A 57,260-nucleotide genomic window follows, 5' to 3' on the forward strand; every position below is an offset into this window, starting at 1 on the left:
GACGGACGACACCGACCCGGCTGCAGACGTATTGGCGCGATTGGACTCGTATGCACGTTCCTTGGTGGGCGAGTCGAACGGCGAGCGTGTGCTGACGCTACCTTCGGGTGCGCGCGAGGTGTGGTCGTGGGTCGCACATTTCGACCACCTGGAGTGGGCGTCGCTCGATCATGCTCGAAATGCGGATCTTCGTGTCGCGGTGGGGGCCAGCGGTTACGGAATGGAGGGATTTGCACGCAGCCATCGCGAGGCGCTCGCCGCGCAGCGCGTCGCAGTCCGGTCGACGGGTTCTTCGCCCGTCACCGTCTACGAGGACGTTCAGGTTCCTTGTCTGCTTACCGAAGATCTGGGCGAACTGCGTGCGTTGGTGGCTCGGGAACTGAAAGGTCTGGCAGGCACGGACAGTGTCACGACGCGTATCCGTGACACCGTCCGGGTCTATTACGAGAACAATTGCACTGCAGCGGCTACGGCCGCGGCGCTCGGCCTGCACAAGAACACTGTGCGGTATCGACTCGATCAGGCCGAAAAGCTACTAGGTCGCAGCGTGGACGATCGGCGCCTGCCGACGGAGTTGGCTCTCATCGCTCTGGAGAGCTACGGGGTCAGCGTCTTGCCCGCCGGGTGATTCGCTACTGCATGTCGTCGAGGCCGGGGAGCGAGTAGCCGGAGTTGTCATCCCAATCGGCAGGGGTGTCGTCGAGTGAAACGTCCCAGTCTGCGTCCGGGACTGCTCTGCGAAGCTCGGTCAGAGCGTTGAACCAGTAGACGAGCGAAGGAATTACCTCGGTCGGATCGCTCGAGATCTTGGTCGAACCGTTGAGCAGAGTGTTGGGGATATCCGACGGGTAGAGGTCCAGGACCTCGTAGTCGAACGGAAATTCGTCGTTGTGGACGGCGATGAGTCGGTCGACTTCGGCCTTCTCGTCGTCGGTCAGCGGTGTAGTGCGGACGGCGGAGTAGTACAACGACGTGCTCATGCTTGCCAGGCTAGAACAAGATGCCTTCCAACGGCGGTTTCGGACGCAACACCCTCAGATTGCATGGTATCGGCAACTTCAGGTCTAAAAGTCGTCGATATTTCGACAGGGATGGATAGAAGTCGGCAAGGAACACTGGAGAAGACGGCGAGACGGCCGTCCGAACCCAGTGAAGGAGCTCCCCGTGACCGCAGTCATCAGTGCCATTCGGGTAGGTGGTCAGCGATGAACGTTCCCATGTGGGCGTGGGCCGCGTTCGCCGCAGTCATCGTCGTCATGTTGCTCATCGACCTGCTCGCCCACCGCGGCGCGCACGTCATCGGCTTCAAGGAAGCGGCCTGGTGGAGTGCACTCTGGGTCGGTTTGTCTCTCGTGTTCGCGGTGGTTGTCACCCTGACCTTGGGGGTGAACTCGGGCGTCGAATTCACCACGGCCTGGCTGTTGGAGAAGAGCCTCTCCGTCGACAACCTCTTTGTGTTCGCCCTGATCTTCGGTTACTTCAAGGTGCCCCGTGAGTACCAGCACCGTGTGCTGTTCTTCGGTGTCATCGGCGCGCTGATCTTCCGCGGTATTTTCCTCGCCGCCGGCGTTGCCGTGGTCAGCAAGTTCACGGCCGTGCTGTTCGTCTTCGCCGCCATCCTGCTCTACAGCGCGTACAAGCTGCTCAAGGACGACGACGAGAGCTTCGATCCGGGAACCTCGCTGGCAGTTCGCCTGTTGCGTAAGATCATGCCGGTCCGTGAGGAATACGCCGGAACCAAGTTCTTCGTCAAGGAAGCCGGAAAGCGCGTCGCAACACCGCTGTTCGCCGTCGTCGTCGCCATCGAAGCCGCCGACCTCGTGTTCGCAGTCGACAGCGTCCCGGCAGTGCTGGCAGTGAGTGACGATCCGTTCATCGTGTACTCCAGCAACGCCTTCGCGATCTTGGGTCTGCGTGCCCTGTACTTCCTGCTCTCGGGTCTGCTCGAGAAGTTCCACTACCTGTCCAAGGGTCTGTCGATCATCCTCGCCTTCATCGGCGTGAAGCTGATCATGCAGGCCAGTCACAAGGTGATCAGCACGTCGATCCCCGAGATTCCCTCACTGGTCAGCCTCGCGGTGATCATCGTGGTGTTGGCAGGCTCGATCATCCTGAGCCTCAAGAAACCGCTACCGGAAGCGCCTGACGCCGAGGAGGTTGCGCCCGGTGACACTCCGGTCGAGCTCGGGAAGGCAGGCAGTGAAGCCGAGACAGAGGCTTCGGGCATCGAGCTCGCGGCCGGCGGGCGCGACGACGATGACGACAAGGTGGATGCTCGCAGTAGGAGCTGACATCTGATCAGCAGAATCGAATCGAAAAGGGAGATCACACAACGCGGTGTGGTCTCCCTTCTCGTATCTCACGACTCTCGTACGAAACAGACCACTGATCGGGAAGGCTTGTTCTCACTCGGCCGCGGGCGATCTACTTTGGCGAATGCCCGACGTCCGAGATCAGGAGTACCCATGACAATTCACGCGGAAGTCGCCGCGATGCTGGCCACGCTCAACGCCGCATTCCCGGACGTCACCAGCTTCGAGCCGTCGGAGTTACGGGCTCTGCTTCGGAATCGACGAGCCCCGCTGGAGCGGTTTCCCGATATGCGGTCGGTCGAAGATCTCGCAATCGACGGCCCCGGGGGAGATCTGTCGATCCGCGTCTACCGCCCGCACACTTCGTCCGACGCCATTCCGCTGGTCGTCTTCGCTCACGGCGGAGGCTTCGTGTTCTGCGACCTGGACAGCCATGATGAATTCTGCCGGTCCATGGCGGAAGGTGTCGGCGCCGTTGTGGTCTCCGTCGATTATCGTCTGGCCCCTGAACATCCCGCCCCGGCAGCACACGACGACGTCTATGCAGCAGTGGAGTGGGCAGCGAAGCACGCGGCAGAGTACGGCGCTGACCCGAGCAGGATCGTGCTTGCCGGTGACAGCGCGGGTGGCAATCTTGCTGCGACAGTCGCCATTGCCGCCCGCGATCGTGGAGGTCCGGAGGTTGCGGCGCAAGTTCTCATCTATCCCGTGATCGACGACGATTTCGACACCGAGTCCTACCGTCTCTACGGCACCGACCACTACAACACGACCACGGCCATGAAGTGGTACTGGGACCAATATGCGCCCGAACGCCGAGATGACGTGCGAGTGATACCTACTCGGGCAGAGTCGTTCGCCGATCTTCCAGCGGCCGTCATCGTGACAGCTGAGCTGGATCCGCCGTGCGCGGCCGGCGACGAGTACGCGAAACTACTTGCCTCGGCCGGCGTCCCGGTGCAGCATCATCGCTTCGACGGGTTATTTCACGGGTTCCTCACTATTCCGTCGTTGTCGCTCACGGAACCGGCACGACAGAAGGTTTGGGCGATGATTCGCGAGGCGTCAGCCGTCACTCGATAGGAGTTCTTCGCTCAATTCGCCGAAGGTATGACAGATTCTGTCCCGAACAATGACTTCGGTGCATTCGGGGTCGAACCATCGATCAACGACGCCCCAATGGATCGGATGGTCGAGGTATTGGGTCTGCAGTGACACGAGATCGGTGAACTCCTGCTCCCACACATGGGTCCACGGTGCTTCGTCACATGCCGGTGGTGCGCCGGTCGCCGCGCTCACTCGACTGAGCCGCCAGGCAGCGATCGAGGAGATATGCCCGGGCATCTTCAGCAAGTCGCTTTCGAAGCGTTCGATTGCGTCCTCGGGGGTATGGGGTGCAACGCGAATCAGCAGCGCTCGGTACACCCCGTTCGGGCCGGTGGCGCGCGAGCGCCCCTCGGTTCCGGAAGCGTACTCGGCGCCGTGAAAGTGCTCGACGGCGTCGTGGTGAAGTCCGGCGTCAACGGCACCGCGAGCGGCCTGCCACGACGCTTCGTCCTCGAACTGAAGATGCATGATCAGATCTCCGCCGTTGATGACGCCGGGCAGTGTGGCGGTGACGAGATGGCGAACTGATCCAGACGATTCTGCCACTGCTGCAATGGTGTTCATCGCTTCGACCCAGCTGGCCGAGTCCGCGGTGTCGGCTGCAAAAACCACCCTTGTGACGTTATACATCGGCCAGTCCCTCGATGTCGTCGGCAGCGGCAGCCATGGTGCGGCTTCGTTCGGCAATGAGCGGAGCCGTTGCGTCCCACCATTGCCGGAGAGTGGCGTCACCGCGGCTCGAACGAGTCATCTCCCACCAACCGGCGGTCCCCTCGACGGTCCACGTGATCGTGACGATGTTGGACTCGTCCTCGGCCCACAGCGGCGGACTGACAAGTATGTTGTCGAGAGTCAGGTTGCGGTGACTGGCATTCGGCAGGTAGCCGGCGCGAAATTCGTCGACGAATTTCTGCCCACATCCGGGATTCGTGACTATCCGGTCGATCACGTAGAGCGTCTCACCTGGCATCTGCGCAGGCTACGGTGCGCTTAACCCCCTGCGGTACTTCCGATCTCACGCAGCGGGAGGTTACTCCGTGGAGGCTGGGGAACGCGCCGGGCGCAGACCCAGCCACCCGACCACACCGACGAGGGCGAAGGCCACGGCGGCGGTCACGAACGTGACGGTGAAGGCGGATTCGCTGGGCAGAGCGGCTACGCCCTCGGGCAGGTTCGCGATGGTCATCGAGGCGAGAATCGTGGTTACCACTGCACTGCCCATGGCGCTGCCGGTGGAACGGGAGATCGAGTTGATGCCGTTGGCTATTCCACTCTGGCGATGCGGAACACTCGACATGATGATCGCGGGCAAAGCCGCGTAACCCAGGCTGACGGCGGTGCCGATCACGATGCCGGCACCGATGACCGATGCGGTGTGCGTGTGGTCGTATGCGAGCCAGGCGAACGGCACCGCACCACAGATGGCGGTGAGTCCCAGGACGAAGCGTGGCCCACGCACTCTGATGAGCCGCCCACCGATCGGTGCTGCGATCAGCGAGGCAATCGCACCCGGCAGCAGGAATTCCACCGACGCACGCAGAATGCTGGCGTCGAATCCGTATCCCGTGAGGGCGTGGGGAAGTTGCACGAGATAGGAGATGCCCAGGAAGTTGGCGAACATTCCGAAGCCCAGCATGACCCCCGCCAGGTTCGCCATCATCACGGGCCGGTGGACGAACATCCGCATGTCGACCAATGGTTCGTCGACGATCTTCTCGATCCAGACCCAGACTGCGAACATCACGATCGAGCCCAGGAAAACACCGATGGTCAAGGGCGAGATCCAACCCCATTGGTGGCCTTGCGAAATCGACAACAGGAGCAGAAGGAGTGCAGCGCCCAGGCTCAGCGCACCGATGACGTCGACGCGTCCACCGCTCTTGTGCTTGGTTGCCGGAACCAGCGTGATGACGGCGACGAGAGCAAGCAACGCGAACCCGGTGGCCATCCAGAAGGCGTTGCGGTAGTCGGCATCCGGGGCAGATGTGAGAAGTCCGGTGGCCACGAGGGCGAGTCCACTGCCGAATGCAAGAGTTCCGCTGACCAATGCCATCGCGCCGGGGAGCTTGTGCGGGCGAACCTCTTCGCGCAGAACCGAAAGAGCCAGCGGGAAGATGGCGGTGGCAGTTCCCTGGAGGACGCGTCCGAGAATGAGAAGTGGCAGATTGTGTGCCAGCGCGGCGACGATCGAACCGATGACCATCACGATCAGAACGCCGACCAGCGTGCGCTTCTTCCCGTGCTGGTCGCCGTAGCGGCCCAACAGGGGAGTGAAAACGGCGGCCGAGAGCAACGTCGCCGTCGTCACCCAACTGATGCCGGCCGCGGATGCGCCCAGATCGGACTGAATGCGTCCCAAAATCGGAACGGGCAGCGTCTGCATCATCGAGACGATCATCGCGGCCAGGCTGAGGGCCCCGATGATGACGGCCTCGCGGCGCGGTGATGTTACGACGGATACATCCGGGGTGTCGTGGACCGTTGGCTGCGCAGCGCTGTCGGTCGTCACTGAATTCGTCAAGTGGGTCCTTCTCGGGAATTACAAGAGAAAATGCTTAATGTGGCGAAGTAATTTTCTCTGGATGTTAAGTCCGCGAGATCGATCCCGTCAATGCTGGTCAGTGAGCCACCGGGACACGCCTGGTATTTGTCGGACCAGCTCGGTGTTTGTCGAACTAGAAGGGGTAGACCGGGAGCGTGCTCTGGGCCGTCACCCACTGCGTTTCGGTGAAGGCGTCGAGGTTTGCGCCGATACCGCCGACGCGGCCGCCGTTACCCGAAGATGCCATGCCGCCGAACGGGATGACGGCTTCGTCGCCGACCGTCTGATCGTTGATGTGTACGAGGCCGGTGGGGATCTGTTGAGCGAGTTCGAGTCCGCGCATGGCGTCGGAGGTCAGAATGCCCAGCGACAATCCGTATTCGGAATCGTTGGCTATGGCGACGGCTTGTTCGACGGTGGCAAAGGAGGTCACCGGTGCGACCGGCCCGAAGACCTCGTCGGCGAAGGCCGGGGCGGTCAGTGGGGTGTCGGCCAGCACGGTGGGCCGGGAGAAGAGATCCTCGTAGGTGCCACCGGCAGCCAGTTTTGCTCCGGCCGCGATGCTTCCGGTGACCAGGGAGTGGATGTGGTCGCGTTGTTTGGCGTCGATGATGGGGCCGAGTGCGACCTGACCGGTGAACGGGTCGCCTACCGGAAGCTTGTCGGCGCGTTCGGCAAGGAGTGCGGTGTAGTCGGCAGCGATACTTTCGTGGACCAGTTGACGACCAGTGGTCATGCAGATCTGCCCCTGGTGCATGAACGAGCCGAAAGCGCCGACAGATGCTGCCTTTTCGAGGTCGACGTCGTCCATGACGATCAGTGCATTGTTGCCGCCGAGTTCGAGATGCGCTCGTTTGAGGTGGCGACCTGCCAGTTCGCCGACAGCCCGTCCGGCGCGGGTCGACCCGGTGAATGCGATGACGCGAACGCTCGGATGAACCACGATTGCCTCACCGGCGTCAGCGCTGCCCGGCAGCATGCTGAACACTCCGGCGGGCAAGCCGGCCTCTTCGAAGATGCGAGCGAGAACCACACCGCCACAGATCGCCGTGCGCGGGTCAGGCTTGAGGATCACCGAATTACCCAGTGCCAGTGCGGGAGCGACTGCACGGATCGACAGGATGATCGGAAAGTTGAAAGGTGCGATGACGCCGACGGTTCCGACGGGTACGCGACGAGAGAAGCTCAGTCGAGGTTGCTCCGAGCGCAGCACTTCACCTACGGGGTGCGCGGCCAAGGCTGCGGCGTTGTAGCACTCCTCGGCAGCGGTATGGGTTTCCAGTCCGGCCTTGGCCGGGATGCTGCCGGCCTCCCGGATCACCCATTCGCCGATTTCGTCGGCGTACTGCTCGAACAATTGACCGGCGCGGCGCAGAACAGCGGCGCGTTCGGTGTATGGCCTTGCTGCCCAATCCTTCTGAGCTGCAGTAGCTTTTGTTGCAGCGGCTGCCACGTCGTCGGGTGTTGCCATGCCCACCGTCGTCAACTGCTTGCCAGTGGCCGGTTCCACGACAATGCGATCTTCGGCGTTTCCGCGGACCCATTCACCGTCGAAGATCTTCGATTCCCACACAGGTTCGCTCAACAAGCTCGACATGGCCGCTCCTCGAGAAAGGGATGCGACTGCGCGCCGCATCACATGGTTACCCACCACGTTGCTCTGTGAGGAGGTCGATCGCCATCGCACTTTCATTCAGTGAAAGACGGGTTCATTGCGTTCTTGAGTGCTTGGATCAGATCGGCGAACTCGGTGGAGAAGGTGATGCCGCTACGGGTCACCCCGGACACCGGAATTCGCAAGCGGCCGTGCGATTCTCGCATGAAGCTGATTCCAGCACGTGGAGATTCGCCTGCGGTGATCGAATACAGCAGCGTCCAGGCGCGAGGGTTGGTGATCACGTCCAGCGTGGCGGTGTGATCGCTCGGAATTGCGGGGCCCAGTTGTACGCGTCGATCTATTTCGCGAAACGCGTCCTCGACCACCTTGTGAATGAGCACCTGGCTTTGGCGTGGCGGCAAGAGCAGGGGATATGCGGCCAGATCGTTGAGGTCGACGCTTTGCTGACCGGCCAGGGGGTGCCGGCTCGACATGACGACCAAGAGGTCCTCGACGCCGAGGTCCAGGGGCTCGAGCCCGGGGCGGTCGACGCCGCCTCGAATCAGTGCGATGTCCGCATCGCCGGAGGCCACGGCGTCCATGCGGTGGGCGAAACTCTTGATGACGAACTCGACGTCCAGATCGGGGTGAAGTTCGCGCACGTGTGCGATGGCGTCCAGCGTCTGAGCGGCAAAGCTCATGTTTCCGGTGATCCGGATCCGGGCTCGCGGGTCGCGTGCGACGGAGTACGCCATCGTTTCGAGGCTGAGGACTTGCTGCGCGATGGGCACCAGCCGCGATCCTGCCGGGGCCAGCCGAACAGCTCGGGTCGAGCGTTCGAAGAGCGTCGCGCCCAGTTCCTTCTCCAGTCGCGCGACCTGATGGCTGATCGCCGACTGCGAGATGAAGCAGCGCTCGGCAGCTCGACTGAAGCTCAGTTCCTCGCTCACGACGAGGAAGTACTTGAGTTGGCGGAAGTCCATGAGGACAGCTTACTTATGAGCAATCGAGATAACAGTCTTGCGAATACTCCAGCTAGCTGGACCGGACCCATGATCAGTCCATACCGTAATAGTCATACTTTCAATTTGGTTGAGGAGATTTCTTGTGGATAGAACAGCTGCGGGTCGCGCAGACATCGACGCGACTGGACACGAGCAGACTCAGGTAGTGATCGTCGGTTCGGGATTCGGAGCCCTCGCCGCGGCCAAGACCCTCGCGAAGTCCAAGACGCCGTTCGTCCTCATCTCCGCCACCACCGAGCACCTCTTCCAGCCGCTGCTCTACCAGGTGGCAACGGGTGTTCTGTCGGCCGGCGAGGTTGCTCCGCCCATCCGCACGATCCTGCAGAAGTACCCCAACGCCGACGTGCGCCTCGGCCGCGTCGTCGAGGTCAACGCCGAAGAGAACACGGTCGTCTACGAAGCCTCGGGCACCCGCCATACGCTCGGATACCGCTCGCTCATCGCAGCCACCGGTGCCACGCAGGCGTACTTCGGTCATGACGAGTTCGAGAAGGTCACCTACAAGCTCAAGACCGTCGAGGACGCCGAGGTACTGCGCAAGCAGATCCTGCGCTGCTTCGAAGAAGCTCACACCACCAATGACGCGCTGGTTCGCCGCAACCTGCTCAGCTTCGTTGTCGTGGGTGCAGGCGCGACCGGAGTCGAGCTCGCCGGACAGATCAAGGAACTGGCGCGTCGCTACTTTGCGAAGGCCATCAACAACATCAGTGCTGACGAGGTCACGGTCACCATGGTCGAAGGCGCTGGTGTTGCGCTTCCGGCCTTCGGCGGCAAGCTCAGTGAGTACACGCAGACCTCGCTCGAGAAGTCGGGTGTCGAGGTAGTCCTCAACACCATGGTCACCGCCATCGACGAGCACGGTGTCACCGTCTCTTCGGCAAAGACCAAGGAAGAGAAGCGCATCGACGCCGAGACCGTCATCTGGTCGGCCGGTGTACGCGCCAACGACTTCGCCGCGGTGCTCGGAGAGGCAACCGGTTGTGAGAGTGACCGCGCAGGTCGTTTGCTCATCAATCCTGACTTGACCGTCGGCGGATTTGCCAACGTCTTTGCCATCGGCGACATGACTTCGCTGAACGGTTTGCCGGGTCAGTCGCCCGTTGCAATGCAGGGTGGCCGTCACGCCGCGAAGACTGTGAACGGAAAGGTCAAGGCCGGAACGCCTTTCAAGTACTTCGACAAGGGCAGCATGTCGATCATCAGCCGATTCAGCGCTGTGTGTCGCGTCCGCAAGGTCGAGTTCAAGGGCACGATCGCCTGGTTCATGTGGTTGGCCGTGCACGTGATGTACCTGGTGGGCTTCCGCAACCGGTATGTCGCTGTGATGTCGTGGTTCGGATCGTTCATCGGTCACCGTCGTCCGCACTTCCATTACGCGCAGGAGCCGATGAAGATCGAGGCCGTGCCGCCGGTGACCGAACGCGAACCGGAATTGGCGCACTCCGCGTAGCTCTGCACCGCTCGAACACGTTTCGCCTGATGTCAGTCACACGGCTTTGTAAGTCACACGGCTTTGTGAGTCACACTGTGTGAATGGCATCAGGCGACCGTTCGTTGATCGGCCGGGCATTTATCGTGCTCGGTGCTTTCGATGCGACGTCTCCTCGGTTGACTCAATCGGAGATCAGTCGCCGCACCGATCTACCTCTGCCCACCGTCCATCGACTGTGTGGGCAGCTGGTGGCTGCCGGCGCCCTCGAGCGTCGGAGCGACGGTAAATACCAGGTCGGAGTCCGGTTGTGGGAGATCGGCGCTCTTGCTCCCGGCGCTCACGGCCTACGGCAGGTGGCGTTGCCGTTCCTCGAAGACCTGTACGAGGTCACCCGAGAGAACGTGCAGTTGGTTGTCCGTGAGGGCACCGAGGCTCTGTACCTCGAGCGTTTGTCCTCGCGTAGCGCTGTCACCGTGATCGGTCGCGCCGGCGGTAGGTTGCCGTTGCACGCGTCCAGCGGTGGATTGATTCTCCTGGCGCACGGCGGAACCGAGCTTCTCGACGACGTCCTGCGAGCCGGCCTCGAGGCGTTCACACCCAAAACCATTACCTCCGAGCGGATCTTGAGAGCAACTCTGGATGAGATCAGACGTACCGGATTCGTGGTGTGTCGTGAGTATCTGAACGTCGGAACCCTTGCCGTCGCCGCTCCGGTCCGCGAAGCCGGCGGCAATGTTGTCGCAGCGGTGTCGACAGTTGTTCCGGTGGAGCAGGATCCGGCTCCTTTACTACCGGTCTTGGCCGCGGCCGCCCGCGGAATATCACGCGGGCTTGGTGGCGGCGGGCTTCGATAGCTCATTTTCGGTCTTTCACTGAGTGAAATTACAGCTGTTCAGGGGAGCGGTCGTGGTTGAGGGTGGTCTCAATCGCCACTCATCTCAGGAGTTCTCTCTATGTCTTCGTTGCGCACCCAGGTCGGAATCGTTGGTGGTGGCCCCGCCGGGTTGATGCTCTCGCATTTGTTGCATCTGAAGGGAATCGATTCGATCGTCCTGGAATGCCGCACTCGTGAAGAGGTGGAAGGCACCATTCGTGCGGGTGTGCTCGAACAGAACACCGTTGATCTCATGGTCGAGACCGGACTCGGTGACCGACTGAAGCGAGAAGGTCTCGAACATCACGGAATCGAGTTGCGATTCGGTGGGCGAGGGCACCGCATCGCATTCGACGAACTGACCGACGGGCGCGCAGTCACGGTGTACCCGCAGCACGAGGTGCTCAAGGACCTGATTGCGCGACGCCTCGCCGACGGCGGGGACATTCGATTCGGAGTGACCGACGCGCGAGTGCACGATCACGAATCAGGTCGCCCGAGTATTACTTTCGTCGACTCGGACGGAAGCGACCAGAAGCTCGAGTGCGTCCTGGTGGCCGGTTGCGACGGGTCACGCACCGAAACGCGAAAGCTGATTCCCGAACCGGCGGTCCGCACGGATCATTTCCGGCAGTATCCCTTCGCGTGGTTCGGCATCCTGGCCGAGGCGCCGCCGTCATCGGAAGAATTGATCTACGCCAACCATGAGCGTGGGTTTGCGCTGATCAGCACACGGACGCCCGAGGTGCAGCGTCATTATCTTCAGGTCGATCCGGACGACTCCGTGGACAACTGGTCCGACGATCGAATCTGGGACGAGCTGCACATGCGGGTTGACGGTGAGGGTGCAGAGATCAAGGACGGCAAGATCTTTCAGAAGTCGATCCTTCAGTTCCGCAGTTTCGTGTGTGAGCCGATGCAGCACGGCAACCTGTTTCTTGCCGGGGACGCGGCGCACACTGTGCCGCCGACCGGCGCGAAGGGAATGAATCTCGCGATCGCGGACGTCTACGCCTTGGCAAAGGCAATGGACAGTTTCTTCACCTCGTCCGACCGAAAGATGTTGGACGGGTACACCGAAACGGTGCTGCCGCGTGTGTGGCGGACGCAGCACTTTTCGTGGTGGATGTCATCGATGCTTCATCGCTTGCCAGACGACAGCGGTTTCGGCCATCGTCGTCAGTTGGCTGAGTTGGACATGGTCACGCGCTCGGTGGCCGGACGAACGTTGATCGCCGAGAACTACGTCGGAACGCCCTTGACCTAGAGGGCTGTTCGCAGGTTGAACATTGTGCGGTCAGGGGAGTGGGGTGCCTTGATGGTGTACCAATTGCCATCCGCTCGGTGTTCGACGCCACAAGGATGTGCGCCGCGCGTGACGCATCCCACGAACTGAATCCCACTGCGTGAGCACGTATCCGTCGTCGATGATTCGACCGGTCATATTGTGAACTTCGATGGCGTCGCCGTCGATGGGTTCGTTCCGCAGCGAATCAACTGTCGACGGGAGGTCCCAGACGCTACCCGACGCGCCTATCTCGATGAAGTCTTCGGCAAGCAAGGCGAGCACACGTGCGCTGTTGCGCCTGCATTCGATGCTTTGCAATTCCCGCTCCAGGGCGAGGACTTCCCCGACGTCGGTTCGTGGGGCATAGATGCTCCTCTGCGTACACATTACGGCGGGCACGGTGTTGATCATGATCATCCCAGAGGTGGGTGCCGCGCTTCCAGCATCCGTTCTCGGAGACTGTCGTAGATGGGAGCCGCCCCGGCCAAGGTAGCGACGAATACCGCTGCGGCCGTGGCCGCGAGCATCGGGACCAGCGTCGACGTCACCGCTGTCATTTCGACCACGATCACGATGCCAGTGAACGGTGCGCGTACTACGGCACCGAAAAACGCAGCCATGCCTACGGTGGCCATGGTGATCGTGAGTTCGGCGCCTACTCCTGGCACGAAGCTGGATAGTCCGGTGAAGATCGACCCCCAGAGTGCGCCGAGTGCGAGTAGGGGCGCAAAAAGTCCGCCGGGAGTGCCGGCGGCGTACGACAGCGGGCCCGTGAAGAACCGAACCACCAAGTAAAGCAGCAGAATCGGCAGAACGAAGGTCCTGCCACCGACGACCATCTGTGCAAGAACGTCACCGCCCCCACTTGCCAGTGGGTCGAGGAAGAGCGTCAGGCCGATGACGGCGCCGATCGTTGCGCCGATGACTGTCGGTGGGATCCTGTCGAGTCGCGCAACGATGTCGAGTAGTCCCAGAATCAAGCGGTTGTACGCGATACCCAGTAGCCCCGTGAGGATTCCGAAGACGACAAACAGTGGCAACAGTGCGAGTTGAGGTGTCGGCACGGTGTCGACCTCGAAATCTGGTTGATCGCCGATGACAAGTCGTGCACAGCCCACCGCGATCGAAACACCGAAAAGCGTTGGCAGAACAGTGCGTAGCCGGAACGAGTGCGTCACCTCCTCGCAGACGAACAGTGCGCCGGCGATCGGCGCGTTGAACGCAACGGCGAGTCCTGCTCCGGCCGTGGACGTTTGCAGCATGGCGACGTCCGGTTCGGAAAGGTGGGCCCGTCGTCCCGTTTCCGCTCCGATTGCCGCGCCCATGTGGACGGTGGGGCCTTCGCGGCCGAGGACCAGACCCGAGCCGATCGCCAAGAGGCCGCCGATGAATCTGGCGGGCACGAGATTGATTCCCGGCGGCTTCGCTTCACCGCGGGACACTGCCTCAACGTGCTGGATACCGCTTCCCTGTGCGAGGGGTACTCGTCTGACGATCAGAACAGCAAGGACGGTGCACAGCGCAACCAGGACGACCGGCACGAGCCACCCGACGTACGGAACGTGATGCGCCCAATTCACGATCGTCTGACGAAGTTCATCGGCCCTGATCAGACACCATCGGAACGCGCCGCCGACAAATCCGACCACGACGCCGGCGGCCGTAGCGAGTAGACACAGCAAACCCAGTCCGCGGTTGGAGCCACGCGGTTCGGAGTCGACATCCTCGGTCATCGTGATCAGCCCTACCTGATGGTCACAACTCTCGACAGGTGAATTGAGCCTTCCTCACCTTGGACGGTAACCCATCCCGATTCCGGAAAGTGCTTGTACCGCCGAGTCATAATTCGGTGAGCAGGCTGATTCCGAGAATTGTCATCATCACGGCGATCAGAGCGTCGAGAACCCGCCAGGCGCTGGGTTTTGCAAAAAGTGGTGTCAGCAGACGCGCGCCGTAACCGAGGGCGCTGAACCAGACTGCACTTGCGGTGACGGCGCCGACTGCAAACCACCACCGTCCGATCTCGCCGCGACCGTTGGCAATTGAACCCATCAGCACAACGGTGTCGAGATAGACATGCGGATTCAGCCAGGTGAGTGCCAATGCCATCGTGACGGCGGTAAGCCTCGACCCGTTGCCATGTTGATCCGGTGCCAACGTCTGCGGTCGAAGTGCTCGTTTGGCGGCGAAGAGTGCATAGCTGAGCAGGAAAAGGGCACCGGCGATGCGAACGGCAGTGATCAGTGACGGTGCGTGTTCGAGGAGGGCACCGATTCCGCTGATGCCTGCAAGGATCAGAACTGCGTCTGAGACGGCGCAGACTGCGACGATCGGGAGTACGTGCGAGCGCGTCAGGCCTTGGCGAAGAACGAATGCATTCTGCGCGCCGATTGCGACGATCAGAGAGAGTCCGACTCCGAAACCGACGAGGGCCGACGCTGGGTCGGTGGTGCTGAGCATGGTGTCGAGCCTGCCCCGCAGATTGTAATCAGTCCAGCTAATGATTCTTAAGACGCATCAGAGTAGCTTCAGATTATGTTGGACTTTGAGCAACTGAGGGCATTGCACGCTGCGGTCGACGAGGGAACCTTTGACGCGGCGGCGCGGAAGTTGCACATCACGCCGTCGGCGGTCAGCCAACGGATCAAAGCTCTCGAGACCTCGGTAGGCCGGATCCTGGTGCAGCGCACCAAGCCCATCAGGGTTACCGATTCCGGACGGGAAGTTCTGCGTCTTGCCCGTCAGATAGATGCCCTTTCGCGCGATACCGTGCGAGAACTCGGCCTTGAAAACGGTTCGGGAACATTCGCCCGGGTCTCTGTCGCGGTCAACGCCGATTCGCTGTCCACCTGGGTTCTGGGTGCTCTCGCGGAGTTTACGCACGAGGTCAGTTTCGACTTCCATCTCGACGATCAAGACCACACCACCGAACTGTTGCGCGACGGTTCGGTCATGGCCGCTGTCACGTCGGTCGCGTCGCCGATTCAAGGGTGTTCTTCCAGTCGGCTCGGCGTAATGCGGTATCGGCCGATGGCGAGCGCGGAGTTCTGTCGTCGTTGGTTTGCGGATGGTGTTACGGCAGAATCTCTTTCCGCCGCACCGCTGGTGGTGTTCAATCGGAAGGATCTCCTGCAGGATCGGTATCTCGATCGAAAAGTCGGCCATCCCGTCGATCCGCCCCGCCATCTTGTTCCTTCGTCGGCAGATTTTGCGGACGCGGTCAGACGCGGATACGGCTGGGGGTTGATACCGGACCTGCAGCGTGGCGACGACGAGCGCTCCGGGGCGCTGATCGGATTCGATCCGGACTTCGTGGACGACGTTCCGCTGTATTGGCAGCAGTGGAAAATGTCGTCGCCCGTCTTACGCCGGATCTCCGAGGTGGTGACGCGACGGGCTCACGAGGTGTTGCATCAACCCTTGATCTGACGTGTGCTGCACATGCGGCATTGTGCTCCGGGAACAAAGAACCTGGACAAGTTGATCTCCTGGGACCGTTTCTTCGACCACGGGACACCGATAGTGTTTTGAGTCACACACGAATGAAAGGTGCTGACTCTCGTGGCGGACATCGGATATCTGGCTTGGGATCTTGCAGAGAAGTACGGGAAGAAGCCGTGCCTGCGGGACGACCACGTCGAACTCACGTATGAGGAGTTCGCAGATCGCACGGAAGCCGTTGCTGCGCAACTGGCCGGACTCGGAATCGGACTCGGTGACGTGGTCGCGATCATGCTGCCCAATCGCGTCGAGTTGCTGATCGCGATCATGGCCGCTTGGCGCGTCGGTGCTGCGGCTACACCCATCAACCCGATGTTCACTGCGAACGAAGCGGATTACCAGATCGCGGACTCCGGTGCCGAGTTGGTCATCACCGCCACTGCCGACGCGCCCTCGGGTGGCCGTGCGGTGCTAGTTGTCGACGATCTTGCGACAGTGCCGCCGACGGATCCCCGGCCCGGAATCGATGTTGCAGCAGACGATCTGGCGTTGCTCATCTACACCAGCGGTTCCACCGGACGACCCAAGGGAGTGATGCTCTCGCATGCCAACCTGCAGTTCATGGCTTCGTCGATGGGCAAGAACATCGGTGTCACCGGCGCAGATCACTGCCTGCTGATCTTGCCACTGTTCCATGTCAACGCGATCTGCGTCAGCGTTTTGACGCCCTTGCTCGTCGGCGGACAGGTGAGTGTCACCGGGAAGTTCTCGGTGTCGAGATTCTTCGACGACGTTGCGCGGCTTCGTCCCACGTATTTCTCGGCGGTGCCTGCAATCTACGCGATGCTGACCTCACAGCCGGAAGACTCCTCGATCGACACGTCGTCCTTGAGGTTCGCCGTGTGCGGTGCGGCGCCGATCAGCAAGGAACTCCTCGAACGCGCTGAGCAGCGTTTCGGTTTCGTGATCGTGGAAGGTTACGGACTCACCGAGGGGAGCTGTGCGTCGGCCTGCAATCCCGTCGAGGGGGTGCGCAAACTCGGCACGGTCGGACCGGCGCTGCCCGGCCAGCAGATTGCGATTCTCGCCGAGGGCGGAACCTTTGCGCCCGTCGGTACCGCCGGAGAGGTAGTCATCAAGGGCGACAACGTGATGCGCGGGTACCTGGGCAAGCCGGAAGAGACCGCGAAGACCGTCAAGGACGGTTGGTTGCACACCGGTGACGTCGGGGTCCTCGACGAGGACGGCTACCTGACGCTGGTGGACCGCATCAAGGACATGATCATCCGCGGGGGCGAGAACATCTACCCCAAGGAGATCGAAAACTCTCTCGCCACACATCCTTCCGTGCTCGAAGCCGCCGTTATCGGGGCTCCACACCAGGTCTACGGAGAGGTGCCAGTTGCCTATGTCGTCGCTTACCCCGATGCACCCGTCACCGAAGGCGAACTGCTCGAACATGTCACGGCCTTGCTCACCCGAGTGAAGGTGCCAGTGGCGATCTACGTCGTCGATACGCTTCCCCGAAACCCGGTGGGCAAGATCGACAAACCTGGAATGAGACGAGCATTGAGCGCAACTCCCGCTCACTAGTCCCTTCCCAGTAGTACCAGCACAACTCGACGACGTACGTCGAGTCGATCCGTCATGCCCACATTCCGTATTTCAGGAGCACATCATGGGATTCAAAGAAGGAAACTTCCCTCCCGTCGATCCGGCAACGTTCATGGACAAGCCGTTTCTCGAGCGTCTGCGTGACATGTCCACGCACTGGGTGGATTACGGCTTCGGTACGCCGAAGATGGTCCACACCGTCTACATCATGAAATTGTTGTTCCTCTACCTGGCAGCTGGAACAGCCGTTGCCACTTTGACTTCCGGCCTCTCGTGGTTCGACATCGGATCGTGGTGGAACCAGCCGATCGTTTACCAGAAACTCATCATCTGGACGATGATGCTCGAGATGCTGGGCCTGGCAGGATCCTGGGGCCCGCTCGCCGGCCACTTCAAGCCGATGACCGGTGGAGTTCTGTACTGGATCCGCCCCGGCACCATTCGCCTGCCACCGTGGCCGGGCAAGGTGCCGCTCACCTCGGGTGACACCCGCTCCATGTTCGACGTTGTCATCTACGTTGCCGCAGTTACGAATCTTCTTGTTGCGGCGGTGCTTCCGGGTGTGCACACTGCCGGAATCGATTCGGCCTTCGCTGACAGTGCCGGGCTGGTACGCCCAACGGTCTTGTACTCCTTCCTGGTACTCATGGTTATTCTCGGGTTGCGTGACAAGGTGCCCTTCATCGCGGCACGTAGCGAGCAGTACCTGCCGGCAATCTTCTTCTTCACGTTCCTGCCCTTCGTCGACATGATCCTGGCGCTCAAACTGCTGATCGTCATGGTGTGGATCGGTGCCGGTGTCTCGAAGTTCGGTCGCCACTTTTCGCTGGTGGTCCCCCCGATGCTCAGCAACACGCCGTGGATCCCGTCGAAGAAGATCAAGCGTGCGCACTACCGGAACTTCCCGGAGGATCTGCGGCCTTCGCACCTGGGCGGCGGCGTCGCTCACGTGGCCGGAACGATGGTCGAAATCGTCACCCCGTTGATCCTGCTGTTCTCGACGAACAAGACCCTCACGATCCTTGCCGTGATCCTCATGGTCGGATTCCACCTGTTCATCGCGTCGACCTTCCCGCTTGCCGTCCCACTCGAATGGAATCTTCTGTTCGCTTACGCCTCGGTCTTTCTGTTCCTGGGATTCCCGGCGTGGGACGGATACGGACTCGGCGCCATGTCCTCACCGTGGATTACTGCGGGAATTGTTGCAGCCCTTGCCTTCTTCCCGATTCTCGGAAACCTTCGACCCGATCTGGTGTCGTTCCTGCCGTCGATGCGTCAGTACGCCGGCAACTGGGCATCGGCGACGTGGGCATTCGCGCCGGGCGCCGAAGCCAAGATCGACCAGTTCATCAAGCGTCCGTCGCCAGATACCCGCAATCAGTTGATGACGATGTACCCCGAGGACGTGTCCGACGTCGTTCTGCATCAGCTGTTGGGCTGGCGTTCCATGCACAGCCAGGGGCGTGCGCTGTTCTCTCTGATGATCAGGCACCTCGGCGACGACATCAACACGTACTCGCTGCGGGAAGCCGAGTTCATGTGCAACTCCATCGTCGCCTTCAACTTCGGTGACGGCCACTTGCACGACGCGAAACTGATCGCCGCGATTCAGCGTCGCTGCAACTTCGCGCCCGGTGAGTTCCTGGTGACCTGGATCGAATCGCAGCCCATCCACAAGGGAACGCAGGAGTACCAGGTGATCGATGCGGCTCTCGGCGTCATCGAACGGGGTACGTTCAAGGTCGCCGACGCCGTTGCCGAACAACCGTGGTTGCCGAACGGGCCCATTCCGTTCGACGTTCAGTGGACACTGGACGTACGGGCCGACCGCGCGGCAACAGATCCGCAGGTTGTCTCCGAACCGAAGATGCGTACGAGGGTCAGCGGTAGCGAGCAAGAGGTGAGTAAGTGACAAAGGCCGTAGTCGTCGGCAGCGGGCCCAATGGGCTCGCTGCCGCGGTACACCTTGCACGTAGCGGTGTGGACGTGCAGGTCCTCGAGGCCGCCGACCAGATCGGCGGAGGCACCCGCTCCGGTCCGATCGACGTACCCGGATTGATTCACGACCACTGCTCGGCGTTTCACCCGATGGGCATCGGATCGCCGTACCTGTCGAAACTGGACCTCGAGCGATACGGGCTGATCTGGAGATGGGCAGACGTGGACTGTGCGCATCCGCTCGACAACGGCGACGCGGGTGTTCTGTACCGCTCGCTGGAGCAGACCGCGGCGGGGTTGGGTGCGGACGGGCAGCGATGGCAACGGATGTTCGGTGACTTGTCGACGGGATTCGACGCTCTGGCGTCCGATCTGATGCGCCCGATCGTCAACGTTCCGCGCCATCCGCTGCGGCTAGCGGCTTTCGGCCCGCGAGCACTGCTTCCGGCAACCGTGACCGCGAAACTGTGGAAGACGGAGAAGGGCAGAGCATTGTTCGGCGGGGTCGCCGCGCACGCGTTCTATCCACTCACCCGTCCGGCGACGTCGGCGGTGGGGTTGATGATCACGGCTGCTGGTCACCGCTACGGGTGGCCGGTCGCCGAGGGAGGTTCGCGTTCGATCACCGACGCGATGGCAGCGATGCTCCTCGATCACGGTGGCAAGGTCGACACCGGCGTTCGGATACGCACTGCCTCCGAGATTCCTGACGCCGATGTTGTTCTGCTGGACGTCAATCCGGGTGGTGCGCTCGAAATCCTGGGCGATCGTCTTCCCACCCGAGTGGCGAAGGCCTATCGAAAGTTCAAGCAGGCTCCCGGGGCCTTCAAGGTTGATTTTGCCATCGAAGGCCACGTGCCGTGGACCAATCCGGATTGCGCTCGGGCCGGAACAGTCCATCTGGCAGGTGGTTTCGAGGAAATCGTGGCAGCTGAGCGTGACACGAATTCAGGCCGTATGCCGGACCGGCCGTTTGTGCTTCTCGGTCAGCAATACCTGGCTGACCCCACCCGCTCTGCCGGGAACATTCATCCGTTGTACGCGTATGCCCATGTGCCTCACGGCTACGCCGGCGATGCTACGGAGGCGATAACTCGTCAGATCGAGAGGTTCGCTCCGGGGTTCCGGGATCAGATCGTCGCGACATCGAGTCGTAGTACCTCTGATCTGGCGCAGGATAATCCGAATCAGGTGGGCGGCGACATCATCGGAGGTGCCAACACCGAGCTGCAAGTTGTCTTGCGTCCGCGTATCGCAGTCGATCCGTACAGCACAGGGATCGCGGGCACCTACCTGTGCTCGGCCTCGACCCCGCCGGGCGCCGGAGCGCACGGAATGTGTGGGTACAACGCGGCCGAATCGGCACTGAAGTACCTGCGGCGGAAGGGCGCGGAAGTTCTGTGAGTAGCCCATCGCACAAGGAGCGAGGCGCCGGTGCAATGCGGCGCCTCGCTCGGGTGCCTGCAGCCGCGGAGCCGGAAGTGCTTGCCGTGGTTGCCGAATTGGCGCGACGGCTCGACGCGCGCAGCGCCGATATCGCGCGTGAGATGGCTTTCATGATGGCTCACGAAATCGACCAGTTGGACGCAGATGCCAATTTGCTCGAAATGCTCGAAGCGAGCGTGCAGGGAAATATCACGACGATCATCCACGTCTTGGCCAACGATATTCCGATCGATCATCTCCAACCCACTACTGCCGCGGTGGAATACGCTCTGCGGCTGGCGCAGCGGGACGTTCCGTCCAACTCTCTCGTTCGCGCCTACCATATGGGGCAAGGCGATCTGATGCGGATCTGTCACGACGAGATCAGCACACTGGACATTCCGGCACGACTCACTTTGGCTGTCCTGAAACACACTTCGGATGTGGTCTACAGCTATATCGACTGGATCACGCTCTACGTCTTCGATGCGTACGAGCGGGAACGTAGTCGATGGATGGCAGCGCAGGGAAACCTCCATTCGGCCGCGATCCATGCCCTCTTGTCCGGCACCAACGCAGATACCGCTGCTTTCGAAGCGGAGACCGGATACCGCCTTGGTCAGAACCACGTCGCCCTGGTGGTCTGGTCGACGTGGGATGCGGACGTCATGGGCATCAACACTCTGGACCGACTCGTACGTGACCTCGGTGCAGCGGCGGGAGCGGACAAGCCGCCGATCATCACCGCCATCGATCGACGAACCGTGTGGGCGTGGCTGCCCTTCGGTCGCCGGGTGCCTGCGCCGGATCCGGAAGTTCTCGGGGCTGCGGTGCCGTTGGACGGCGGAGCGAGGGTGGCAATCGGACTGCCAGGGACAGGGGTCGAAGGATTCAAGCGGTCCCACGAACAGGCCACTGCCGCCTATTCCGTTGCTACCGTGCCAGATACGCCACAACGACCTGTGGTGAGTTTCGGGGACCGAGGTGTAGCGGTGGTGTCTCTTCTATCGGAGAACATCGATTCGACGAAGTCGTGGGTGTGGGAGGTGCTCGGTCCGCTGGCGGAAGACACGCCTTCTGCTGCGTCCTTGCGGACGACATTGAGCGTGTACTTCGCCCACGGGGAGAGTCATCTCCACACTGCCAATTACATGAACTTGCACCGTAATACGGTGAAGTATCGCATTAACAAGGCTCTCGGCGATCCGGTCGCTGCCGGCCGCGACAAGTTGGATCTCGCTCTGGCCTTGCAGGTTTGTGAGTTGTTGGGCAGATCGGTGCTACGACCGGTTCGCTGAGCGTGGCGCCAATGGGGATGACGGATCAGGCGCTGAGCGAGTAGGGGCCGAATCGCCCCCAGGCAACCACCGCTGCGAGCACCAACAACACGATGTTGACCCCGATCATCGGAGTTTCCTTGCGTTTTCCGTGGACAACGACAGCGCCGAGCATCACCAGTACCAGGCCGAGTGCTGCGAGTGGCACCAATACCGGTGCGATGTCGAGTAACGCAGGGAGGATCAGTCCGATCGCGGCGAGAATTTCCACTCCGCCGATGGCTTTGACGGCGCCGGCACTGTAGTTCTCAACCCAGCCCATTCCGGATTCCGCCAGCTTGGCCTTCGGCTGAGCGATCTTCATCAGTCCTGCCATGAGGAAGACGAGTGCGAGGACTCCTGCGAGTATCCACAAGATGGTGTTCATTGCTGGTCACGCCCTTCGATTGACTTAATGGTTGAAGTTGAAACTAAAGGATATGACTTCAAGATGCAAGTCATCCGGGAGGGGTCTCGCCCTGCTTCGCCGCTACACTCGGCGATATGGGTACCGAGCAGGAGCCGCGTTGGCTCGACGACGAGGAGTGGCAAGCTTGGATGGCGCTCGCAGGAACAATGATGCGACTTCCTGTCGTACTCGACGGACAGTTGCAGCGCGATGCCGGCATGAGCCACTTCGAGTATCAAGTGCTCGCGGCACTATCTGAAGCAGTCGGCCGACGAATGCGGATGAGCACGCTTGCGGCCGTTGCCGAAGGCTCCCTCCCTCGACTGTCTCAAGTGGTCGGACGTTTGGAGAAGCAGAACTGGGTGCGACGGATGCCCGATCCGAGTGACGGTCGATTCACCCTTGCGATCCTTACGGATGAAGGCTGGGACAAGGTGGTTGCGACTGCACCAGGGCATGTGGAAGCTGTGCGCACTTACGTTCTCGATCCGTTGACAAAAGCGCAGATTCGTCAGATGTCCAGCATCGGACGACGCATCATGAGAGCTGTGGATCCCGAGGGAACCGTGGCGATGGAAGCGTGGCCGACACACCGCCGGAGTGATTCGTAAAATCAGTGATCTGCATTGAGCACCGCCGGTGGGCTCCGTATCGGGTGTTGATGTCCGATGCGGAGCCTGGCAGTGTTCTGTTGTGCCTGAGAAGCTGTTCTCAGGTTTTGAAGGTGGTGTTCGCCGGCCTGGGCTGCTGCCCAGGGTCGATCGAGGGCGGTGGGATGAACCACGGTTTGTTGTCGACGCCGATCCGGATTTCCCATTTTCCGACGAACCCCGTTTTGCGGTGCATCAGACGGTGATGCGAACGGCACAGCAGGACAAGGTTGTTCACGATCGTCGGACCGCCGTTGGCCCAGTGCTGAATATGGTGTGCGTCGGTCCACGCCGGTACGCATGTGCAGCCGGGGAAGGCGCAGCCTTTGTCGCGGGCAATCAGCGCGACGCGCTGTTCGGCGTTGACCAACCGTTTTCCGGGTTTCGCGTCCAACGGTGCACCGTGAGCGTCGAGTAGGACGGTCGAGAGGAAGCAGTCGCACCCGAGGAGTCTGGTCTGCGACACCGAGAGTGGCCCGAGCCATGGCATGTGCCCGACGTCAAGATCCGACGGGGACTCTTCACCATCAGAAGGCGCAGCGGCGCAGTCGCGGTGCTCAGCGAGATCGCGAGCGTTGATGTGCACGTTCACATGCGGGCGTTGCCCGCCGTCGGTTCCGGTTTTTGCACAGTCGAGGTAGCGGCGGATCAGTTCGGTGAACCCGTCCGCCGTCCGCTTCGCCGCCGACCGAGCGTCGGGAGTTCCGTCCGGCGCCGGGGTCGGCATCGTCAGATTCGACAGGGCCGAGAGCAGCATTTCGCCGGTGAGGGCGTCGAAATCCCCGCGCACCACCACCCGGCCATTGAGCGTCGAGGCGATGCGGAGTTCATTGCGGTCGACGTCTTCGGCGGGTGGAATCTCATCGGATTCGAACACCCGCTCCAAGGTTGCGATGACGTGCCGCACCTTCGTCGTCGTCGCCTCCACTCCCGACGCTGCAGCGAGCAACAAATCGATGCAGCGAGGGAGCGCCTCCTCCGGCATGCCTTTCGGTGGGGATTCGCAGAACGCCACGATCAAGACGGCGTGATCGAACGAGCAGTCCCCGATATCGAATTGCGCTGCCACTGCGGGAAACGGCCGTAGCGCGGCGCCCAGGGCGGCGATCTTCTTCCCGTCCCGAACCTGCAGCATCGTGTTTGCCGCCAACCATGACCCGACTCCGCGGCTGGCGATCACTTGATCGTCCGGGCGCATCGAGAGTTCGTCGACTACAGCCACCCGAACGGCTTCCAAGCGCAGAATCTCCGCACTCGCCGACACCGCAGCCTCACGCAACTCCGCAGCAGACAACTGCCACAGGCGTCCGCGTAACCCCGCCGCAGAACCAGAAACCACGTCTGATGATGTGTCGATACTCATTGAATCCCCCGATCCCCATCTCAAATCATACTCGAACGTCTGTTCGAGTCAAGGGTTACTTCACTAAAGGATTGGCCTGACTCTGCGATGTCAGCGGGTTGTCATACTGTGGTCGAGTGACTTCGCCGTGGACAGCTGGGCAGGTGGCATCGGTAGCTCCCGACGCCGCATCGCTGGCTGCTGCGCGCAAGTTGGTTGGTTCGTGGAGCCGCACCGGCAACAAGGGTCTTGCGCTCTGGGGGCTGTGTCAGGGCAGCGGCTCGAAGCCGTATCAAGCAGTGGTTGACCTGCGTGGCCCTGCATACAAGTGCTCGTGCCCCAGTCGGAAGTTTCCGTGCAAACATGCCCTGGGGCTGCTGGTGGAATGGTCGGAAGGGCGGGTGCCGTCGGCGGACGAGCCGGCCGACTTCGCTGCCGAGTGGCTGTTGCGCCGCGAGGAGAAGGCGGAGACCAGCGCCGAGACCATCAGCGCCGAGACCACTACCAACGAGGCATCAAAAAAGACTCCCGACCCGGAGAGAGTGCAGAAGCGCGCCGACCGCGTTGCGAGCGGTCTCGTCGAATTGGACCTGTGGATCACCGATCAGATCCGGAGTGGTCTGGCGGCGATGGACACGTCCTGGGCGGACCTCGACGCAGTCGCCGCTCGAATGGTGGATGCTCAGGCGCCCGGTATTGCAGGCACGCTCCGAGCATTGGCGGGAACCGTTGCGTCTAACGAAAACTGGCCCGAGAAAGTCCTCGACGAGTTGGCTCGGTTGCGCCTGCTGGTCGCTGCGCATCAGAAACTACCCGAGCTGCCGGAAGACCTTGCCCATTCAGTGAAAGCGCACGTCGGCTATCCCGTCTCCACCGACACTGTGATGGAATCGACTCCGGTGCACGAGAACTGGATGGTTCTCGGTTCCGGGATCACCGAGGAGAAGCGCCTGTTCACCCGAACAGTGTGGATGCTCGGCAGGAGTTCGAGACGTTGGGCCATGCTGCTCGACTTCTCTCATGGCTCACCCAACTTTTCCACCGAAACGCCGCCAGTCGGGTTTCTGGTGGAAGCCGATGTTCATTTCTATCCCGGTGCGTCGGCTTTGCGCGCCCGGTTGGGGGCAACGCATGGCGAACCGGAACCCTTCACGACCATGCCATCCGGAAACATCGACGCTGCGTTGCAGCAGTTTACCGATGCGATTGCGGCAGATCCATGGTTGCGGTCGTGGCCGGCAGTGATCAGTTCGGTGATCCCCTCGTTCGTCGACGGTGCCTGGTTCCTGGTCGACGAATCGGGCACAGCGCTTCGGGCAGAGGGCGATTCGGACCTACTGTGGAAATTGCTCGGCATTTCCGGTGGCTACCCGGTCACGGTCTGTGGAACGTGGAATGCGCAGGCTCTTACTCCGATTTCGGTTTTCACTGGAGGGCAGGTGATCGTGCTGTGAGTACATTGATCTCGGCTGCGCTTCTCGGGACGGCCAGAACAGCAACAATATTCGAGGACCTTCCGGCCGACGTGCGTGCCTACGCGCACGAACTCGACGGAGATCCTGCCGAGTTGCTTCTCGCAGCAGTCGCGCTGGAGCGGGCGTACCGCCGTGGCGGTGCGGGGTGCACCACGGCCACGGTGCCAACGCCTGCTCCAGACGATGTGCGATTCACCCTGCCGGAATCGTCATCCGCACATCTGCTGTCGATGCTCGCTGCCAAGGCGACCTTGCTCGACGAATGGTTTGACGTAGCGTTGGCGCACAACTACCGTGCGCCTGATCATCTTGTTGCCGAACTGCTTTCCTTCGCTCGGGCGCGCGAAACTCACCGCGAGAGTATTCTGCAGCTGGTCGGCGAACGGGGTCGCTGGCTTGCTGCGCAAAACCCCGAGTGGAGCAAGCTCGTCCGAACCAGAGATGCAAACCGGGACGTGTGGCGTCACGGAAGTTCGTCCCAGCGCACGCAGTGGTTGATAGATACTCGTCGAACAGATCCCGCGCTGGCGCTGGCCGAACTCCGAAAGTCCTGGGGCGCCGAGCGTGGAGAACAGAAGGCTGCGTTCGTTTCGGCGTTGGCAAACGGATTGAGCGCGGACGATCAACCATTGTTGGAGGAAGCCCTCGATGACCGTCGCAAGGACGTGCGACGCGCAGCAGTGGAGGTACTCGGGCGACTACCCGAATCGGATTTCGGGGACAGAATGGTTGCTCGGGTTCAGAAATGGGTGCGGGTGGAACGGAAACTCCTTCGGTCCACGCTTGTCATCGTGCCGCCTGAGGAAGTCGATGCGGCGGCCAGACGAGACGGCATCGAAGACCGGCCGAATCCGCACACCGACTATCGCGCCGAGTACGTCCGTCAAGCGATCAGTTCTGCGCCTTTGTCGCTGTGGGACACCATGATCGGTGGATCCGACAAGGTCTTGGGGATGAGCGTCGACGAAGGTTGGGAACCAATCCTTCACGACGCTTGGTCCAATGCTGCAGTGGCGCAGAACAATGTGGAATGGGCCCTGGAACTCTTTCGCACGCGAGGCGTAGCCACCGATCGTCGACTTCTCCCGTTGGTGCCCGCTGAGGCGCTGGCGGATTTGTTGAGATCCGGAAACGACGACGCCAATGTTCTGCATCCGGGCCGGGCAGCGATCTACGACGCTCTGAAAGGTTCATGGCCCGAGGACATCACCCGGGCAGTCGTGGCTCAGTGGGAACGAGTTGCGGCCCGACGCGCCGATGGGGGCGCCAAGGCCGGCGAATTCTCGCGCTACAAGTACGTGGCATCGCTGCGCCTCGCCGAGACTCGATTTCCCTACAGCGCTGTAACTTTGCTGGACCGCGCGGCGGAGCGTGCTCGTGACCCGGACTGGCGGCAAACCTTCGCCAGAACGGCCAGTGCCATCACCCACCGTAAAACTCTGCTCGAGGAGCTCAAGTGACTGACAGCGTAACCGCGCCCGCCGCGGAACCGGCAAAGCTGATGCGGCCTCACGCAGAGCAGGAGTACGCGCTCGAACTCGAGGCGCTTGCCGCGCAGGACACCCGCCCCCGCCCGCCGTCGTGGAACTTGTCGCCGTGGGCTGTGGTGACGTATCTGTTGGGCGGCACTCTCGATGACGGAACGGTCATTTCGCCGAAGTATGTCGGTCCCCGGCGGTTGATGGAAGTGGCCGTCGCAACTCTTGCCACCGATCGGGCTCTACTGCTTCTGGGTGTGCCGGGAACAGCCAAGACCTGGGTCTCCGAACATCTTTCGGCGGCAATCTCCGGTGCGTCGACGCTCCTGGTTCAAGGTACGTCCGGCACTCCCGAGGAAGCTATTCGCTACGGCTGGAATTACGCCCGCCTGCTCGCGGAAGGACCGACGGCAGGTGCGTTGGTGCCTTCTCCGGTGATGACCGCGATGGAAACCGGGAAGATCGCTCGCGTCGAAGAGTTGACGCGTATTCCGGCTGACGTGCAGGACGCGCTCATCACCATTCTCTCCGAGAAGACGTTGCCGGTGCCGGAGCTGGGCATCGAGGTGCAGGCAGCCAAGGGCTTCAATCTGATCGCAACCGCCAACGATCGTGATCGTGGTGTCAACGATCTGTCGTCGGCATTGCGTCGACGGTTCAATACCGTTGTCCTGCCGTTGCCGGCCAGTGAGGAGGACGAGGTGGCTATCGTGGCTCGCCGAGTCGAACAGCTGGGCGCAGCATTGGAATTGCCGAGCACCCCCGCAGCGGCCGAGGAAATTCGCCGGGTCGTCACAGTGTTCCGGGAACTACGATCAGGCACGACCACCGACGGCCGCACCAAGCTGAAGTCCCCGTCGGGAACCCTCTCGACGGCGGAGGCTATCTCGGTGGTCACCAATGGTTTGGCGCTGTCCGCGCATTTCGGGGACGGGGTATTGCGGGCGTCCGACGTCGCTGCCGGAATCCTGGGTTCGGTGATCAAGGATCCGGTCGCAGACAAGGTCGTGTGGAACGAGTACCTCGAGGCCGTAGTGCGTGAGCGCGGAGAGTGGTCCGACTTCTACCGGGCATGCCGCGAGGTCACCGGGTGACCATCGCCATTCCGGACCTGCGTGTCAGGGTTTTCGGTATCCGTCACCACGGCCCGGGATCTGCCCGTTCCGTTCGGCAAGGTCTGGAAGAGTTTTCACCCGATGTCGTTCTGATCGAAGGACCTTCGGATGCAGACCCGTTGGTGATGCTGGCTGCATCCGAGTCGATGGAACCGCCGATTGCGTTGCTCGCGTATGCCACCGGTGAGCCCTCGAAAGCGGCCTTCTGGCCGTTTGCGGTGTTTTCACCCGAGTGGCAGGCCCTGCAGTGGGCTGCGAACAACGGTGTGCAGGCACGTTTCTGCGACTTACCCGCGTTCAACGTGTTGGCGGATCAGGGGATACGTACTACACGTGACGGTGATCCTCTGGCGGAACTGGCCGCGGCCGCGGGTTTCGACGATACCGAACGCTGGTGGGATTCGGTGATCGAATCGAGCTCGGGTGCAGACTCTTTCGATGCGATCACCGACGCGATGGAGGCACTGCGTGAGACAGTGCCTATCGACGAGGAGACAGCGCATCGCGAAGCGTACATGCGCCAAGTGTTGCGAAAGACGTTGAAAGAAGGCGCCGAGAGGGTTGCCGTCGTCTGCGGCGCCTGGCATGCGCCGGCGTTGGTCGGTGCCTTGGGTCCTGCGGCCCCCGATGCCCGCATTCTCAAAGGAATGTCCAAGGTCAAGACCTCGCTGACCTGGGTTCCCTGGACACATTCACGCCTTGCGTCGGCATCGGGTTATGGCGCTGGAATCACGTCGCCGGGTTGGTATCACCATCTGTTCACCGCGAACGACAAGACGATCACCCGGTGGCTCACCAAAGTTGCCCGGGTGCTCAGAGACGAGGACCTCCCGATCTCGAGTGCTCATGTCATCGAGGCTGTCCGGCTGGCAGATACATTGGCTGCACTGCGTTCTCGCCCCTTGGCGGGACTGTCGGAAGTTACCGAGGCCACGAGGGCGGTGATGTGCGAGGGCAACGATGTTCTCCTGGATCTGATCACGCGAAGACTCGTTGTGGGCGAAGCGCTGGGCGCGGTGCCCGAGGAGACGCCGACAGTCCCACTTGAAGCGGACCTGCGCGCACGCTCGAAGACTTTGCGACTCAAACAACAAGCAGGGGCTAAGAATCTGGATCTGGACTTGCGACGCGACATCGACGTCGAGCGTTCCCAGTTCCTGCACCGACTGACAATTCTCGAGATCGATTGGGGGACTCCGGCCGACAGTGAGATCCGTTCCACCGGAACTTTCCGAGAATCCTGGGCACTGCAATGGAAACCCGAATTCTCGGTGTCGGTGATCGAGGCGTCGCTGTGGGGTACGACGGTGGCCGAAGCGGCAGTGTCGCGGGTCGTCTCGAAGATTCACGAACCGGAAATCGCTCTTGCTTCACTCGTCGAACTGCTGGAGAACTCGCTGCTGGCAAACCTTCCCGAAGCTCTGTCCGCAGTGCTGGAAAGCGTGAAAACGGTTGCAGCGCTAGATCATGACGTATCACATCTGATGGCCGCGCTGCCCACGCTGACCCGAACACTGCGGTACGGCGACGTGCGCGGAACCGACGTGGCGGCGTTGATCAACGTCGCCGACAGTTTGTTGATTCGCATCTGTACCGGCCTCGCAGTCGCCGTCACCGGGTTGGACGATCCCAGCGCCGAGGAGTTTCGCGATCACCTCGACAAGGTGCACTCGGCAGTCATGGTCCGTGACGACAGTGATGCGAGTGCACGGTGGTTGCAGGCGATGGCCGGGGTGATCGACCGTGACGACGTCAACGGACTTCTCGTCGGCCGGATCGTGCGGTTACTGCGCGACAGCGGTTCCATCACGGAAACCGCTGCAGCTCAGCGTTTGTCTCGAGCCCTTTCGGTGGGAAGCGTGCCCACCGCCAAGGCTGGGTGGGTCGACGGATTTCTCGGCGGAGGAGGGCTTGTGCTCGTTCACGATCGAGCGTTGCTCACGCTGATCGACACGTGGGTTCGTCAACTTCGTGAGCAGGATTTCATCGACACGCTTCCGTTGCTTCGACGCACGTTCGGCGCCTTCGAAGCGGGGGAACGTCGGGCGATCGGTCAGGCGGTCAGAGGCGGCCGACGGGTCGAAACGAGTGTGGAGATCGATGCTCGACGCGGCAGGGCGGCAATGGCGGTCGTTGCGGACATCTTGGGGGTGGGCGCATGAGCGACGACGATCAGCGCCTTCGACGCTGGAGATTGATGCTGGGGGAGTCCGCCGAAGAGTCGACGGGTGGGCTCGGTCAACCGGGCGAGCGTCGAATGGACGCAGCTCTTGCAGCGCTCTACGACTCGTCCGGCCCCAGCAAGGGTCGACGCCGCTCAGCCGGATTGGGGGCTTCGGCGCCGTCCGTCGCCAGATGGCTCGGCGACATCCGGACGTACTTTCCCAGCACGGTGGTGCAGGTGATGCAGAAGGATGCGATAGATCGGCTGGGTTTGGCGCAATTGCTTCTCGAACCGGAACTGCTCGACGCAGTTGAACCCGATGTGCATCTGGTCGGGACGCTTCTGAGCCTCAATCAGGTCATGCCGGAGGCCAGCAAGGCAACTGCTCGGATGGTCGTCGGCAAGGTGGTTCGCGAAGTCGAGGAGCGAATCGCACAGACAACGAAGGCTGCAGTTACCGGCGCACTCAATCGCACGGCCAGAACTTCGAATCCGAAGCTGCGCGACATAGATTGGGACCGAACCATCCGAGCAAATCTGTCGCACTACCTTCCGGAGTATCGAACGGTCGTCCCGGAGCGGCTTGTCGGATACGGCCGAAAGTCGAAATCCGTGCAGCGCGACGTGGTTCTCGCGATCGATCAATCAGGTTCGATGGCGTCCAGTGTCGTCTACGCATCAGTGTTCGGCGCGGTGTTGGCGTCGATGCAGGCGCTGAAGACTTCGCTTGTCGTTTTCGACACCGCCGTCGTTGATCTGACCGACAAACTGTCCGATCCGGTCGACGTCCTGTTCGGGACCCAACTCGGTGGGGGCACAGATATCAACCGCGCGATCGCGTACAGCCAGTCCTTGATTTCGCGTCCCGCCGAGTCGATGTTCGTCCTCATCTCCGACCTCTACGAGGGCGGTATCCGCAACGAGATGTTGCGCCGCATGGCCGCCATGAAGAATTCCGGCGTTCAAGTCGTGGTTCTACTGGCGCTCTCGGACGACGGGGCCCCGTCGTTCGATCACGACAATGCGGCTGCGCTGAGCGCCCTCGGCATTCCCGCTTTTGCGTGCACGCCGGACAAGTTTCCGGAACTGCTGGCGGTGTCTCTGGAACGCGGGGACGTGTCGGCCTGGGCGGATCAGCTCACTCTCGAACAGCGCTGACAGTCTGCTTCGGAGTCCTGAGCACCGGGTACACCCGCACGATGGGTGACGGACAGGTTGCTGGTTCGACTACGCAGGCGGTTTCGGGACTGGTCCTCACGGTGTTGGCATCCAGCCAATTCCTGATGACCTTGGACAGCTCGGTCATGAATGTTTCGATGGCAACCGTCGCCGAGGATGTCGGCACGAGCATCACCGGCATTCAAACCGCGATCACGCTGTACACCCTGGTCATGGCGACTCTGATGATCACGGGCAGCAAGGTCGGGTCGATGATGGGTCGTCGCCGAGCCTTTGCGCTCGGCTTGGTCATCTACGGCGCAGGTTCTCTGACAACGGCGCTTGCTCCCAATCTCACGGTCCTGCTGATCGGATGGTCGTTCCTCGAAGGCGTCGGTGCGGCGCTCATCATGCCCGCGATCGTCGCGCTGGTCGCCACCAATTTCCCTGCGGAGAAGCGTCCGGCGGCCTACGGCCTGGTAGCCGCGGCCGGCGCGATTGCTGTGGCCGTCGGCCCGCTGATCGGCGGCGCAGCGACGACATTTGCGTCATGGCGTTACGTGTTCGTCGGTGAAGTAGTGATCGTTGTCCTGATCTTGCTGGTGCTCAGGCAGATAGTCGACGTCCCGCCGTCGAAGTCGCGCCTCGACTACTTCGGTTCGGTCCTGTCGGTGGTAGGCCTTGGCATGATCGTCTTCGCTGTTCTGCGTTCGAGCGAGTGGGGTTGGGTCCAGGCGAAACCCGACGGGCCACAGCTGGTGGGGCTTTCCCCGGTGGTGTGGCTGCTGATTGCCGGGCTTCTTGTGGTGTACGGATTCCTGCGCTGGGAGGGGCGTTTGGCCGCCGCGGGGAAGGAGCCGCTGCTTGATCCGGCGATGCTGCGAAACCGCGAGCTCGGTGGCGGACTTTCCATGTTCTTCGCACAGTTCCTGGTGCAGGCGGGCGTGTTTTTTGCGGTCCCGTTGTTCTTGTCTGTAGTTCTGGAACTCAGCGCCCTCGAGACGGGGATTCGCATCCTGCCGTTGTCGGCGGCGCTCGTGTTGGCTGCGATCGGTATTCCGAAGCTGCGGCCTACCGCGAACCCGCGGCGCGTGGTCCGAGTCGGATTGTCGGTCATGATCTTCGGCATCTTGATGCTCGTGGCGGGCATGAACCCCGGAGCCAACGCGGCGGTCGTGATGATCCCCATGCTTTTCATGGGTTTCGGCTTGGGCTGCCTGTCCTCGCAGCTCGGAGCGGTCACCGTGTCGGCTGTCCCGGACGACCGCAGTACCGAGGTCGGCGGGCTGCAGAACACTGCCACGAACCTGGGTGCCTCGTTGGGAACCGCGCTGATCGGATCTGTTCTCATTGCCACTCTCACGACATCTGCGATTGCCGGGATCGAAGACAACCCGGCAGTTCCGGCCTCGGTGCAGCAGCAAGCGAGCACCGACCTGGCCTCGGGCGTGCCCTTCTTGTCGACGACGCAACTTCGATCAGCTCTCAGTGACGCCGGGGTCACCGAATCCACGGCGGACGCGATCGTGGATGTGAATGAAGACGCCAGGCTGGACGCTTTGCGTGTCGCCTTTGCCGTGGCAGCGCTGCTCGCGATCGCAGCGTTGTTCCCGACCTCTCGTATCCCCCGCGTCGCGGTCGGCGACAAGCGCGCGTCGAGCTAAGGATCAGCAATCGTTTACCGACCTGGAAGATCGATTGAGCGACCTCTGGATATAGTGATCTGCGCACAATCGATTCGTCAGATGGCTACCGTTGTGAAGGAAACAAGCAGCGAGTCTGAAACACTGACGTTTCACCGGATAAGGGTTCGGTGGGGAGCCAGGGGAGGTTCGGATGGCCAGGCGAGCGGATTCGACGCCCGCTGATGGCGCCTGCGCAGATGTCAGGATGCCTCGCTGATGAACCGTCTGACTCGATTGGGTAGGCAAGATCCTGCTTCGCCGGCCGACTGTAACAGCCTGTTTCGCCGCCAGATCGACGAAGCTGCAGCCGTCGCACCGTTCGCCAATCTCGCGTACATGGCGAGTTTGGTCGTGATTCTGGCGTATACCGTTCCGCCCGGACGCCAGACGCTCAGGTGGGTGGGTGGCGCGCTCATCTTTCTTGTCCTCGCGAATTCGATTCGAGTATGGATACCCCTTCGCTGGCGACCGTCGAAACACACACCGCGCTACGACTACGTGGGTCTGCTCGTCGAAGTGATCGTGATCGCGAGCCTCGACGTCACACTTTTTGCCCTGCTTTTTCACGACATGGACGTCTTCCGCGACTTGGTTCTGATCGCGACAATGGCGGGAATCATGGGCGCCGGGACCGTGACGTTCTCCAGTCTGAGATCGGTGAGCCTGACGTGGATCTACATTCACGGCCTCGGCGTATTCACTGTTCTCATTGTCCACGCCGAATCCCACTTTCGCGTACTGGCGATTCAGTTGTGCATCTACATGTTCGCGCTCACTGTGGGGGCGGTCTATCTGTCGGCCTCGTTCCAGCGACGTTGTCTCGCAGAATTTCAAGCCGAATCCGAGCGTCAGACTGTGGCGTTGTTGCTCGACGGTTTCGAGGGCGGTTCCCGCGACTGGCTCTGGGAGTGCGACACCAACGGCAGGTTCTCCCACACCTCGGCACGTCTTGCCGAGGTCGCAGGTATGACGGTGGACGAGTTGCAGCAACTCACCTTCGGACAGCTCCTCACCAGACTCCAGATCGCGTCGAGTCCGGAAGGACGTGCGGCCGCGGCCCAGATGATCGACAAACTTGAATCGAGTGCTCCTTTCCGGGACACCGTCGTTCCAGTGCATGTCGACGGTAAGCGACGCTGGTGGTCACTCTCCGGCAATCCCCGCGTCCTCGAATCCGGGGTGATTCTGGGCTGGCGCGGTGTCGGTTCCGACATCACGGAAAGGTATGTCCACGAGCAGGAGATCCTTCGTCTTGCCGCCACCGACTCGCTTACGGGGTTGCCCAACCGTCGTGCCTTTGGTGTGGCGCTCGAGGAAGCCATCAAATCGCGGGTGCCGGAGAAGCAGGTCCTGGTCGGGATTCTCGACCTCGACAACTTCAAGTCGGTGAACGACACCCTCGGCCATCCGATCGGGGACCACTTACTTCTCGAAGTCACCAAACGCCTGCGCGACGTCATCGGTTCGGACATGTGCTCGCGGATGGGTGGCGACGAATTCGGGCTCATCGTCTGTACCTCGGCCGGCGACGATCCCGGTGTCATTTTCGATCGGTACCTGGCAGTGCTCCATGAGCCCTTCTTCGTCGAAGGCAATCGAATCGAGGTGCGGGCCACGATCGGTTACTCCAGCGCACCCGAGGATTCCACCGACGCAGACGGAATGGTGATGCTGGCGGATCTGGCTCTGTACGAAGCAAAGTCGACGGGACGGAATCGAGTAGGCAAGTTCTCGCCGTTACTGCGAGCGCGGGCATCAGCGCGCGCGACAGCGCTGCACGAGCTGGACAGAGGGATCGAGGAAGGCCAGTTCGATCTCCACTACCAACCCCAGGTCGACACTCAGACCGGTGAAGTCGTCGCTTTCGAGGCTCTTCTTCGGTGGAACCATCCCAGTCGCGGCCTCATCGGGCCCAGTCAGTTCATCTCGGTGGCAGAGGAAACCGGAATGATCATCCCCCTCGGCGCGCAGGCAATGGCGATGGCGACCGCCGCTGCTGCGGGGTGGCCGAGCGGAATCGGCGTCTCGGTCAATGTTTCACCTGTGCAGTTGGTGTCGCGAGAGTTCGGCGCGATGGTGAAGAAGGCTCTGACGGATTCGGGTTTGCCTCCGCATCTGCTGCAACTCGAAATCACCGAGACAGGTGTTGTGGACGATCGGGCAATCCGGGATCTCTACAAGTTGCGTGAACTCGGTGTCACCGTCGCACTCGACGATTTCGGCACCGGCTATTCGTCTTTCGCCACGCTCCAGAGACTTCCGATCGACGTTCTCAAGATCGATCGCATGCTTGTCACGGACTCGGACGATCCGAAGATGTCCGTGGTGAAATCCATCGTCGAGTTGGCTGCAGCGCTTGGCATGAAGTCGTTGGCCGAGGGAGTCGAGACCATCGAGCAGTTCCGCCGCGTTCAGTGGGTCGGCTGCGACCTGGTCCAGGGCTATCACATCAGCAAGGCGCTGAGGGCTGAGCGCGTCGATGTGTATCTGGCGGCAACCGACACCGAATCCGGTCGGAGCGTGCATCCGTTGACGTGGCTGTGAATCAGATCTGAGCCGAGCGGATGGTATTGCCGCCTGCCGCTTTGGCTTGGTACATCATCGAATCCGCGACATTTGTCGCGGCCAGGATTGCGGAAGCGCCGCCGCTCCACGCCTTCGATTCGGCGGCCATGATCACCGCTCCGACGCTCACCGTGGTGGGGATGTCGTCGGAGTGATCCGAGAGCGCCGCGTTTATCCCTTCGACCAACAGGGTCGTAGATTCGGGATCCCCGACGATGACAGCCAGATATTCTTCTCCGCCCGTTCGAGCGATAACGCCGCGTTCTCCGAGATGTGTGCTCAATCGGTTCGCGGTTCTTCTAATGACATGATCGCCTTCGGCGTGACCGTGAAGATCATTCACCGCCTTGAATTTGTCGATATCGACGACGATGAAAGCGAGAGACGAAGAATCATCTCGGGCGCTCTCGAAGAGGTCACCGACTGCCCCCTCCAGCCCCCGGCGGTTGAACAGTCCGGTAAGAGGATCACGATCCGAATACTGGGCATCGCGGTACAGAGTGCGCCAGGTCAGATGCGCAAAAATGGGAACAAGTGTGACAGCTCCGAAAAGAACGGTGCCGCGAGCGAGAAGCGTCGTGACATCGACTTCGTCTTGTAGGTATGCAAGAACGAATACAGCAGTGGTGACAGTCGTCGACCAGACGACGTGGGCGACAAGCCATCGTGCGCTGACAAAAAGCGTCGCAAAGGTTCCGGTGACCGCAAAGACGATGCATCCGAACGTCCCGGACGCGCGATCCGGCACCAGAAGTACCGCCGCTGCGATCCCGAGATCTGCGAATATCCCGAATGAGAGCAGGCCGCGGCGACCTGGAAACGGTTGAGTGAACCAGCACGCCGCGATCGCCACACATGTGCAAATCATGAAAACCGAAAGTGCTTTGCCGGGTGTGGTCGGCGGTGTATCCGGTCCGATCAATTTGTAGAAAGCGGAAAGCCCGAAGATGATCGTCATCATTCCGAGCAAGGTTCGGAAGATCGGAATGATTGCTCGGCCGGATCTCTGGTGTTTTATCCACTCGTAGTCGTGTGGTTCGTTGAACCATTCCTGGAGCGTTTGCCAAGAACTGTGCCCTTCGGAGGCGATGACAGTGCTCGGCATGCTGTCTATTTTGCCCTGAATTCGGACAAAGAGAAAATTTCTGCTCGATCGGTTTTACCGTCTGAAGATTTTTCGGGGAGAAGGTGCAACCGATTGAGCAGAGAGTTCACTCGATGCCTGTTTCAAGCGTCGTCCGAACTGCTGTGCACGTTGTCCAAGACAGTCACGAACGATCCGACTTTTCGCGTATGAGACTTTTTCACACCGTAAGCGGCGAGGTATTAGACCATTCCGACCGGGACAGGTAGCCGAATTTCGGCAGTTTCGGCTAACGCGCGAAACTGCCGAGGAACCTTTGCAACAGCGGGTTGTACACATCGGGGGCTTCCCAGAACGCCGCATGCCCGACTCCCGGGATGAGGTGATACGTGCCCTCCCAGAGATTCGCGAAGGTCAACGACGCGACATGCGACGTGTTCACGAACGGGTCTCTGGCGCCGTCGATCACCGCAAGTGGCACAGACGCCGTTGCAACCAGAGCCTTCTGATCCGATTCGCGGCCAGCTCCGAACGCGTCGAACATGATCTTGCGAGCGCGACCGTCCGTGCGTATCGCGGCGTCGAGGGCCGCCTGTTCGAAGGGAACTGCGGTCATCCGAGCGTAGAGTTCGGCTTCCCGTTCGGTGATGACCTCGGTGCCGCCGATGGACAATCCGTCGCCGGCATTGAAGGCGTCGCCGAGCGTCTCGGGATTGGCCGGCGGCGTACCGGTGATGACGATTCCAGCGAGCCCGGGGAACTTCGCGATCAACTCGAGGGCGATGTGTCCGCCGAGCGACCAACCGACAACCACGGCCCGTTCGACGCCGAGTTCGGTCAGAACATCGACGATGGCGTCGGCGTAGCCGTTCTGTGTGTACGCGGCTTCGGGATCGCTCGCGTCTTCGGAATCACCGTGACCGAGTAGGTCGAGGGTGATCATCCGGTAGCCGCCGGCCCAGTCGGCGTCGACCTGGTTGCGGAAGATGGAGCGACTGGCCGAGTTTCCGTGGATGAAGACAACCGGGAAACCGTCGGTGGCACTGTCGTCGACGGCCATGACGCCATGCCGGGTTTCGATCTTGGTGGTAGTCATCGGAATCCTCGTCGTTCGAAGTGCACGGTCAGCGGGTATCCACGCTACCGGGCATATGCGGCATAGAGTTCACCCGTGGACTTCGCATTGCGCTCGTGCAGTTGGCACGGTCACGAGACCTACGCTCCGGACGAACCGGAACTGCGGGGTCGACTACATGTGGATACTGCGGTGGGTCAGGCGTGGCGGTGCCTACGTTGCGGCAACTTCGTCCCGGGAGCGCCCCGAGCATCGGGACCGGCGGACGCCGCCCCCGAGGTTCCGCGGGGACGGCTGCTTCGCGACAGATTGATCATGCGACTTCTCGCCACCGAGAGAATGTTCCGCGCTCTGGGTTTGGTTCTTCTGGCGATCGGTGTTTTCAAACTGAGATCGTCGAAGGGACGCGTCGAGGACGCCTTCGAGAACGAATTACCGTTGATCAGGCCACTCGCCCGCCAATTAGGTTGGAACATCGACGATTCCAAACTGGTCCATCACATCGAGCAGGCGTTTTCGTTGTCGGCGACGACGCTCACCTGGATCGCAGTCGGGCTGTTGGTCTACGCCGGCCTTCAAGTGATCGAGGCAGTCGGCCTGTGGATGGTCAAACGCTGGGGCGAATACTTCGCGGTGGTGGCGACCAGTTTGTTCCTGCCCCTCGAAATCTACGAATTGACCGAGAAGATCACGTGGTTGAGGGCCGGGTTGCTGCTGGTGAACATCGCTGCCGTCGTGTGGCTGATCTGGAGCAAGCGACTCTTCGGTGTCCGCGGCGGCGGCGCGGCATATCACGCCGAACATTCGGAGGAAAGCTTGCTGACAGTGGAGAGGGCCGCGGTCAAGCAGGCTTCGTGAGACCAGCTTTCGACGCGGCAGCACCCGCCAGCGTTGCTGCACCGATCGTGATCATGGCGGCGAGGAGGATGGCAGCGGGTTCACCGTCGCCCATCACCCCCAATTGGGTGCCCACCGTTACTGCGGCAACGGGCACCCCCAGTTGTGCGGCGGACAGCACTCCCAAGGGGAGAGGTAGGCCGAGGATTCGTATCACTGCGTGAACTACGAGAGTTGCGCCGCCCAAGGCCAATCCGAGCCAGATGGCGGACGGATGGGTCACGAGGTCGCGCAGATTGATCGCCGCTCCCAGCCAGACGAAGAAGAGGGGAGCGAAGAAGCCGTCGGTGATCGCGAAAAGCTGTTTGGCGAGGCGGCGGGGTTCACCGATCGCGGCAAGAACGAGCCCGAAGGCGAAGCCCGCGAGCATGATCGACACGTGGGTGCTTGACGCCAGCGCCGCCAGGGAGAAGAGGATCACGAGATTGATCCGAAGTTCGAGTGCAAACTTTCGTTTCTCGGAGAACTTGTGAAGCTTTCGCCAATGGCCGGAACGATGAAAAGCTCGCAGTACGAAGAACAAGGCAACCGCACACGCCGCCACAGCCAGTGCGCCGAGGCCAGCGCGAGGGGCATTGTCGGGATCGATCACCAACGGCAGCGCGACAACGCAGACGGTGTCCGCGATCGCGACCTGGGCCGTCATCTGCAGGACCGACGTTCCTCCGAGCGCCAGCGAATCGACGATGGGGAGAATCAACGCTGCGGACGACGACGCGATCAGGACCGCGTACAGCGCGGCGTGACCGGTGCCGAATACCGTCGCCGCACCGTAGCCGGCAACAACCGACAGGAGCCCGACGACGACCGAGCGAGCGGCACCCTTGCCTATTGCCGCCCGAACTGCCGGATCGCGGACCGGGACGTGCGAGCCGGCCACCATCATCGTAAGCGCGAACCCGATATCGGCCAGGAATGTGAACGTCCGGTCGGAGGAGTCGAGCAGCCCGAAACCGGTGACACCGAAGATGACACCGGCGGCGAGTTCGCCGACCACCACGGGGACATGCCAGCTGACGCGGGCGCCGAGCAGTGGGCCGAGAATGCCGGCCAGGGCGACGAGGGCAAGGATGCCGAAGGTCATCGACGACCTACGAGTTAACTGTCGAGGGTGCGATCTTCGCGGGGATGGCGGTGTTCTCGTCCACGTGGTAACTCGCACAGACACGGTGGTAGCCGTCGGCGATCTGCGCCGGTACTCCGGCGCGGAAGTCTCCCTGCACCAGCAGGATCGGCGACAGCGCGATCCCCTTGCGGATCTTCTTCAGGTCGGCAGCCACGTGTGGGTTGTCGACCGGAAGCAGAGGGAGCCCAGCAGCCCGCAGGATGTCTTTGGCCTTCTTCGAGACCAGCGTCGCCGTCTTGAGGGCGTACACGAGAGCTTGGACCTGGACCGGTGTCGCGCCCAACTGGAGGTAATCGCGGGCCGCCGGGTAGTCGTGCTCGTCCGGCAGGTCCTTCCAGAGGACTGCGGGAGCCTTCGCCGCGGGTGCTTTTGACGCTACCGGCGCCTTCGTCTTGGCTGCCTTCGACGTTTTGATCTTGGCCATCTGTGCTGTGTCCTTCAGTTTCGGTCCGCGAGCGGAGGTGGTGCAGAAATCGTGCACTATCAGCGTCGCAGGCACCACATCGGAGCTGTTTGGCCCTCTAGGCGGCGGGTAATCAGCAGACTGCGGGGGAACGAGCAGGAGGCGAAGCAATGAAGCGGATTCTCGCGGTGCTCGCAGCGCTGATCCTGGCGGTGTTCGCACTGACCGCGTGCAGTGACAACAGCGATTCGTCGGACAACGATTCGGCAGATCACAATGGCATGGCGATGACCAGCATGACGATGACGAGCAAGCCGACCAGCATGTCGATGCCGAGCATGCCCCTGGGTATGTCGACGCCGGGAGCGTCGTCGATGGGAATCGTGATCAGCGGTTTCGAATACTCGACGCCGGAGTCGGTGATGCCTGGACAGGTACTGACCATTCAGAACAACGACACCGTCGAGCACTCGGTTACTTCCGATACCGCGGGGCTGTTCAACGAGGACATCGAAGCTGGCGAGACAGAAACCATCACGGTGCCGAACGAGCCCGGGACGTACACGTTCCACTGCACCTATCATCCGAGCATGCATGGCACCTTGACGGTCAAGTAGACGTCGACCCGGCATGGCGTGACTATTGCCGCGGAAACTTCGGCGGCACGTACCCGATCAGGCTGGCGGAGAACAGGTCCGGGTGTACGGTTTTCAGGTGCGCCGGAGAATAGCGATCAGTGTCGTCACGCTCGTGGTTTGCGCCCTCGGCTTTTCGCCGCCGGCGCTCGCGGATTCACCGAACGGCTCGTATTCGTCACAGCTACTGTACTTCTCGGTCGATGTCGGGCCTGAACTCTCGACGCCGTGCACTGTCGTCGGTGAACTTTTTGTTCCCGACGGCGTCGATGCGGACAACCCGGCTCCCGGGATCCTGACCACCAACGGGTTCGGCGGTTCGTACAAGGATCAGATTCCCGCTCTGCAGAACTTCGCCGAGAACGGGTATGTCGGACTGACGTATTCGGGATTGGGCTTCGGCGGCTCGAGTTGCAAGATCACACTCGACTCTCCCGCATACGACGGCGTCGCCGCTTCGCAGTTGGTCAGCTTCCTCGGCGGCCAAGAGGGGATTGCCTACACGGATCAGGCTCTGACGCAGCCCTATCCGGCGCTCACCGCGGTGGTGCAGGACGCCGTCGATCACAACGGTGCACCGTCGACGAACGACCCGCGGGTCGGCATGACAGGTGGCTCTTACGGCGGTGGCATTCAATTCGCCGCCGCGAGCGTCGATCCCCGTATCGACACGATCATCCCCATGATCACCTGGAACGACCTCTCCTATTCCTTGGCACCCAACAGCACCGGGATCATCTCCGGTGTATCAACGGCCGAACCGGGAGCCGCGAAGGTGCTCTTTGCGTCGCTTCTCTTCGGTGCCGGTATTGCAAACCCCGGTGTGGACGGTTACATCGCCGACCCCGCACGACTTCCCGGCTGCCCGAACTACGTGCCGTACATGTGCAACGCGATCGCCGAGGCAGTGGTGACTGGTGACATCGGACCCCAAGTAGTAAGTGAGCTCCGAGCGTCGTCGGTATCGTCGTTTGTCGACCGGATCAATATCCCGGTACTGCTTGCACAGGGACAACAAGACACCCTGTTCGATCTGAACGAGGCAACCGCGACCTACGACGCATTGAAAGCCCGTGGCGTGGACGCCAAGATGATCTGGCATTCGTGGGGACACAGTCACTTGGCTTCTGCGCCAGGCGAATTCAGCTTCTCCGCACCCGACGAAGACGCCCAGTACGAAACCGGTCGCTTCATGGACTGGTTCGATCACTACCTCAAGGACGAGAACACGGAGACCGGACCGGAATTCGCATACTTCCGTAACTGGATCGACTACGAGGGGAACGCGGCGCCGGCCTACGCGACGTCCGACACCGTCGACGTCGGGACCGCCCGCTCCTTCCATCTGTCCGCTGACGGGGGACTGCTGCCGGACGGCGCGCCGGCGGTACCTGGTTCGAAGACGATTGTCACTGCACCGGGTGGGCTCCCGACAGGCGTCGAGCCGCTCAATATCAATCCGGCCGGAAACATTCCGAGTGCACAGATTCCGGGAACCGAGGCGCTCTGGACCACTGCGCCGATGGCCGAGGCGATGGACGTGGTGGGCGCCCCCACTGTGACGCTGCGTGTTGCGGCGCCCGGACAGCCGGTGGTGTTCGCGAAGCTCTACGACGTGGCACCGGACGGGACGTCGTCGCTGATCAACGGGCTCATCGCACCTGTTCGCATCAGTGATCCGTCGCAGCCCGTACCGGTGACGATGCCGGCGATAGTGCACAGATTCGAGCCGGGGCATTCCGTTCGTCTGGCAATCACCGGTGGCGACATCAGTTTCCGTGGAGGACTGCAAGGCATGCCGGTGACGATCTTCGCCGACGGGTCAGGCCCCTTGGAGCTTCCCGTCGTGGGTTGAAACGTCGTGGGTTGAAACGTCGTGGGCTGAAAATTACCGGGAGATGGTTCGACTGTCGCCGCGGAACTCGGCCACGACGGTGTCGCCACTGCGAACCGTCACGTCGTAGATCCCGCTTCGGCCCCCTCGTGCCTTCTCGGACGCGACGGCGGTCAACGTGTCGCCCAGACGTGTTGGACGGAGAAATCGAATGTCCGCGCGCGCTGCAACGGCTGAATCCTCGTAGCCGTTGCAGGCGAGCGCGAACGCGGTGTCCGCGAGCAGGAAAACATAGCCGCCATGTGTGATTCCGTGACCGTTCACCATGGTCTCACCCACAGTTACGGTCACGGTTGCGCTACCTGGTGCCAGTTCGGCAATCTCGATACCGAGCGCCCGAGACGCCTGGTCCGCGTCGAACATCTCTCTGGCGGTGATGCTTCCTGTGCTCACGAGACAACTCCTGTGGGATCGGAGAACTGCAGGGGTCTAGAGGACCGAGACAACTTCCTGGACGTACATGTCGACCGTGCCGGTGGCAAAGTTCGCGACGTCCTTTCCGGCAGCGCGCATTTCCGGTGACTTCAGACCGCTCTGCATGGTCTCGAGGTCGGGGAAGACCAGGTTGGCGACGGCGTAGAAGACGGGATCGGAGCCATCCATGGACGAGCATGTGCTGAAGGTGAAGTCCGACAACCCTGGTACCTCGCGGACGAGTGGGATGTGGATGTCGTTGTAGTACTTCTCGAAAGCCTCCGGATCGGTGGGGCGTCCGTAACACACTGCTACGCGATAGGTCATGTGCTTTCAATTCCCTTCGGGGAGAGTCTTGGCTACCAGCGTCAGGACGTCGTACGTTGCGACCGGATCGCTGTCCTGGTTCGTCACGACGGCATCCCAACGAACTTCACCGTAGTCGGCGCTGCTGCGGGGTGTGATGGTCTTGGCTGTGAGGGTGACCGTCAGGCTGTCTTCGGCTTTGACCGGGGTCAGGAAACGGAGGCTGTCCACGCCGAAGTTCGCGAGAACCGGGCCGGGAGCCGGGTCGACGAACAGGCCGGCAGCGAGCGAGACAACCAGGTATCCGTGCGCGACGATGCCACCGAAAAGTGGATTCGCGGCTGCGGCAACCGGATCGGTGTGCGCGTAGAAGGTGTCACCGGTGAACTCTGCAAAATGATCGATGTCCGCGAGCGTGACCTGGCGCGGACCGCCGACAATCGTGTCGCCGATCTTCAACTCGGCGAGGCTCTTTCGGAAAGGGTGCTCGGATCCGACGGTGCGCTGAGAACCGATGAACCAGCGCTCACCGACCGCGGTGAGTACGTCGGGTGTGCCTTGAACCGCGGTGCGCTGCATGTGGTGCAAGACTCCGCGGATGCCGCCCAACTCCTCACCTCCGCCGGCGCGGCCGGGCCCGCCGTGTACGAGAACTGGGAGGGGAGAGCCGTGACCGGTTGATTCCTTGGCGTCGTCGCGGTTCAAGACGAGAACTCGGCCGTGAAAAGCTGCCAGGCCCAGTACCAGTCGACGTGCGACGTCCGTGTCGGCAGTTACCACCGAGGCGACGAGGCTGCCCTCACCGCGGGCCGCGAGTTCGATCGCATGATCGATGCCGTTGTAACCGATGACGGTGCTGACAGGCCCGAATGCCTCCACCTCGTGCACCTCGAGTGCATTGTCCTCGGCACGCAGGAGGATCGGTGAAAGGAAGGCTCCGGACCGGGCGTCGGCACCGACCACGTCGAGGTTCTCCGGGTCTCCGAACACGATGGTCGCCGACTTCGTCAGGCCGCGAATGGATTTCAGGACTTCGTCGCGCTGTTCGATGCTGGCGAGCGCCCCCATCGTGACACCGTCGGTATCTGGGTGCCCGACGACCACTTTGCTCAGTCGCTCGGATGCGGCGTCGACGACGGCGTCGACCAGGGAGTCCGGGACCAGTGCGCGCCGGATCGCTGTGCACTTCTGGCCCGCCTTGACCGTCATCTCGGTGACGAGTTGTTTGACGTACAAATCGAATTCGGGAGTTCCGGGTACGGCGTCCTCGCCGAGGATGGACGCGTTGAGTGAATCGGCCTCGGCATTGAAGTGGACACCCTTGCCGACGACGTTCGGGTGAGCGCGCAGTGTTGCTGCGGTATCGGCGGATCCGGTGAAGGCCACCGAATCCTGTCCGCCGAGGTGATCGAGGAGTCCGCGTGCGCTACCGGAGAGCAGTTGGACGGAACCCTCGGGGAGCAAGCCTGATTCGATGATGCGCCGGAAGACGAGTTCGGTGAGATATGCCGTGGAACTGGCAGGCTTGACGATGGACGGCACACCCGCGATGAATGCCGGCGCCAGTTTCTCCAGGAACCCCCACACGGGGAAATTGAAGGCGTTGATCTGCACGGCGACACCGCGACGTGACGTATAGATGTGTTGCCCGAGGAAAGTTCCGCCCTTGCCCAGAGTTTCGACGTTGCCGTCCAGAAATACCGTGCTGTCGGGCAATTCGCGCCTAGCCTTGCTCGCGTAGCTCAGCAATGTTCCGAACCCGCCGTCGATGTCCACCCCGGAGTCTCGCGTCGTCGCCCCGGTGGCGGTGGAGAGTGTGTAGAACTCGGCCTTCCCTGCCATCAACGTGAGAGCCAGAGCCTTGAGTGCGCCGGCGCGTTCGTGGAAGGTCATCGCTGACAGTGCGGGGCCGCCGACGTCGCGTGCGTACGCAACCATCTCGGCGAGGTCGACGCCGGTGGCGGAGATCCGGGCCACCTCGGATCCGTCCACTGCACTCGGCAACGCGGAACCTGCGTCCGGTGCGGCGTACCAGCGACCGGCTACATAGCTTTCCAACAGTCTGCTCACGACATCTCCATCTCACCGTACGTTCGGTCGGTAATTACGATCGCCCGGTAACGCCGCGTTGTCAAGGATTCGGCAGAACTGCCTGAAGTCAGGCCTTGCGAAGTCCGTCGAAAGTCACGGCGACGACCGCGTCGGCTATGTCGGAGACGGACTCACCCGCTCGGGGTTTGTACCACTCGATCAGTGAGTTGACGGTGCCGAACATCAGCTTGCTGGCGAGGGCGGGTTCGATGTCCGGACGCAGGTCGCCCTCCGCTGCGGCGGACGCGACGAGGCCTCCGACGAAGTTGTCGAATTCGCGTCGGCGGGCGAGCGCGGCCCGTTCGACCGTCGTGTTGCCGCGGACGCGCAGGAGCAGGGTGACGTACGGAAGCTCTGCTACCAGCACCTCTACGCTGCGCCGGACCAGGTATTCGAGCCGGTCGATGTAGGGGCCGGTGGTGGCACCCTCTTCGGTCGTGACCGCAAACAGTGCGTTGAGCGCACGGGAAAGAGCAAGTTCGAGGAGTTCCGACTTTCCGGACACATGGTGGTAGATCGAGGACTTCGTGATGCCGAGCTTCTTGGCGAGCACCTCCATGCTGGCGCCGTCGTAGCCCTTGTCGTTGAACACCTTCACGGCCACGGCGAGGAGTGAATCGAGGTCGTAGCCGGGACGTCCGGGGAGGCCGGTGCGTCGAGTAGGGCGTGCCGTAGTCATGTCCCCATCTTCTCAGTTCGGACAAAGCTGTGCATCATCCTCGATCTCACTATTGCCAAACTACCGAATGTTCGGTTATTAATGTAGGACAGCGAGAAGGAGTGAATGTGAACACCCTGCACGTGGACGAGCGTGAGGATCGCGTCGTGGTCACCCTCGACAGGCCCGCGCAACGCAACGCGATCAACGCCGAAATGATCGACGAACTACATCAGGTTTGTCGGCACCTCGAACAGAATCCGAAGCTGCTCCTCCTTGCCGGGCGCGGAGACCACTTCGCTGGTGGTGCCGACATCGCCGAGCTCCGTGAGCGCGGGCGAGACGAAGCGTTTGCGGGTATCAACCGCACGCTGTTCGACCGCATCGGAAAGCTCCCGCTTCCCACCGTGGCCGCCGTGAGCGGGTACGCGCTCGGCGGTGGGGCCGAATTGACCTATGCCTGCGACATTCGCATCGCGACGTCGACGGCGGTCTTCGGTAATCCCGAGCCCAATCTCGGGATAATGGCGGCCGCCGGCGCGAGCTATCGGCTGCCGAAGCTCGTCGGCGTCTCGATCGCGAAGCAGGTGCTCCTCGGTGCCAGGAACCTCGACGCCGAGCAGGCGCTGCGAGCGGGGCTTGTTGTCGAGGTGACCGAACCGAAGTGTCATGTCGACGCTGCACATAAGCTGCTCGACCGTATTTCCCGACTGTCCCCGCTGGCATTGCGGCTGACGAAGATCATCGTCGACGCGCCCGGATCCCATCCGTTTGCCGACGACATCGCCCAAGCCGTCCTGTTCGAGAGTTCGGACAAGCGTGATCGCATGACGGCCTTCCTGGAGAAGAAATCATGACTGACGTAGTTGCACCGAAGGCCGTCGGCGTCATCGGCGGTGGACGCATGGGTGCGGGTATCGCCCAGGTGTTCGCCGCGCTCGGCGGGTCGGTCACCATCGCGGAGAGTGGAGACGCCGAAGCGGCGGTGCAGCGTGTGTCCACCGGCCTTGATCGAGCCCATGAGCGAGGGAAGCTCGACGGCCAGGACCCTGCGACGGTGCTGGCGCGCGTGAACGTCGTGGACGCAGTGACCTCCTTCCCGTCGTCGCTCGACCTGATCGTCGAGGCGGTCCCGGAAATTGCGGCCCTCAAGGTCGAGGTTCTCGCCGCTGCCGAAACCGTTGCGGGAGAACACACCGTGATCGCCAGCAACACCAGTTCCATGTCGATCGCCGAACTCGGCGCTGCACTGACGGACTCGGGGCGATTCATCGGTATGCACTTTTTCAATCCCGTCCCGGCGTCGCTGTTGGTCGAGATCGTTCGGGCACCTCACACCCGCCCCGAGGTGGTCGACTCGGTGCGGGCATGGGTGTCGATGCTCGGCAAAGCCGAGGTTCTCGTCAACGACTCACCTGGTTTTGCGACCAGCCGGCTTGGTGTCGGTCTCGGGCTCGAAGCCATTCGGATGCTCGAAGAGGGTGTGGCGGACGCGGAGTCGATCGACCGGGCAATGGAACTGGGGTACCGGCATCCGATGGGGCCGCTGCGTTCGACGGATCTTGTCGGGCTGGATGTTCGCCTGGCGATCGCCGAGCACCTCGCGAGCACGCTCGGTGATCGATTTGCTCCACCGGCACTGCTGCGGGAGAAGGTCGCTCGCGGCGAGTTGGGGCGCAAGAGCGGACAGGGTTTTCACACGTGGAACTGAACCGAACCGCCTGCGAAGGGAATATCGATGACTGACGTGATCCGAACGGAGATCGAGCAAGGTCTGGCGACAATCACTCTCGACCGGCCGAAGGCCGCCAATGCCGTCAACGGCGAGATGAAGGCTCAGCTGCTCGAAGCGTTGCTGCAGGTCCACGCGGACGCGGACGTGCGAGCCTTGTTGATTCTCGCCGAAGGCAAGAACTTCTGCGTCGGCCAGGATCTCGGCGAGCACGCGGCAGCTCTGAACGCTGATCCGGCGCACGCGATGGACACGGTCGAGGCGCACTACAACCCGATAGTCACGGCGCTGTCGACGCTTTCCGTTCCGGTGGTGGTGGGCATCGGCGGCGCTTGCGTCGGGGCCGGGTTGGGAATTGCGTTGGCCGGTGACATCCGGGTGGTCGGGGCTCACGCGAGCTTTGCGACTGCATTCACCGGCATCGGTTTGGCGAGTGACTCCGGGCTCAGTCATGCGCTCGTGCACGCGCTCGGACCGAGCCGCGCCAGTGGCCTGATGTTGCTCGGCGACAAGTTCGACGCGCAGAGTGCGTTGGAGTGGGGATTGGTCCATCGGGTGGTGGCCGACGAGGACGTTGCAGCCGAGGCTCGCTCGGTTGCCCGTCGACTCGCCGACGGACCCACCGCCGCCTTCGCCCACGTGAAATCACTGATCAGGGCCGCCGCTCCCGGGCTTTCCCAGGCGTTGGAGGCCGAGGCGAGTGCGCAGGTGGAGTTGGGTTCCACGGCAGATCATCAAGGCGCTGTCGCGGCGTTCCTGTCGAAGCAGAAGCCGGTTTTCGAGGGCCGCTGATTCGATTGCGCTGAAAGATTCTCTTGTGTGCTGGGACACCTCGGTGCATACTAGTTACCAACCGATCATTCGGTAATAAAAGGTAGGTACGATGACCAACGTGGAAGCTCCACAAGACCTGCAGAACTTGTTCGACGAGACGATCGCGGCAGACCAGCGCATCGAGCCTCGCGACTGGATGCCCGACGGCTACCGCAAGACTCTGATCCGTCAGGTTGCCCAGCACGCGCACTCCGAGATCATCGGGATGCAGCCCGAAGGAAACTGGCTCACCCGGGCACCGTCGCTGCGACGCAAGGCGATCCTGATGGCGAAGGTGCAGGACGAAGCCGGGCACGGTCTGTATCTCTACTCCGCGGCCGAGACGCTCGGTGCCGATCGCGGTGATCTGACCACCAAACTGATCGAGGGAAAGCAGAAGTACTCCTCGATCTTCAACTACCCGACACTGACCTACGCCGACGTAGGAGTGATCGGCTGGCTGGTCGACGGAGCCGCCATCTGCAATCAGGTTCCGCTGTGCCGCAGCTCCTTCGGGCCGTATGCACGCGCGATGATCCGTGTGTGCAAGGAGGAATCGTTTCATCAGCGGCAAGGATTCGAGTTGTTGGCGACGATGATGCGAGGCACGGACGCTCAACGCGCGATGGTGCAGGAAGCCATCGACCGATGGTGGTGGCCCGCTCTGATGATGTTCGGACCCCCGGACGACGAGTCGCCGAACACCGAACAGTCGATGAAGTGGCGCATCAAGCGACACACGAACGACGAACTGCGACAGCGATTTGTCGACATGTCGATACCGCAGGCCGAGGTACTCGGTGTGAGCTTCCCCGATCCCGATCTGCGCTGGAACCCCGAACGTGGTGCACACGATTTCGGTGAGCCGGACTGGAGTGAATTCATGGACGTGGTCCGCGGTAACGGTGCGGCTAGCGTCGAGCGGATCGCCAATCGGAAAGCTGCCCACGACAACGGGGCCTGGGTCCGTGACGCCGCCTCCGCCTTTGCACAGCGCGAGAGAATCGCGCACGATCTCACGACTGGGGAAACATCATGAGCGAAAACGATCAGGTACGGGGCGAATGGCCTTTGTACGAGGTGTTTCTGCGGGGAAAGCGCGGACTGAACCACGTGCATGTCGGGTCACTGCGTGCGGCGGACGATCAGATGGCCCTACGCCACGCGCGCGACGTTTACACCAGACGTAACGAAGGCGTGAGCATCTGGGTCGTGCCTTCCTCGAACATCGTGGCTTCGAGTCCGGCGGAGAAGGATCCGTTCTTCGCGCCGAGCGGGGACAAGGTCTACCGGCACCCGACCTTCTACGACATCCCGGACTCCGTTCCCCACATGTGAGACACCACTTCGACTTCGAGGACCAACAGATGAACGATCACGAAAGTGCCTACGACGGCCTGGTCGACGGCGACGGCCACGGTCAGTGGGCGTTCGGAACCAGCTTCGACGACCCCCTCGCCGGAGTCGACACCACGGTGCCGGATGACGTCGATCTCGGTGCTCTGGCGCGCTACTGCCTCATGCTCGGCGACGACGCGCTCGTCAGTTCGCAGCGCCTCGCCGAATGGTCGACGCGGGCACCGGAACTCGAAGAAGAGGTAGCTCTCGCCAACGTCGGCTTGGATCTGATCGGACAGGCCAGGCTGCTGCTGGCTCGCGCAGCAGCAGCCGATTCCACTGTGGTTCCGTTCATCTCGGACACGTCGCCCGTGCCGGCTGAAGATGCGCTTGCCTTCTTTCGTGATCAGTTCGGCTTCCGCAACGTGAGACTGGTGGAGCTCGCCAACGGCGACTTCGCGCACACGGTCGTTCGGCTCCTCGTGTTCTCGACCTGGCGGCTGGCGCTGTTCGATCGGCTCCGCACGTCGCGGGACCCGGTCCTCGCGGCCGTGGCGAACAAGGGCGTCAAAGAACTGACCTACCACCGCGACTACGCGGCAAGATGGGTCGTCACGTTGGGCGCCGGCACAGCAGAATCCAAGCGTCGGACCGCCGCCGCCCTGCTCGAGATCTTCCCCTTCGTGGACGAGCTCTTTGTTCCCACACCGGACGAACTCGTCTTGGCCGAAGTTGGTGTCGGAGTGGATCCGCGCACTGTTCGGCCGGAGTTCGACGCCGTACTTGCCCAGGTCCTGCACGCTGCCGAAATGGAAGAGCCCCCTGCACGTTTCTCCGGTTTCGTCGGCGGCCGCGGCGGGCGTGCCGGACTGCACACCGGGGCGCTGGGGCTGCTTCTCGCCGAAATGCAGAGCGTTGCTCGGGAGCATCCGGAAGGGGCGTGGTGACCGTGACTGCCACTACCGTCTCTTCCACTACTGTCTCTTCCGCGCAGGAGATCGTCGCTTCGGTGATGGATCCGGAGATGCCACTGTTGACCTTGGCCGATCTCGGCGTCATCCGATCGGTCGACGTCGAAGCGAACTTCGTCTGTGTGACAATCACTCCCACCTATTCCGGGTGCCCCGCCATGGCAACGATGCGAGACGACATCGAGCACAAACTGACCGACGCGGGGTACGGCAGCGTCCAGATCAAGACTCAACTGTCGCCGCCCTGGAGTTCGGATTGGATCAGCGAAGAGGGACTGGCGAAACTGCGGACGGCCGGGTACTCGGTGCCGGGGGCCGCGCCGCGTCGCACCTCCGGCCCGATCGCCTTGACCTTGACGGCCAAGCCGCGCGACATCCTGTGCCCCCAGTGCGGTTCGGCAAACACCAGACTGAGTTCGGAATTCGGTGCGACCCTGTGCAAAGCGCTCTATCGCTGCCTCGACTGCCTCGAGCCGTTCGATCACGTGAAGGAGATCTGAACAGATGAGTACCGCAACGACGAACCGGAACAAACCCTTTCACCCGTTGACGGTGGCAGATGTCGAATCACTGTGCGACGACGCAGTTGCCGTCACCTTTGACGTGCCCACCGACATCGCCGATCAGTTCGACTTCGGCGCCGGGCAGTCAGTGACACTGCGGCGGATGATCGACGGCGTCGAGCACCGTCGTTCGTACTCGATCTGTGCACCGGTAGGGGCGTCTCCCCGGGTGGGGGTCCGCGAAGTAGCGGACGGACTCTTCTCCACCTGGCTGGTGCACGACGTGAAGGCCGGGGATCAAATCGACGTGCAGGGCCCCTCGGGCAATTTTGTCGCCGATCCCGCATTGGGAGGACGACACGTTCTTATCGCAGCAGGTTCCGGCATCACGCCCATGCTGTCCATCGCTGCAACACTTTTAGCGAACCCCGAGGCCGATGTCACCCTGCTGTACGGGAACAGGCGTACGCGCTCGGTGATGTTCGCCGAAGAGATCGCCGACCTGAAGGACCGGTACGGTGCGCGTCTGGACGTCATTCACGTTCTCTCGCGCGAGCCACGGGAGGTCGAGTTGTTCTCGGGCCGTCTCGACGCCGACCGGTTGCGTGAGATCTTCACCTCTCTGGTTCCCTGCGACCAGGTCGACGGCTTCTGGTTGTGTGGCCCGTTCGGGATGGTCGATGACGCCCAGGAAGTGCTGGCCGGCTTGGGAATTGCAAAGGACCGCATTCATCACGAGCTGTTCTACGTCGACGATGTCGCGCCGCCGGTCGCCGTGCATCGTGAGCCCGGAATAGTCGGACCAGGCAGCGAAGTCACCATCACGCTCGACGGTCGATCGACCACCGCGACACTTCCGCGAGATCAGTCGATTCTCGACGCAGCGGAACAGTACCGATCGGATCTACCCTTCGCGTGCAAGGGCGGAGTCTGTGGCACCTGCCGTGCCAAGGTCACCTGCGGTGACGTCGAGATGCGAAGGAACTACGCACTCGAAGACTACGAAGTCGACGCGGGTTTCGTGCTGACCTGCCAGACCTTTCCTGTCGGTGAACAGATAACAGTCGATTTCGACGCCTGACCGCCCGCACAGCGCCCTCACTGAGCCCACCGGAGACAATCATGACCGAACTCGTCACTGCTACATCGCAAGACATCGAATTTGCCAGTCGGGACCGCATTTCGACGCTCCAACTCGAGCGGATGCAGTGGTCCCTGATGCACGCGTACACAAATGTTCCGCACTACCGCAAAGCGTTCGACGACGCCGGCGTTCACCCGAGTGACTTGAAGGACCTGAGCGATCTCGCGAAATTCCCCTTCACCACGAAAGCGGATCTGCGCGAGAACTATCCGTTCAAGATGTTTGCGGTGCCCCAGGATCAGGTCTCGCGGATTCACGCGTCGTCGGGAACCACCGGGCGCCCGACGGTGGTGGGATACACGAGCAACGACCTGAACAACTGGGCTGATCTCATCGCACGGAGCCTCTCGGCCGGCGGCGTCCGATCTTCGGACAAGGTGCACGTGGCTTACGGATACGGTCTGTTCACCGGCGGGTTGGGAGCCCACTACGGCGCGGAGCGATTGGGCTGCACGGTCATTCCCATGTCCGGTGGCATGACAGAGCGGCAGATCCAGCTGATCGAGGATTTCGAACCCGACGCCATCATGGTGACTCCGTCGTACATGCTGACCATCGTGGATGCGATGATCAAGAAGGGTATCGATCCCTCCAAAACCTCACTGCGTGTCGGTGTTTTCGGAGCGGAACCGTGGACCGAACAGATGCGGACCGAGCTGGAGCAGCAACTCGACATGCATGCCGTCGACATCTACGGACTCTCCGAGATCATGGGCCCGGGCGTGGCAATGGAATGTGTGGAAACCAAAGACGGGCTTCATATCTGGGAGGATCACTTCTACCCGGAGATCATCGATCCGATCACGGGTGAGGTGCTGCCGGACGGCGAGGAAGGTGAGCTGGTTTTCACCTCGCTTACCAAGGAAGCGCTGCCCATCATTCGTTACCGCACCAGGGATCTGACTCGACTGTTGCCCGGCACGGCGCGCTCGATGCGAAGGATGCAGAAAGTCACCGGCAGGACCGATGACATGATCATCCTGCGCGGCGTCAATCTGTTCCCCACGCAGATCGAAGAACTGATCCTGACCGTCCCCGCCCTGGCGCCCCAATTCCAGTGTGTACTGGACCGTCCGGGCCGAATGGACACCCTGACGGTTCGCGTCGAGGCCCGCCCCGATGCAGCGGTCTCGGATCACGCGGCAGCGTCTTCCGCGTTGCAGAAGCTGGTGAAGAACAAGATAGGCGTCACGGTCGAGGTGAACGTTCTCGAACCCGGCGGACTCGAACGCTCGATCGGAAAAGCGCGTCGCCTGATCGACCAGCGTCCGAAGGACTGAAGACTACTCGAGCGCCATGCGGGTGGCGAAGATTCCGAGAATGCCACCCGCAAGCCACTTCTGAGCGCGCATCCACACCGGACGTGCCATGAGGAAGGTCGACACGGCTGCCGCACTGCATACGATCAACGCGTTGACGGTGACTGCCACCAGGATCTGCACCCCGCCGAGTATCAGCGCTTGCTGCCAGACGGGGCCGGCCGAGGGATCGACGAACTGGGGGATCAGCGCCGCGTACATCAGAGCGATCTTGGGATTGAGCAGATTGGTGGTCAACCCCATCCCGAACAGACGCCCGCTGCCGTGGCGATCGACTTCGCCCACCTCGAAAGCGGACTTGCCACCCGGTCGTAGCGTCGACCAGGCGAGATAGGCGAGATACAGGGCGCCGCCGATCTTCACGGCGGTGAACACCGTGGGTACGGCGAAGAGAACCGCCGTCAACCCGGCACACGTCGCGGCGAGGTAGACCAGAAACCCGGTCGCGACGCCGCCGAGTGAGATCAATCCTGCTCGTCGGCCCTGACTGATGCTGCGGGACACCAGGTAGATCATGTTGGGGCCCGGTGTCAAAACCATCGCGAGGGCGATCAGCGCGACTCCCGTCATCGACGCTGACGTGATCATGTCGGTCTCCCACTACTCGGTCTGGTTGCTTTCTCGGCAGTTGCCCAGACGAGTACACAAGGGGTTGCGGTCGCGCGCCAAGGTCCAGTTCGCAGACAGTGGTCCGGTGTAGGGGCTCTGTGCAGAACCCCTACCTTTCTCCCGAACCCGACCATCGCGAAAGAATCTCTACTGCATTCTGTTCGGGAGTGTCTTCGGGATTGACGTCAGACATCTCGACTCAGTCTCGGTCATCCATGAGATCAAGGTCGTTCCATACCTTTTGGACCAGGCCGGCAGCGTGATTACTGTCCGCGTCGCGGAGCTCGCCAAGCACGGCCTGCACCGCAGCCACCATTGCGGTGACCGAGACCGAACCGTCGATGCCCTCGATGGGAGAGACGATCAGGTGTGTGGCGTCATCGGCCAGGCGAGATGAGCGCAGGTCGGTGAGGACGCAGACGGTGGCGCCGCGTTCGCGGCCCATGCGAGTCAGTCCGCGCAAGGTCCGGGTCAGTCGCCAGACGTTGATGACGACCAGACAGTCGGTCTCACCGAGGCTGTTGACTTCGATCGCCTGGGTCGTCGGGTGGCCGAACGAGAGCTGGATGTCGTGGCCGTAGATCGTGCCGAGCGTGCCGAGAACTTGTGCGGGTGCGGCGCCGACTCCGGAAGTGATGACGAGTGTCCGGCGGGATCGTTTTATGGCCCCCGCGATGGCCCGGATAGCCGCTAGGTTCGACTCGGTGGCGAGTGCGGCGATGTTCGCGCTGTCCTGGCGGAACAGCTGTGTGGCCTCGGTCGGCTCGGTGGTGGTGGTGCCGTTTCCCGCGGCGACTTTGCCGAGGTAAACAGCACGCAACTCCTCACGCAACTCTTGCCATCCAGCGAAGCCGAGTTGTTGTGCGGTGCGTACCACGGTCGATACATTGACGTCGGCGCGTTCGGCGACCTCGCGGGCAGAAGAGTATGTGGCGAATTGGGGCGCTCGAACCAGGACGTTGACGACTTTCTTCCCGCCGAGGCTGAGCGTATCGCGCCCGTCCCTGTCCGCCAGCCATTCCTCGATTGCCACGTCGTCTCTTCCCGTTGGAGTGGCCAACCGAGTGGAGTCATGATTCCCGGTCGGTGTGGTGCACGACGTGGAACCGGTGTGAGCGTGTGCTGTCTCCGGAGTCGAAGAACGACGCCATGCTGCGACCGAATTCCAGGCGTACCGGCGAATTCTGCCACACCGTGTAAGCCGAATCGTCGGGCCACAGTGCAGTGACAACCAAAGTGGTCGGGTTGTCCTCGGCGACCATGACTTGCGTCGACAGAGCGCCCGAGGCTTCGAGGACACCTGCCTCTCGGTAGAACGTGATCAAGTCCTCGATCCGGCCTGCGGTGGGTTGCAAGGTCAGCACTGAAAGAATCATGCATCAATTGTTGCATATCATTCGATTTGCATCTAGTGTTTGGAATCACTTCATTGGGATGGTGTCGTGGCACCTCGGGGTGTTGGTTGTCCGCGCAGTCCGACCCAACTGATTTCGGCCGCGTCGTCCGGCTGAACCTGCTCGCACACAATGCAAATCGATGCTCGGTGGTTGCGGAGTTCACCTTGGGCTCTTGCTGTGGAGTGCGTGTGGTCGCAACAGACTTCAACACACGCGGAGCTGCCGCCCAGCGTTCTTCTTCCGCATATCTCAAGAGAGGCAACACATGTCGAACACGTCCTCCCCGATCATCGCGTCCGGAACCGAAGGGAGTCTCGGCCGCGGGCCGTACAAGCGACTGGTGCTCCAGAACGTCACTGTCATCGACGGATCCGGAGCACCGCCCTACGGACCTGCCGACGTCGTAATCGAGAAGGACCAGATCCGCTCGATCAACTCCGCCGGCCGAAACACCGACATGACCCAGCACGGGCGAATTACCGACTCCTCCGCCGAGGTGCTGGACCTCAGTGGTCACTACGTCCTTCCGGGTCTCATCGACTCACACGCCCACATAGGCTTCTCGCATCAGGGGCCGGGAGCCGACTACATCTATCAACTCTGGCTCGGGCACGGAATTACCACGGTCCGTGAGCCCGGCGCGATAGTCAATGGCGTTCCGTTCACACTCGACGAAGCTGCCCGCAGCGATGCCAACGAGATCACCGCACCTCGCATCGTCACCTACGCCGCCTTCGGGGCTGGGCGCGGCGAACCGTTTCGCACCCCGAAAGACGCCGAGGAGTGGGTCTCTGCGCAAGCCGATGCCGGCGCGGCCGGAATCAAGTTCTTCGGCGCTCCACCGGAAATCTTCAAGGCAGCCATCGAGGAGGCAACGCGTCTGGGCCTGGCCACCGCGT

The 57,260-nt window shown here is 61.8% G+C and carries 54 protein-coding genes (2 of these 54 only partly in view); 32 read left to right on the plus strand and 22 right to left on the minus strand.

The genetic code is table 11. The annotated features are described in order from the left end of the window. Positions 1-628 carry the 3' portion of a PucR family transcriptional regulator gene (locus tag ACWF6P_RS04880; RefSeq protein ID WP_452620200.1) on the plus strand. The gene continues 605 nt to the left of window position 1, outside the view, so 628 of the gene's 1,233 nt are visible here — the last part of the coding sequence; its start codon lies beyond the left edge, outside the window; the stop codon is at positions 626-628. A gap of 4 nt (positions 629-632) precedes the next feature. Here the strand turns inward: ACWF6P_RS04880 and ACWF6P_RS04885 are convergent, their stop codons facing one another. Continuing rightward, entirely contained in the window at positions 633-980 is a 348-nt protein-coding gene (locus ACWF6P_RS04885; protein ID WP_182261544.1) for a hypothetical protein, read from the minus strand. 225 nt (positions 981-1,205) lie between these two features. Between ACWF6P_RS04885 and ACWF6P_RS04890 the strand changes: the two genes are divergently transcribed. Together ACWF6P_RS04890 and ACWF6P_RS04895 are read left to right on the plus strand one after the other, a co-directional pair. After that, positions 1,206-2,291 (plus strand): TerC family protein, encoded by a 1,086-nt coding sequence (locus ACWF6P_RS04890; protein WP_452620201.1) that lies wholly within the window; start codon positions 1,206-1,208, stop codon positions 2,289-2,291. 174 nt (positions 2,292-2,465) lie between these two features. After that, entirely contained in the window at positions 2,466-3,395 is a 930-nt protein-coding gene (locus ACWF6P_RS04895) for an alpha/beta hydrolase (RefSeq protein WP_452620202.1), read from the plus strand. Here ACWF6P_RS04895 and ACWF6P_RS04900 read toward each other — a convergent pair. The 5 genes from ACWF6P_RS04900 to ACWF6P_RS04920 form a co-directional block, all read right to left on the minus strand. After that, positions 3,378-4,031, minus strand: a complete 654-nt coding sequence (locus tag ACWF6P_RS04900; protein WP_452620203.1) for a Dabb family protein — start codon at positions 4,029-4,031, stop codon at positions 3,378-3,380. The two genes, ACWF6P_RS04895 and ACWF6P_RS04900, sit on opposite strands and share 18 nt — an antisense overlap. A 10-nt stretch (positions 4,032-4,041) precedes the next feature. After that, positions 4,042-4,389 carry a hypothetical protein gene (locus ACWF6P_RS04905; RefSeq protein WP_452620204.1) on the minus strand — a complete coding sequence of 116 codons (348 nt, stop codon included), beginning with the start codon at positions 4,387-4,389 and terminating at the stop codon, positions 4,042-4,044. A gap of 60 nt (positions 4,390-4,449) precedes the next feature. After that, positions 4,450-5,940 carry an MFS transporter gene (locus ACWF6P_RS04910; protein ID WP_378643855.1) on the minus strand — a complete coding sequence of 497 codons (1,491 nt, stop codon included), beginning with the start codon at positions 5,938-5,940 and terminating at the stop codon, positions 4,450-4,452. A gap of 154 nt (positions 5,941-6,094) precedes the next feature. Next, the gene (locus ACWF6P_RS04915) at positions 6,095-7,558 is read right to left on the minus strand and encodes a benzaldehyde dehydrogenase (RefSeq protein WP_452620205.1); all 1,464 of its coding nucleotides are present in this window, start codon (positions 7,556-7,558) and stop codon (positions 6,095-6,097) included. A gap of 92 nt (positions 7,559-7,650) precedes the next feature. After that, positions 7,651-8,541: a LysR family transcriptional regulator gene (locus ACWF6P_RS04920; protein ID WP_452620206.1), complete on the minus strand. Its 891-nt coding sequence runs from the start codon at positions 8,539-8,541 to the stop codon at positions 7,651-7,653. Between the two features lie 124 nt (positions 8,542-8,665). Here ACWF6P_RS04920 and ACWF6P_RS04925 point away from each other — a divergent pair, with 124 nt between their 5' ends. The 3 genes from ACWF6P_RS04925 to ACWF6P_RS04935 all read left to right on the plus strand — a co-directional run bounded on the left by ACWF6P_RS04925 (position 8,666) and on the right by ACWF6P_RS04935 (position 12,156). Beyond that, on the plus strand, positions 8,666-10,033 hold the full coding sequence (locus tag ACWF6P_RS04925; RefSeq protein WP_452620207.1) for an NAD(P)/FAD-dependent oxidoreductase: 1,368 nt from the start codon (positions 8,666-8,668) through the stop codon (positions 10,031-10,033). An 83-nt stretch (positions 10,034-10,116) separates the two neighbouring features. Next, the gene (locus ACWF6P_RS04930) at positions 10,117-10,869 is read left to right on the plus strand and encodes an IclR family transcriptional regulator (RefSeq protein ID WP_452620208.1); all 753 of its coding nucleotides are present in this window, start codon (positions 10,117-10,119) and stop codon (positions 10,867-10,869) included. Positions 10,870-10,968: 99 nt separating this feature from the next. Next, positions 10,969-12,156 carry a 4-hydroxybenzoate 3-monooxygenase gene (locus tag ACWF6P_RS04935; RefSeq protein ID WP_452620209.1) on the plus strand — a complete coding sequence of 396 codons (1,188 nt, stop codon included), beginning with the start codon at positions 10,969-10,971 and terminating at the stop codon, positions 12,154-12,156. A gap of 30 nt (positions 12,157-12,186) precedes the next feature. Here ACWF6P_RS04935 and ACWF6P_RS04940 read toward each other — a convergent pair whose 3' ends face one another. The 3 genes from ACWF6P_RS04940 to ACWF6P_RS04950 form a co-directional block, all read right to left on the minus strand. Continuing rightward, positions 12,187-12,588 carry a nuclear transport factor 2 family protein gene (locus ACWF6P_RS04940; RefSeq protein ID WP_452620210.1) on the minus strand — a complete coding sequence of 134 codons (402 nt, stop codon included), beginning with the start codon at positions 12,586-12,588 and terminating at the stop codon, positions 12,187-12,189. 2 nt (positions 12,589-12,590) lie between these two features. Next, the gene (locus ACWF6P_RS04945; RefSeq protein ID WP_452620211.1) at positions 12,591-13,910 is read right to left on the minus strand and encodes a ClC family H(+)/Cl(-) exchange transporter; all 1,320 of its coding nucleotides are present in this window, start codon (positions 13,908-13,910) and stop codon (positions 12,591-12,593) included. Between the two features lie 106 nt (positions 13,911-14,016). Continuing rightward, positions 14,017-14,637 carry a LysE/ArgO family amino acid transporter gene (locus ACWF6P_RS04950; protein WP_452620212.1) on the minus strand — a complete coding sequence of 207 codons (621 nt, stop codon included), beginning with the start codon at positions 14,635-14,637 and terminating at the stop codon, positions 14,017-14,019. 75 nt (positions 14,638-14,712) lie between these two features. Between ACWF6P_RS04950 and ACWF6P_RS04955 the strand changes: the two genes are divergently transcribed. From ACWF6P_RS04955 to ACWF6P_RS04975, 5 genes are all read left to right on the plus strand, one after another. Then, positions 14,713-15,606 carry a LysR family transcriptional regulator ArgP gene (locus ACWF6P_RS04955; protein WP_452620213.1) on the plus strand — a complete coding sequence of 298 codons (894 nt, stop codon included), beginning with the start codon at positions 14,713-14,715 and terminating at the stop codon, positions 15,604-15,606. Between the two features lie 132 nt (positions 15,607-15,738). Then, positions 15,739-17,211, plus strand: a complete 1,473-nt coding sequence (locus ACWF6P_RS04960; protein WP_452620214.1) for a class I adenylate-forming enzyme family protein — start codon at positions 15,739-15,741, stop codon at positions 17,209-17,211. 85 nt (positions 17,212-17,296) lie between these two features. Then, entirely contained in the window at positions 17,297-19,144 is a 1,848-nt protein-coding gene (locus tag ACWF6P_RS04965; protein WP_452620215.1) for a DUF3556 domain-containing protein, read from the plus strand. Then, entirely contained in the window at positions 19,141-20,574 is a 1,434-nt protein-coding gene (locus ACWF6P_RS04970) for a phytoene desaturase family protein (protein ID WP_452620216.1), read from the plus strand. The genes ACWF6P_RS04965 and ACWF6P_RS04970 overlap by 4 nt, the downstream gene beginning before the upstream one ends. 35 nt (positions 20,575-20,609) lie before the next feature. After that, positions 20,610-21,893: a PucR family transcriptional regulator gene (locus ACWF6P_RS04975; RefSeq protein ID WP_452620441.1), complete on the plus strand. Its 1,284-nt coding sequence runs from the start codon at positions 20,610-20,612 to the stop codon at positions 21,891-21,893. A gap of 25 nt (positions 21,894-21,918) precedes the next feature. On the opposite strand, the gene ACWF6P_RS04980 is transcribed toward ACWF6P_RS04975, so the two are convergent. Then, on the minus strand, positions 21,919-22,299 hold the full coding sequence (locus ACWF6P_RS04980) for a DoxX family protein (protein WP_452620217.1): 381 nt from the start codon (positions 22,297-22,299) through the stop codon (positions 21,919-21,921). Between the two features lie 116 nt (positions 22,300-22,415). On the opposite strand from ACWF6P_RS04980, the gene ACWF6P_RS04985 reads away from it, so the two are divergent. Beyond that, positions 22,416-22,931: a MarR family winged helix-turn-helix transcriptional regulator gene (locus ACWF6P_RS04985; RefSeq protein ID WP_378530714.1), complete on the plus strand. Its 516-nt coding sequence runs from the start codon at positions 22,416-22,418 to the stop codon at positions 22,929-22,931. A gap of 100 nt (positions 22,932-23,031) precedes the next feature. Here ACWF6P_RS04985 and ACWF6P_RS04990 read toward each other — a convergent pair whose 3' ends face one another. After that, positions 23,032-24,333: a DUF222 domain-containing protein gene (locus ACWF6P_RS04990; RefSeq protein ID WP_452620218.1), complete on the minus strand. Its 1,302-nt coding sequence runs from the start codon at positions 24,331-24,333 to the stop codon at positions 23,032-23,034. A gap of 116 nt (positions 24,334-24,449) precedes the next feature. Here ACWF6P_RS04990 and ACWF6P_RS04995 point away from each other — a divergent pair, with 116 nt between their 5' ends. The 7 genes from ACWF6P_RS04995 to ACWF6P_RS05025 all read left to right on the plus strand — a co-directional run bounded on the left by ACWF6P_RS04995 (position 24,450) and on the right by ACWF6P_RS05025 (position 35,931). Then, the gene (locus ACWF6P_RS04995; protein WP_452620219.1) at positions 24,450-25,766 is read left to right on the plus strand and encodes an SWIM zinc finger family protein; all 1,317 of its coding nucleotides are present in this window, start codon (positions 24,450-24,452) and stop codon (positions 25,764-25,766) included. After that, entirely contained in the window at positions 25,763-27,247 is a 1,485-nt protein-coding gene (locus ACWF6P_RS05000) for a DUF5691 domain-containing protein (protein WP_452620220.1), read from the plus strand. Before ACWF6P_RS04995 ends, ACWF6P_RS05000 begins: the two co-directional genes overlap by 4 nt. A gap of 41 nt (positions 27,248-27,288) precedes the next feature. Then, positions 27,289-28,359 (plus strand): ATP-binding protein, encoded by a 1,071-nt coding sequence (locus ACWF6P_RS05005; RefSeq protein ID WP_452620442.1) that lies wholly within the window; start codon positions 27,289-27,291, stop codon positions 28,357-28,359. Beyond that, positions 28,338-30,542 carry a DUF5682 family protein gene (locus ACWF6P_RS05010; RefSeq protein ID WP_452620221.1) on the plus strand — a complete coding sequence of 735 codons (2,205 nt, stop codon included), beginning with the start codon at positions 28,338-28,340 and terminating at the stop codon, positions 30,540-30,542. The genes ACWF6P_RS05005 and ACWF6P_RS05010 overlap by 22 nt, the downstream gene beginning before the upstream one ends. After that, positions 30,539-31,702: a VWA domain-containing protein gene (locus tag ACWF6P_RS05015; protein ID WP_452620222.1), complete on the plus strand. Its 1,164-nt coding sequence runs from the start codon at positions 30,539-30,541 to the stop codon at positions 31,700-31,702. The genes ACWF6P_RS05010 and ACWF6P_RS05015 overlap by 4 nt, the downstream gene beginning before the upstream one ends. 41 nt (positions 31,703-31,743) lie before the next feature. After that, positions 31,744-33,366 carry an MFS transporter gene (locus tag ACWF6P_RS05020; protein ID WP_452620223.1) on the plus strand — a complete coding sequence of 541 codons (1,623 nt, stop codon included), beginning with the start codon at positions 31,744-31,746 and terminating at the stop codon, positions 33,364-33,366. A 237-nt stretch (positions 33,367-33,603) separates the two neighbouring features. Next, positions 33,604-35,931, plus strand: coding sequence for a putative bifunctional diguanylate cyclase/phosphodiesterase (locus tag ACWF6P_RS05025; RefSeq protein WP_452620224.1), 2,328 nt, complete (start codon positions 33,604-33,606; stop codon positions 35,929-35,931). Position 35,932: 1 nt separating this feature from the next. On the opposite strand, the gene ACWF6P_RS05030 is transcribed toward ACWF6P_RS05025, so the two are convergent. Beyond that, positions 35,933-37,057, minus strand: coding sequence for a GGDEF domain-containing protein (locus ACWF6P_RS05030; RefSeq protein ID WP_452620225.1), 1,125 nt, complete (start codon positions 37,055-37,057; stop codon positions 35,933-35,935). Positions 37,058-37,325: 268 nt separating this feature from the next. Next, on the minus strand, positions 37,326-38,132 hold the full coding sequence (locus tag ACWF6P_RS05035; protein ID WP_452620226.1) for an alpha/beta fold hydrolase: 807 nt from the start codon (positions 38,130-38,132) through the stop codon (positions 37,326-37,328). Between the two features lie 75 nt (positions 38,133-38,207). Between ACWF6P_RS05035 and ACWF6P_RS05040 the strand changes: the two genes are divergently transcribed. Next, a complete protein-coding gene (locus ACWF6P_RS05040; RefSeq protein ID WP_452620227.1) occupies positions 38,208-38,969 on the plus strand; it encodes a DUF2127 domain-containing protein in 762 nt (253 codons plus the stop codon). Here the strand turns inward: ACWF6P_RS05040 and ACWF6P_RS05045 are convergent. Next, positions 38,953-40,092, minus strand: a complete 1,140-nt coding sequence (locus ACWF6P_RS05045) for a cation:proton antiporter (RefSeq protein ID WP_452620228.1) — start codon at positions 40,090-40,092, stop codon at positions 38,953-38,955. The genes ACWF6P_RS05040 and ACWF6P_RS05045 overlap by 17 nt on opposite strands. A gap of 7 nt (positions 40,093-40,099) precedes the next feature. Next, positions 40,100-40,558 (minus strand): hypothetical protein, encoded by a 459-nt coding sequence (locus ACWF6P_RS05050; protein ID WP_452620229.1) that lies wholly within the window; start codon positions 40,556-40,558, stop codon positions 40,100-40,102. A 149-nt stretch (positions 40,559-40,707) separates the two neighbouring features. Here ACWF6P_RS05050 and ACWF6P_RS05055 point away from each other — a divergent pair, with 149 nt between their 5' ends. After that, positions 40,708-41,154: a cupredoxin domain-containing protein gene (locus tag ACWF6P_RS05055; protein WP_452620230.1), complete on the plus strand. Its 447-nt coding sequence runs from the start codon at positions 40,708-40,710 to the stop codon at positions 41,152-41,154. Positions 41,155-41,236: 82 nt separating this feature from the next. Further along, on the plus strand, positions 41,237-43,027 hold the full coding sequence (locus tag ACWF6P_RS05060) for a CocE/NonD family hydrolase (RefSeq protein ID WP_452620231.1): 1,791 nt from the start codon (positions 41,237-41,239) through the stop codon (positions 43,025-43,027). A 33-nt stretch (positions 43,028-43,060) separates the two neighbouring features. Here ACWF6P_RS05060 and paaI read toward each other — a convergent pair whose 3' ends face one another. The 4 genes from paaI to ACWF6P_RS05080 all read right to left on the minus strand — a co-directional run bounded on the left by paaI (position 43,061) and on the right by ACWF6P_RS05080 (position 46,556). Next, positions 43,061-43,429: a hydroxyphenylacetyl-CoA thioesterase PaaI gene (gene paaI, locus ACWF6P_RS05065; RefSeq protein ID WP_452620443.1), complete on the minus strand. Its 369-nt coding sequence runs from the start codon at positions 43,427-43,429 to the stop codon at positions 43,061-43,063. 66 nt (positions 43,430-43,495) lie between these two features. After that, a complete protein-coding gene (locus ACWF6P_RS05070) occupies positions 43,496-43,807 on the minus strand; it encodes an EthD family reductase (RefSeq protein WP_452620232.1) in 312 nt (103 codons plus the stop codon). A gap of 6 nt (positions 43,808-43,813) precedes the next feature. Then, positions 43,814-45,856 carry a phenylacetic acid degradation bifunctional protein PaaZ gene (paaZ, locus tag ACWF6P_RS05075; RefSeq protein WP_452620233.1) on the minus strand — a complete coding sequence of 681 codons (2,043 nt, stop codon included), beginning with the start codon at positions 45,854-45,856 and terminating at the stop codon, positions 43,814-43,816. A gap of 88 nt (positions 45,857-45,944) precedes the next feature. Further along, complete coding sequence (locus ACWF6P_RS05080; protein ID WP_007730612.1) at positions 45,945-46,556, minus strand: TetR/AcrR family transcriptional regulator; 612 nt, start codon at positions 46,554-46,556, stop codon at positions 45,945-45,947. Positions 46,557-46,663: 107 nt separating this feature from the next. On the opposite strand from ACWF6P_RS05080, the gene ACWF6P_RS05085 reads away from it, so the two are divergent. From ACWF6P_RS05085 to paaK, 9 genes are all read left to right on the plus strand, one after another. Beyond that, positions 46,664-47,392 carry an enoyl-CoA hydratase/isomerase family protein gene (locus tag ACWF6P_RS05085; RefSeq protein WP_452620234.1) on the plus strand — a complete coding sequence of 243 codons (729 nt, stop codon included), beginning with the start codon at positions 46,664-46,666 and terminating at the stop codon, positions 47,390-47,392. Further along, positions 47,389-48,246 (plus strand): 3-hydroxyacyl-CoA dehydrogenase family protein, encoded by an 858-nt coding sequence (locus ACWF6P_RS05090; RefSeq protein ID WP_452620235.1) that lies wholly within the window; start codon positions 47,389-47,391, stop codon positions 48,244-48,246. Before ACWF6P_RS05085 ends, ACWF6P_RS05090 begins: the two co-directional genes overlap by 4 nt. 27 nt (positions 48,247-48,273) lie before the next feature. After that, entirely contained in the window at positions 48,274-49,059 is a 786-nt protein-coding gene (locus ACWF6P_RS05095) for an enoyl-CoA hydratase-related protein (protein ID WP_452620236.1), read from the plus strand. A gap of 91 nt (positions 49,060-49,150) precedes the next feature. Beyond that, positions 49,151-50,119: a 1,2-phenylacetyl-CoA epoxidase subunit PaaA gene (gene paaA, locus ACWF6P_RS05100; RefSeq protein WP_452620237.1), complete on the plus strand. Its 969-nt coding sequence runs from the start codon at positions 49,151-49,153 to the stop codon at positions 50,117-50,119. Further along, positions 50,116-50,418: a 1,2-phenylacetyl-CoA epoxidase subunit PaaB gene (gene paaB, locus ACWF6P_RS05105; RefSeq protein ID WP_378530765.1), complete on the plus strand. Its 303-nt coding sequence runs from the start codon at positions 50,116-50,118 to the stop codon at positions 50,416-50,418. Before paaA ends, paaB begins: the two co-directional genes overlap by 4 nt. 29 nt (positions 50,419-50,447) lie before the next feature. Further along, on the plus strand, positions 50,448-51,365 hold the full coding sequence (gene paaC, locus ACWF6P_RS05110) for a 1,2-phenylacetyl-CoA epoxidase subunit PaaC (RefSeq protein ID WP_452620238.1): 918 nt from the start codon (positions 50,448-50,450) through the stop codon (positions 51,363-51,365). 65 nt (positions 51,366-51,430) lie between these two features. Next, a complete protein-coding gene (paaD, locus tag ACWF6P_RS05115; RefSeq protein ID WP_069145762.1) occupies positions 51,431-51,889 on the plus strand; it encodes a 1,2-phenylacetyl-CoA epoxidase subunit PaaD in 459 nt (152 codons plus the stop codon). Between the two features lie 4 nt (positions 51,890-51,893). Next, positions 51,894-52,973 (plus strand): 1,2-phenylacetyl-CoA epoxidase subunit PaaE, encoded by a 1,080-nt coding sequence (gene paaE, locus ACWF6P_RS05120; protein ID WP_452620239.1) that lies wholly within the window; start codon positions 51,894-51,896, stop codon positions 52,971-52,973. A gap of 41 nt (positions 52,974-53,014) precedes the next feature. After that, entirely contained in the window at positions 53,015-54,316 is a 1,302-nt protein-coding gene (gene paaK / locus ACWF6P_RS05125; protein ID WP_378541898.1) for a phenylacetate--CoA ligase PaaK, read from the plus strand. Between the two features lie 3 nt (positions 54,317-54,319). Here the strand turns inward: paaK and ACWF6P_RS05130 are convergent, their stop codons facing one another. The 3 genes from ACWF6P_RS05130 to ACWF6P_RS05140 form a co-directional block, all read right to left on the minus strand. Beyond that, positions 54,320-54,943 carry a LysE family translocator gene (locus ACWF6P_RS05130; protein ID WP_378530774.1) on the minus strand — a complete coding sequence of 208 codons (624 nt, stop codon included), beginning with the start codon at positions 54,941-54,943 and terminating at the stop codon, positions 54,320-54,322. 220 nt (positions 54,944-55,163) lie between these two features. Further along, positions 55,164-55,997 (minus strand): MurR/RpiR family transcriptional regulator, encoded by an 834-nt coding sequence (locus tag ACWF6P_RS05135; RefSeq protein WP_378628120.1) that lies wholly within the window; start codon positions 55,995-55,997, stop codon positions 55,164-55,166. A gap of 37 nt (positions 55,998-56,034) precedes the next feature. After that, the gene (locus tag ACWF6P_RS05140) at positions 56,035-56,340 is read right to left on the minus strand and encodes a putative quinol monooxygenase (RefSeq protein WP_452620240.1); all 306 of its coding nucleotides are present in this window, start codon (positions 56,338-56,340) and stop codon (positions 56,035-56,037) included. 286 nt (positions 56,341-56,626) lie between these two features. On the opposite strand from ACWF6P_RS05140, the gene ACWF6P_RS05145 reads away from it, so the two are divergent. Further along, a protein-coding gene (locus ACWF6P_RS05145; RefSeq protein ID WP_452620241.1) for an amidohydrolase family protein crosses the window boundary here: on the plus strand, positions 56,627-57,260 show its 5' portion. The gene runs 899 nt beyond the window's last position; 634 of the gene's 1,533 nt are visible here — the first part of the coding sequence; it begins with the start codon at positions 56,627-56,629; its stop codon lies off the right edge, out of view.

Source organism: Rhodococcus sp. NPDC055024 (assembly GCF_053608585.1).

Bases quoted from the DNA above. Each gene is read 5' to 3' on its own strand.
- ACWF6P_RS05090 (WP_452620235.1), top strand. From the start codon at position 47,389: ATGACTGACGTAGTTGCACCGAAGGCCGTCGGCGTCATCGGCGGTGGA.
- ACWF6P_RS05010 (WP_452620221.1), top strand. From the start codon at position 28,338: ATGCCGCGAGGTCACCGGGTGACCATCGCCATTCCGGACCTGCGTGTC.
- ACWF6P_RS05050 (WP_452620229.1), bottom strand. From the start codon at position 40,558: ATGGCCAAGATCAAAACGTCGAAGGCAGCCAAGACGAAGGCGCCGGTA.
- ACWF6P_RS04885 (WP_182261544.1), bottom strand. From the start codon at position 980: ATGAGCACGTCGTTGTACTACTCCGCCGTCCGCACTACACCGCTGACC.
- ACWF6P_RS04915 (WP_452620205.1), bottom strand. From the start codon at position 7,558: ATGTCGAGCTTGTTGAGCGAACCTGTGTGGGAATCGAAGATCTTCGAC.
- paaB (WP_378530765.1), top strand. From the start codon at position 50,116: ATGAGCGAAAACGATCAGGTACGGGGCGAATGGCCTTTGTACGAGGTG.
- ACWF6P_RS04940 (WP_452620210.1), bottom strand. From the start codon at position 12,588: ATGATCAACACCGTGCCCGCCGTAATGTGTACGCAGAGGAGCATCTAT.
- paaK (WP_378541898.1), top strand. From the start codon at position 53,015: ATGACCGAACTCGTCACTGCTACATCGCAAGACATCGAATTTGCCAGT.
- ACWF6P_RS05030 (WP_452620225.1), bottom strand. From the start codon at position 37,057: ATGCCGAGCACTGTCATCGCCTCCGAAGGGCACAGTTCTTGGCAAACG.
- ACWF6P_RS05140 (WP_452620240.1), bottom strand. From the start codon at position 56,340: ATGATTCTTTCAGTGCTGACCTTGCAACCCACCGCAGGCCGGATCGAG.
- ACWF6P_RS04955 (WP_452620213.1), top strand. From the start codon at position 14,713: ATGTTGGACTTTGAGCAACTGAGGGCATTGCACGCTGCGGTCGACGAG.
- ACWF6P_RS04990 (WP_452620218.1), bottom strand. From the start codon at position 24,333: ATGAGTATCGACACATCATCAGACGTGGTTTCTGGTTCTGCGGCGGGG.
- ACWF6P_RS04905 (WP_452620204.1), bottom strand. From the start codon at position 4,389: ATGCCAGGTGAGACGCTCTACGTGATCGACCGGATAGTCACGAATCCC.
- ACWF6P_RS04930 (WP_452620208.1), top strand. From the start codon at position 10,117: ATGGCATCAGGCGACCGTTCGTTGATCGGCCGGGCATTTATCGTGCTC.
- paaA (WP_452620237.1), top strand. From the start codon at position 49,151: ATGACCAACGTGGAAGCTCCACAAGACCTGCAGAACTTGTTCGACGAG.
- ACWF6P_RS05020 (WP_452620223.1), top strand. From the start codon at position 31,744: ATGGGTGACGGACAGGTTGCTGGTTCGACTACGCAGGCGGTTTCGGGA.
- ACWF6P_RS05055 (WP_452620230.1), top strand. From the start codon at position 40,708: ATGAAGCGGATTCTCGCGGTGCTCGCAGCGCTGATCCTGGCGGTGTTC.
- ACWF6P_RS04920 (WP_452620206.1), bottom strand. From the start codon at position 8,541: ATGGACTTCCGCCAACTCAAGTACTTCCTCGTCGTGAGCGAGGAACTG.
- ACWF6P_RS05130 (WP_378530774.1), bottom strand. From the start codon at position 54,943: ATGATCACGTCAGCGTCGATGACGGGAGTCGCGCTGATCGCCCTCGCG.
- paaD (WP_069145762.1), top strand. From the start codon at position 51,431: ATGGATCCGGAGATGCCACTGTTGACCTTGGCCGATCTCGGCGTCATC.
- ACWF6P_RS04965 (WP_452620215.1), top strand. From the start codon at position 17,297: ATGGGATTCAAAGAAGGAAACTTCCCTCCCGTCGATCCGGCAACGTTC.
- ACWF6P_RS05080 (WP_007730612.1), bottom strand. From the start codon at position 46,556: ATGACTACGGCACGCCCTACTCGACGCACCGGCCTCCCCGGACGTCCC.
- ACWF6P_RS05035 (WP_452620226.1), bottom strand. From the start codon at position 38,132: ATGACTACCACCAAGATCGAAACCCGGCATGGCGTCATGGCCGTCGAC.
- ACWF6P_RS04935 (WP_452620209.1), top strand. From the start codon at position 10,969: ATGTCTTCGTTGCGCACCCAGGTCGGAATCGTTGGTGGTGGCCCCGCC.
- ACWF6P_RS04945 (WP_452620211.1), bottom strand. From the start codon at position 13,910: ATGACCGAGGATGTCGACTCCGAACCGCGTGGCTCCAACCGCGGACTG.
- ACWF6P_RS04975 (WP_452620441.1), top strand. From the start codon at position 20,610: ATGCGGCGCCTCGCTCGGGTGCCTGCAGCCGCGGAGCCGGAAGTGCTT.
- ACWF6P_RS04985 (WP_378530714.1), top strand. From the start codon at position 22,416: ATGGGTACCGAGCAGGAGCCGCGTTGGCTCGACGACGAGGAGTGGCAA.
- ACWF6P_RS05070 (WP_452620232.1), bottom strand. From the start codon at position 43,807: ATGACCTATCGCGTAGCAGTGTGTTACGGACGCCCCACCGATCCGGAG.
- ACWF6P_RS05025 (WP_452620224.1), top strand. From the start codon at position 33,604: ATGAACCGTCTGACTCGATTGGGTAGGCAAGATCCTGCTTCGCCGGCC.
- ACWF6P_RS05005 (WP_452620442.1), top strand. From the start codon at position 27,289: ATGCGGCCTCACGCAGAGCAGGAGTACGCGCTCGAACTCGAGGCGCTT.
- paaC (WP_452620238.1), top strand. From the start codon at position 50,448: ATGAACGATCACGAAAGTGCCTACGACGGCCTGGTCGACGGCGACGGC.
- ACWF6P_RS04950 (WP_452620212.1), bottom strand. From the start codon at position 14,637: ATGCTCAGCACCACCGACCCAGCGTCGGCCCTCGTCGGTTTCGGAGTC.
- paaE (WP_452620239.1), top strand. From the start codon at position 51,894: ATGAGTACCGCAACGACGAACCGGAACAAACCCTTTCACCCGTTGACG.
- paaI (WP_452620443.1), bottom strand. From the start codon at position 43,429: ATGTTCGACGCGGACCAGGCGTCTCGGGCGCTCGGTATCGAGATTGCC.
- ACWF6P_RS05015 (WP_452620222.1), top strand. From the start codon at position 30,539: ATGAGCGACGACGATCAGCGCCTTCGACGCTGGAGATTGATGCTGGGG.
- ACWF6P_RS04980 (WP_452620217.1), bottom strand. From the start codon at position 22,299: ATGAACACCATCTTGTGGATACTCGCAGGAGTCCTCGCACTCGTCTTC.
- ACWF6P_RS05095 (WP_452620236.1), top strand. From the start codon at position 48,274: ATGACTGACGTGATCCGAACGGAGATCGAGCAAGGTCTGGCGACAATC.
- ACWF6P_RS04890 (WP_452620201.1), top strand. From the start codon at position 1,206: ATGAACGTTCCCATGTGGGCGTGGGCCGCGTTCGCCGCAGTCATCGTC.
- ACWF6P_RS04895 (WP_452620202.1), top strand. From the start codon at position 2,466: ATGACAATTCACGCGGAAGTCGCCGCGATGCTGGCCACGCTCAACGCC.
- ACWF6P_RS05045 (WP_452620228.1), bottom strand. From the start codon at position 40,092: ATGACCTTCGGCATCCTTGCCCTCGTCGCCCTGGCCGGCATTCTCGGC.